This window comes from Citrobacter gillenii (assembly GCF_013337685.1).
Classification (GTDB): Bacteria; Pseudomonadota; Gammaproteobacteria; order Enterobacterales; family Enterobacteriaceae; genus Citrobacter; species Citrobacter gillenii.
The window spans coordinates 403,701-459,955 of sequence record NZ_SUQN01000003.1; the positions used below are offsets into that span (position 1 = coordinate 403,701).

At 54.2% G+C, this 56,255-nt stretch carries 57 protein-coding genes (2 of these 57 cut by a window edge); 21 read left to right on the forward strand and 36 right to left on the reverse strand.

Annotated features, from left to right (window positions below; all coding sequences use genetic code 11):
* From FCH32_RS09170 to pmbA, 9 genes are all read right to left on the reverse strand, one after another.
* Nucleotides 1–422, reverse strand: partial view of a DgaE family pyridoxal phosphate-dependent ammonia lyase gene (locus FCH32_RS09170; protein ID WP_146717607.1) — the 5' end (the start) only. 697 nt of this gene lie to the left of the window's left edge; 422 of the gene's 1,119 nt are visible here — the first part of the coding sequence; it begins with the start codon at nt 420–422; its stop codon lies off the left edge, out of view.
* Nucleotides 406–1,539 (reverse strand): amidohydrolase/deacetylase family metallohydrolase, encoded by a 1,134-nt coding sequence (locus FCH32_RS09175; protein WP_174360794.1) that lies wholly within the window; start codon nt 1,537–1,539, stop codon nt 406–408. Before FCH32_RS09175 ends, FCH32_RS09170 begins: the two co-directional genes overlap by 17 nt.
* Before the next feature lie 113 nt (nt 1,540–1,652).
* The gene (locus tag FCH32_RS09180; RefSeq protein ID WP_096758519.1) at nt 1,653–2,297 is read right to left on the reverse strand and encodes a DUF4310 family protein; all 645 of its coding nucleotides are present in this window, start codon (nt 2,295–2,297) and stop codon (nt 1,653–1,655) included.
* Nucleotides 2,298–2,308: 11 nt separating this feature from the next.
* A complete protein-coding gene (locus tag FCH32_RS09185) occupies nt 2,309–3,085 on the reverse strand; it encodes a DUF4311 domain-containing protein (RefSeq protein WP_096758520.1) in 777 nt (258 codons plus the stop codon).
* A gap of 22 nt (nt 3,086–3,107) precedes the next feature.
* Nucleotides 3,108–3,407, reverse strand: a complete 300-nt coding sequence (locus FCH32_RS09190) for a DUF4312 family protein (RefSeq protein WP_096758521.1) — start codon at nt 3,405–3,407, stop codon at nt 3,108–3,110.
* A 2-nt stretch (nt 3,408–3,409) separates the two neighbouring features.
* Complete coding sequence (locus tag FCH32_RS09195; protein ID WP_096758522.1) at nt 3,410–3,772, reverse strand: SFCGS family glycine-rich protein; 363 nt, start codon at nt 3,770–3,772, stop codon at nt 3,410–3,412.
* A 10-nt stretch (nt 3,773–3,782) separates the two neighbouring features.
* Nucleotides 3,783–4,103, reverse strand: coding sequence for a glycine dehydrogenase (locus FCH32_RS09200; protein ID WP_096758523.1), 321 nt, complete (start codon nt 4,101–4,103; stop codon nt 3,783–3,785).
* 343 nt (nt 4,104–4,446) lie between these two features.
* Entirely contained in the window at nt 4,447–4,833 is a 387-nt protein-coding gene (gene cybC, locus FCH32_RS09205; RefSeq protein ID WP_096758524.1) for a cytochrome b562, read from the reverse strand.
* Between the two features lie 80 nt (nt 4,834–4,913).
* Nucleotides 4,914–6,266, reverse strand: a complete 1,353-nt coding sequence (gene pmbA, locus FCH32_RS09210) for a metalloprotease PmbA (protein ID WP_096758525.1) — start codon at nt 6,264–6,266, stop codon at nt 4,914–4,916.
* Nucleotides 6,267–6,361: 95 nt separating this feature from the next.
* Here pmbA and yjgA point away from each other — a divergent pair, with 95 nt between their 5' ends.
* Entirely contained in the window at nt 6,362–6,913 is a 552-nt protein-coding gene (gene yjgA, locus FCH32_RS09215; protein ID WP_115259582.1) for a ribosome biogenesis factor YjgA, read from the forward strand.
* Between the two features lie 99 nt (nt 6,914–7,012).
* Here the strand turns inward: yjgA and mpl are convergent, their stop codons facing one another.
* The gene (gene mpl / locus FCH32_RS09220) at nt 7,013–8,392 is read right to left on the reverse strand and encodes a UDP-N-acetylmuramate:L-alanyl-gamma-D-glutamyl-meso-diaminopimelate ligase (protein WP_115259583.1); all 1,380 of its coding nucleotides are present in this window, start codon (nt 8,390–8,392) and stop codon (nt 7,013–7,015) included.
* Nucleotides 8,393–8,567: 175 nt separating this feature from the next.
* Between mpl and fbp the strand changes: the two genes are divergently transcribed.
* Nucleotides 8,568–9,566: a class 1 fructose-bisphosphatase gene (gene fbp, locus FCH32_RS09225; RefSeq protein WP_096758530.1), complete on the forward strand. Its 999-nt coding sequence runs from the start codon at nt 8,568–8,570 to the stop codon at nt 9,564–9,566.
* Nucleotides 9,567–9,604: 38 nt separating this feature from the next.
* Here fbp and FCH32_RS09230 read toward each other — a convergent pair whose 3' ends face one another.
* The 5 genes from FCH32_RS09230 to ytfQ form a co-directional block, all read right to left on the reverse strand.
* Nucleotides 9,605–10,117: a DUF2569 domain-containing protein gene (locus tag FCH32_RS09230; RefSeq protein ID WP_115259584.1), complete on the reverse strand. Its 513-nt coding sequence runs from the start codon at nt 10,115–10,117 to the stop codon at nt 9,605–9,607.
* 78 nt (nt 10,118–10,195) lie between these two features.
* Entirely contained in the window at nt 10,196–11,197 is a 1,002-nt protein-coding gene (gene yjfF / locus FCH32_RS09235; RefSeq protein ID WP_174360795.1) for a galactofuranose ABC transporter, permease protein YjfF, read from the reverse strand.
* Nucleotides 11,184–12,206: a galactofuranose ABC transporter, ATP-binding protein YtfT gene (ytfT, locus tag FCH32_RS09240; protein ID WP_146717642.1), complete on the reverse strand. Its 1,023-nt coding sequence runs from the start codon at nt 12,204–12,206 to the stop codon at nt 11,184–11,186. Before ytfT ends, yjfF begins: the two co-directional genes overlap by 14 nt.
* 13 nt (nt 12,207–12,219) lie before the next feature.
* Nucleotides 12,220–13,722, reverse strand: coding sequence for a galactofuranose ABC transporter, ATP-binding protein YtfR (ytfR, locus tag FCH32_RS09245; RefSeq protein ID WP_117342409.1), 1,503 nt, complete (start codon nt 13,720–13,722; stop codon nt 12,220–12,222).
* Between the two features lie 103 nt (nt 13,723–13,825).
* The gene (gene ytfQ / locus FCH32_RS09250; RefSeq protein WP_096758535.1) at nt 13,826–14,782 is read right to left on the reverse strand and encodes a galactofuranose ABC transporter substrate-binding protein YtfQ; all 957 of its coding nucleotides are present in this window, start codon (nt 14,780–14,782) and stop codon (nt 13,826–13,828) included.
* A gap of 309 nt (nt 14,783–15,091) precedes the next feature.
* Between ytfQ and ppa the strand changes: the two genes are divergently transcribed.
* The 3 genes from ppa to FCH32_RS09265 all read left to right on the forward strand — a co-directional run bounded on the left by ppa (nt 15,092) and on the right by FCH32_RS09265 (nt 18,991).
* The gene (ppa, locus tag FCH32_RS09255; RefSeq protein WP_005134479.1) at nt 15,092–15,619 is read left to right on the forward strand and encodes an inorganic diphosphatase; all 528 of its coding nucleotides are present in this window, start codon (nt 15,092–15,094) and stop codon (nt 15,617–15,619) included.
* Between the two features lie 206 nt (nt 15,620–15,825).
* Nucleotides 15,826–16,896 carry a 7-bladed beta-propeller protein YncE gene (gene yncE, locus FCH32_RS09260; RefSeq protein ID WP_115259587.1) on the forward strand — a complete coding sequence of 357 codons (1,071 nt, stop codon included), beginning with the start codon at nt 15,826–15,828 and terminating at the stop codon, nt 16,894–16,896.
* Nucleotides 16,897–16,981: 85 nt separating this feature from the next.
* Nucleotides 16,982–18,991: a TonB-dependent receptor domain-containing protein gene (locus tag FCH32_RS09265; protein ID WP_174360796.1), complete on the forward strand. Its 2,010-nt coding sequence runs from the start codon at nt 16,982–16,984 to the stop codon at nt 18,989–18,991.
* Nucleotides 18,992–19,155: 164 nt separating this feature from the next.
* Here the strand turns inward: FCH32_RS09265 and FCH32_RS09270 are convergent, their stop codons facing one another.
* From FCH32_RS09270 to tamA, 3 genes are read right to left on the reverse strand one after another with little or no spacing between them, the layout of a single operon-like run.
* Entirely contained in the window at nt 19,156–19,500 is a 345-nt protein-coding gene (locus FCH32_RS09270) for a gamma-glutamylcyclotransferase family protein (protein WP_096758538.1), read from the reverse strand.
* A gap of 2 nt (nt 19,501–19,502) precedes the next feature.
* Nucleotides 19,503–23,279 carry an autotransporter assembly complex protein TamB gene (gene tamB / locus FCH32_RS09275; protein ID WP_174360797.1) on the reverse strand — a complete coding sequence of 1,259 codons (3,777 nt, stop codon included), beginning with the start codon at nt 23,277–23,279 and terminating at the stop codon, nt 19,503–19,505.
* The gene (gene tamA, locus FCH32_RS09280) at nt 23,276–25,009 is read right to left on the reverse strand and encodes an autotransporter assembly complex protein TamA (protein ID WP_115259591.1); all 1,734 of its coding nucleotides are present in this window, start codon (nt 25,007–25,009) and stop codon (nt 23,276–23,278) included. Before tamA ends, tamB begins: the two co-directional genes overlap by 4 nt.
* A gap of 212 nt (nt 25,010–25,221) precedes the next feature.
* Here tamA and msrA point away from each other — a divergent pair, with 212 nt between their 5' ends.
* Nucleotides 25,222–25,860 carry a peptide-methionine (S)-S-oxide reductase MsrA gene (gene msrA, locus FCH32_RS09285; RefSeq protein WP_115259592.1) on the forward strand — a complete coding sequence of 213 codons (639 nt, stop codon included), beginning with the start codon at nt 25,222–25,224 and terminating at the stop codon, nt 25,858–25,860.
* 47 nt (nt 25,861–25,907) lie between these two features.
* On the opposite strand, the gene FCH32_RS09290 is transcribed toward msrA, so the two are convergent.
* On the reverse strand, nt 25,908–26,960 hold the full coding sequence (locus FCH32_RS09290) for a LacI family DNA-binding transcriptional regulator (protein WP_117342413.1): 1,053 nt from the start codon (nt 26,958–26,960) through the stop codon (nt 25,908–25,910).
* A 189-nt stretch (nt 26,961–27,149) separates the two neighbouring features.
* On the opposite strand from FCH32_RS09290, the gene FCH32_RS09295 reads away from it, so the two are divergent.
* From FCH32_RS09295 to paeA, 7 genes are all read left to right on the forward strand, one after another.
* A complete protein-coding gene (locus FCH32_RS09295; protein ID WP_174360798.1) occupies nt 27,150–28,310 on the forward strand; it encodes a Gfo/Idh/MocA family protein in 1,161 nt (386 codons plus the stop codon).
* A gap of 10 nt (nt 28,311–28,320) precedes the next feature.
* On the forward strand, nt 28,321–29,502 hold the full coding sequence (locus tag FCH32_RS09300) for a Gfo/Idh/MocA family protein (protein WP_174360799.1): 1,182 nt from the start codon (nt 28,321–28,323) through the stop codon (nt 29,500–29,502).
* On the forward strand, nt 29,502–30,569 hold the full coding sequence (locus FCH32_RS09305; protein ID WP_115259595.1) for a Gfo/Idh/MocA family protein: 1,068 nt from the start codon (nt 29,502–29,504) through the stop codon (nt 30,567–30,569). The genes FCH32_RS09300 and FCH32_RS09305 overlap by 1 nt, the downstream gene beginning before the upstream one ends.
* A gap of 10 nt (nt 30,570–30,579) precedes the next feature.
* A complete protein-coding gene (locus tag FCH32_RS09310) occupies nt 30,580–31,602 on the forward strand; it encodes a Gfo/Idh/MocA family protein (protein WP_174360800.1) in 1,023 nt (340 codons plus the stop codon).
* 206 nt (nt 31,603–31,808) lie between these two features.
* Nucleotides 31,809–33,353 (forward strand): MFS transporter, encoded by a 1,545-nt coding sequence (locus tag FCH32_RS09315; protein WP_115259597.1) that lies wholly within the window; start codon nt 31,809–31,811, stop codon nt 33,351–33,353.
* Between the two features lie 10 nt (nt 33,354–33,363).
* Complete coding sequence (locus FCH32_RS09320) at nt 33,364–34,434, forward strand: glycoside hydrolase 5 family protein (RefSeq protein WP_137363251.1); 1,071 nt, start codon at nt 33,364–33,366, stop codon at nt 34,432–34,434.
* Nucleotides 34,435–34,600: 166 nt separating this feature from the next.
* Nucleotides 34,601–35,938 (forward strand): polyamine export protein PaeA, encoded by a 1,338-nt coding sequence (gene paeA, locus FCH32_RS09325; RefSeq protein ID WP_096758548.1) that lies wholly within the window; start codon nt 34,601–34,603, stop codon nt 35,936–35,938.
* A gap of 84 nt (nt 35,939–36,022) precedes the next feature.
* On the opposite strand, the gene FCH32_RS09330 is transcribed toward paeA, so the two are convergent.
* Entirely contained in the window at nt 36,023–36,229 is a 207-nt protein-coding gene (locus tag FCH32_RS09330; protein ID WP_003025710.1) for a DUF1107 domain-containing protein, read from the reverse strand.
* Between the two features lie 326 nt (nt 36,230–36,555).
* Between FCH32_RS09330 and FCH32_RS09335 the strand changes: the two genes are divergently transcribed.
* Nucleotides 36,556–37,113: a YtfJ family protein gene (locus tag FCH32_RS09335; protein WP_096758549.1), complete on the forward strand. Its 558-nt coding sequence runs from the start codon at nt 36,556–36,558 to the stop codon at nt 37,111–37,113.
* Here FCH32_RS09335 and cysQ read toward each other — a convergent pair.
* Nucleotides 37,103–37,843: a 3'(2'),5'-bisphosphate nucleotidase CysQ gene (gene cysQ, locus FCH32_RS09340; RefSeq protein ID WP_115259599.1), complete on the reverse strand. Its 741-nt coding sequence runs from the start codon at nt 37,841–37,843 to the stop codon at nt 37,103–37,105. The genes FCH32_RS09335 and cysQ overlap by 11 nt on opposite strands.
* Nucleotides 37,844–38,032: 189 nt before the next feature.
* On the opposite strand from cysQ, the gene cpdB reads away from it, so the two are divergent.
* A complete protein-coding gene (cpdB, locus tag FCH32_RS09345) occupies nt 38,033–39,976 on the forward strand; it encodes a 2',3'-cyclic-nucleotide 2'-phosphodiesterase (RefSeq protein WP_137363250.1) in 1,944 nt (647 codons plus the stop codon).
* Between the two features lie 95 nt (nt 39,977–40,071).
* On the opposite strand, the gene FCH32_RS09350 is transcribed toward cpdB, so the two are convergent.
* Entirely contained in the window at nt 40,072–40,446 is a 375-nt protein-coding gene (locus tag FCH32_RS09350) for a winged helix-turn-helix transcriptional regulator (protein ID WP_115260000.1), read from the reverse strand.
* An 88-nt stretch (nt 40,447–40,534) separates the two neighbouring features.
* Here FCH32_RS09350 and FCH32_RS09355 point away from each other — a divergent pair, with 88 nt between their 5' ends.
* The 3 genes from FCH32_RS09355 (at nt 40,535) to FCH32_RS09365 (ending at nt 43,330) form a co-directional block, all read left to right on the forward strand.
* A complete protein-coding gene (locus FCH32_RS09355; protein WP_153880277.1) occupies nt 40,535–41,383 on the forward strand; it encodes an SDR family oxidoreductase in 849 nt (282 codons plus the stop codon).
* A gap of 81 nt (nt 41,384–41,464) precedes the next feature.
* Nucleotides 41,465–42,289, forward strand: a complete 825-nt coding sequence (locus FCH32_RS09360; protein ID WP_174360801.1) for an AraC family transcriptional regulator — start codon at nt 41,465–41,467, stop codon at nt 42,287–42,289.
* Between the two features lie 75 nt (nt 42,290–42,364).
* Nucleotides 42,365–43,330, forward strand: a complete 966-nt coding sequence (locus FCH32_RS09365) for a DMT family transporter (protein WP_174360802.1) — start codon at nt 42,365–42,367, stop codon at nt 43,328–43,330.
* Nucleotides 43,331–43,387: 57 nt separating this feature from the next.
* Here the strand turns inward: FCH32_RS09365 and FCH32_RS09370 are convergent, their stop codons facing one another.
* Entirely contained in the window at nt 43,388–44,959 is a 1,572-nt protein-coding gene (locus FCH32_RS09370; RefSeq protein WP_174360803.1) for a methyl-accepting chemotaxis protein, read from the reverse strand.
* 245 nt (nt 44,960–45,204) lie between these two features.
* On the opposite strand from FCH32_RS09370, the gene ytfE reads away from it, so the two are divergent.
* Nucleotides 45,205–45,867: an iron-sulfur cluster repair protein YtfE gene (gene ytfE / locus FCH32_RS09375; protein WP_115259604.1), complete on the forward strand. Its 663-nt coding sequence runs from the start codon at nt 45,205–45,207 to the stop codon at nt 45,865–45,867.
* A gap of 63 nt (nt 45,868–45,930) precedes the next feature.
* On the opposite strand, the gene cycA is transcribed toward ytfE, so the two are convergent.
* Nucleotides 45,931–47,340, reverse strand: a complete 1,410-nt coding sequence (gene cycA / locus FCH32_RS09380) for a D-serine/D-alanine/glycine transporter (RefSeq protein WP_096758556.1) — start codon at nt 47,338–47,340, stop codon at nt 45,931–45,933.
* A gap of 309 nt (nt 47,341–47,649) precedes the next feature.
* Nucleotides 47,650–48,270 (reverse strand): BamJ family beta-barrel-assembly machinery protein, encoded by a 621-nt coding sequence (gene fklB, locus FCH32_RS09385; RefSeq protein WP_168246986.1) that lies wholly within the window; start codon nt 48,268–48,270, stop codon nt 47,650–47,652.
* Nucleotides 48,271–48,489: 219 nt separating this feature from the next.
* On the opposite strand from fklB, the gene FCH32_RS09390 reads away from it, so the two are divergent.
* A complete protein-coding gene (locus FCH32_RS09390) occupies nt 48,490–49,140 on the forward strand; it encodes an OapA family protein (RefSeq protein WP_096758557.1) in 651 nt (216 codons plus the stop codon).
* Nucleotides 49,141–49,228: 88 nt separating this feature from the next.
* On the opposite strand, the gene FCH32_RS09395 is transcribed toward FCH32_RS09390, so the two are convergent.
* From FCH32_RS09395 to FCH32_RS09420, 6 genes are all read right to left on the reverse strand, one after another.
* Nucleotides 49,229–50,155, reverse strand: coding sequence for a DMT family transporter (locus FCH32_RS09395; protein ID WP_096759481.1), 927 nt, complete (start codon nt 50,153–50,155; stop codon nt 49,229–49,231).
* Between the two features lie 142 nt (nt 50,156–50,297).
* Nucleotides 50,298–50,747 carry a 50S ribosomal protein L9 gene (gene rplI, locus FCH32_RS09400; RefSeq protein WP_003025676.1) on the reverse strand — a complete coding sequence of 150 codons (450 nt, stop codon included), beginning with the start codon at nt 50,745–50,747 and terminating at the stop codon, nt 50,298–50,300.
* A 39-nt stretch (nt 50,748–50,786) separates the two neighbouring features.
* Complete coding sequence (gene rpsR / locus FCH32_RS09405) at nt 50,787–51,014, reverse strand: 30S ribosomal protein S18 (protein WP_002210155.1); 228 nt, start codon at nt 51,012–51,014, stop codon at nt 50,787–50,789.
* 4 nt (nt 51,015–51,018) lie between these two features.
* The gene (gene priB, locus FCH32_RS09410; RefSeq protein WP_096758558.1) at nt 51,019–51,333 is read right to left on the reverse strand and encodes a primosomal replication protein N; all 315 of its coding nucleotides are present in this window, start codon (nt 51,331–51,333) and stop codon (nt 51,019–51,021) included.
* Nucleotides 51,334–51,339: 6 nt separating this feature from the next.
* Nucleotides 51,340–51,735: a 30S ribosomal protein S6 gene (rpsF, locus tag FCH32_RS09415; protein ID WP_096758559.1), complete on the reverse strand. Its 396-nt coding sequence runs from the start codon at nt 51,733–51,735 to the stop codon at nt 51,340–51,342.
* A gap of 158 nt (nt 51,736–51,893) precedes the next feature.
* Nucleotides 51,894–52,658: a TSUP family transporter gene (locus FCH32_RS09420; RefSeq protein ID WP_153880279.1), complete on the reverse strand. Its 765-nt coding sequence runs from the start codon at nt 52,656–52,658 to the stop codon at nt 51,894–51,896.
* 298 nt (nt 52,659–52,956) lie between these two features.
* Between FCH32_RS09420 and yjfY the strand changes: the two genes are divergently transcribed.
* A complete protein-coding gene (gene yjfY, locus FCH32_RS09425; RefSeq protein ID WP_096758561.1) occupies nt 52,957–53,232 on the forward strand; it encodes a DUF1471 family protein YjfY in 276 nt (91 codons plus the stop codon).
* Between the two features lie 136 nt (nt 53,233–53,368).
* On the opposite strand, the gene FCH32_RS09430 is transcribed toward yjfY, so the two are convergent.
* The 5 genes in view from FCH32_RS09430 to ulaB are tightly spaced (at most 13 nt apart) and all read right to left on the reverse strand, a layout consistent with a single transcriptional unit that may run on beyond the window.
* Nucleotides 53,369–54,055: an L-ribulose-5-phosphate 4-epimerase gene (locus FCH32_RS09430; RefSeq protein WP_135912685.1), complete on the reverse strand. Its 687-nt coding sequence runs from the start codon at nt 54,053–54,055 to the stop codon at nt 53,369–53,371.
* Entirely contained in the window at nt 54,055–54,909 is an 855-nt protein-coding gene (gene ulaE / locus FCH32_RS09435; RefSeq protein WP_117342423.1) for an L-ribulose-5-phosphate 3-epimerase UlaE, read from the reverse strand. The genes FCH32_RS09430 and ulaE overlap by 1 nt, the downstream gene beginning before the upstream one ends.
* A gap of 9 nt (nt 54,910–54,918) precedes the next feature.
* Nucleotides 54,919–55,569: a 3-keto-L-gulonate-6-phosphate decarboxylase UlaD gene (gene ulaD, locus FCH32_RS09440; protein WP_096758564.1), complete on the reverse strand. Its 651-nt coding sequence runs from the start codon at nt 55,567–55,569 to the stop codon at nt 54,919–54,921.
* Nucleotides 55,570–55,582: 13 nt separating this feature from the next.
* The gene (gene ulaC / locus FCH32_RS09445; protein WP_096758565.1) at nt 55,583–56,050 is read right to left on the reverse strand and encodes a PTS ascorbate transporter subunit IIA; all 468 of its coding nucleotides are present in this window, start codon (nt 56,048–56,050) and stop codon (nt 55,583–55,585) included.
* Nucleotides 56,051–56,059: 9 nt separating this feature from the next.
* Nucleotides 56,060–56,255, reverse strand: partial view of a PTS ascorbate transporter subunit IIB gene (gene ulaB, locus FCH32_RS09450; RefSeq protein WP_096758566.1) — the 3' portion only. It continues 110 nt past the right edge of the window; only the last 196 of its 306 coding nucleotides appear in the window; the start codon falls outside the window, past its right edge; the stop codon is at nt 56,060–56,062.

The window sequence follows — 56,255 nt, forward strand, 5'->3', positions numbered from 1 at the left end:
GCCGAGCATTCATTGGCGTAGCCGGCCTCGACTAACTTGCCACCGCCAAGCGCCACCATGCTGCCAACCGGTGCGCCAAAGTTGACGTTATGGCCGCGAGGCAGCACGATTTCGTTGTTGTCGATTGGTGTGGCGTGCAGGTTTTCCAGCAGCCAGTCGCTGTCTTTTACCAGCACAGCCGCCACTGACAGGGCAATCCCCGCCGAGGCACAGGACACCACCGTGGCGCCTTCCACCTCGAGCAACTTCGCGATGTAGTCTCCGGTTTTATTGACCAGATCTTTCATTTCGAAGTACTGATTCATCCCCGCCATCGCGGCCTGTACCACTTCGGGTCGCGGCGTAGAGACCCCAAGCGCAGTCATGCGCCCAGAGGTATTAATAACCTGTTTTAAATGGTATTTCTCAAAAATCGAAGGCATGTTCCACGCTCCCTTGTTCGGTCATATAGCCCTTGCCTGCACGTATTGCAGCAAGCGGTACCAGCAGTTGTTCAGCCTGCAGGCTGTCGTTTTCGGCATCGACCAGCACGGCGGGCTGGCGCTTCAGCGTAAAGAGGGTGAGATCGGCATCCAGACCGACCTGAAGTCGGCCTTTATTTTTCAGGCGCAGGCCGTCGGCGGCACTGGCGGTCACGCACTCAATGACCTGCGGGAGCGACATACCGATGGCGAGAAATTTCGACATTACGTTGGCCAATGAATGCACCGGGCCACTGATGCGGTTGCGGCAGTAAATATCTGAGCTGATGGTGTGCGGCAAAATGCCTAAGCTGATGGCGCGTTTCGCCACCGCAAAGCTCAGACTGGCGGTACCGTGTCCAACATCGAGGCGTACGCCGCGCGAAATCGCCCGCGTTACCGAGGCCCGTAACTCGCCTTCTGGCGTCAGAATACGGTTCGGTTTGCCGTTATAGCAGTGGGTAATAATGTCGCCCGCCGTCAGGCGTTCGGCGACCTCATCCAGATCCGGCGGGTTGTTACCGATGTGCACCATTAGCGGCAGGTCACCATTCTGCGCTTGCATCGCTTTGGCGTGGTCCAGCGGGATAATGCCATTTTCACCGACCACGCTGCTGCTCATCCGCGCCTTCAGGCCGACAATAAAATCCGGGTGACGTTGCACCGCCTGCTTCACCGCGTCAGCGTCGATATTAGCCATATTGGCCAGCTCGTTTTGCGCAATCAGCCCCACGCGGGAAATATTCAGCAAGGCATAAACATCGGTGGTCGCTTCACGGGTTAAGGTATAGAAATCATCAATATCATCAGCGCCGGTGCTACCGGCATCCACCACCGTGGTGACGCCGGTGGCAATCCCGATGCTGTCAGGCTGGTCATGATAAATCGGGGATTTCGGGTAGCAGTGGACGTGAGAATCAATCCACCCGGCGCTGACGTAGCACTCACCGCGTAAATTGACGGTTTTCACCGCCGGATCGGTTATCTCGCCCAGCGCCGCAATTTTGCCGTCCTTGACCGCAATATCGCTCACCGTATCGTCTACCAGACGCGCATGGCGCAGGAGTAAATCAAACATCACACTCTCCTGTAGAAAGAGGAAATCGGTTGCCGGATGGCGACATAAATGTCTTATCCGGCCTACAACGAGTACGATGCTGTAGGCCTGATAAGCGCAGCGCCATCAGGCAATTAGCTAATCGCAATCGGGAAGATGGAACCGAGGATCATGGCCCCAAGGATCGCACCGCCGGTGATCGGTTTCTGCCACAGGTAAAACAGCAGCGCCCCGGCCAGAGAACCGACGCCGATAGGGATGGAAGCCGTCATCGCGCTGAGGATGATCAGCGGTCCAAGGAAGCGACCTGAGGCGTTACCGGCTCCCATCATCACGTCCGCCCCGTAGGTCGAATCGCTCTGATTGATGGTGAACTTACGCGCCAGAATGATGATGTAGCCAATTGCCAGGCCAATCACCAAACCGGTGACCAGCGAGGCAGCAAAGTTAGCGACCGGGAAAATAATGCCAGCCCCCAGCAGCAGTGCCGGCACGCCCAAACCAACGCCGGTCTGGATGGCCCCGCCGATGTCCAGGATACCCACCAGCGAACCTTCAATAATGCGGGCAAACAGGAAGCTCGCACCAAACGCCGCTACCGCCCCGTAAGAACCGGTGTCCATTCCCGCTTTCAGCATTGCCACAAAGGCCACTTCGTTAAACGCACCGATGCCATACAGGTAGTACATGTGCGTGCCGGCAAAGACGCCGGAGGAGAGCAGTCCCACGAAGATCGGGAACGACCAGTCGGCGAACCAAAAACCTTTATTCTGTTCCATTGTGGCCTCCGTTATTTGCCGCTGAGTGAGTTGTGGATCAGTTCCAGCCAGTTAGGCACGGTCAGATGGAAGGATTCGATCATCTTCATATCGAAGCCGCGGAAGAAACCACTCAGCACGAACAGCGCCACGATCGCCACCATCATCACTTTAGTGACGTGGTTCCAGCCGCTCTCTTCGACGCCTTTACCAATCAAAATACCGAGCACCAGACCCGGTACGGCGTTGCCCATTATCAGCTGCGCCGCGCCGCCAAAGACGGTCGCCCAGAAACCCGATTTCTTCCCGGCATCGATTGCCGCCAGCCAGAAGATCACCGGCATCACGGTGTTGACCAGCAGGTTTGCCGCCGGTACCAGCACCTTCACGGCAGTAACCTGCAGCGCCGCCGGTACGGATGACGCGGTCAGGTTCAGGAAGGTCACGACAATCATGCCAATCACGCCACAGGCAATCGCCATGCGTCTGGGGTCATGCAGCGTCTCACCGACATTACGGTTTTTGAGCATCAATGCCGCCGCACCCCAGTTAGGGATGATGCGGTGGTCAACGTCCTGCGTGAACGCCCCCGCCGCAACGGATGAAGCCCAGGCGTTAAAGAAGAAGCCCAGGCCGAATGAGAAGTGAGAAGCAGGATCCCCTTCACAGGAATTCAGCTCCCCCAGAGTACGAAACGCGCCCATCCCCTGAGAGGTAGGCGCATGAAACATGCGTGCAGCCCCAGCGCCGACACCTACGCCAACCAGCGCGCCGATGATGAGCGATTTTATTAATATTATCAGGAACATAATTATGCCTTTTAATAGTGAATCAGCGTTGCGTGACGAAATCCACCTTCTCAAGATTGATGGCAGTCACGTTGACGGTCACATCCAGCTCCACGCTGAAAGTGCGTCTTTCGCGGCGCAAAAAGAGGAATAAAAACGCCTCTTTACGCACCGTTTCACGCGCTTGAACAACCTGCACATCCTGTGGCTCAATACGCAGTAAGATATGCGGTGACCCTTTCATCACCGCGGCCTGAACGTGGTTCAGGGCATCGGCAAAGGCGCGCGCTTTGGCGTCACCCTTACCCGTGACTCTCACCGTTGTGGTGAATTGCTCTTTCATACTTAAGCGCCGTATTTCTTTTGCCACGCCTGCACCAGGCGCTCGCCGAGCTCTTCTTTGTCCATAAAGCCGAATCCCAGCACGTTACAACCTTCGTTGATGGCGGTGACGCCCTCTTCAACCGAGCGCATACCGTATTTGGCTTTGTAACCATATTTGGTCTGCGCGGTGATAGCCCCCGCGCCGCCGCTGCCGCAAAACGAAATGCCAAAGGTGGCGTTTTCCGCTTTCATCATGTCACCCAGCTTCATATCTGCCGCCACGCCCGGTACCACGACCGCACGTCCGCCTGCTTTCTCAACGCCTGCCGCCACTTTCTGGCCTTTACCCAGACGATCGCCAATCACCACAGTAATCTGTTCCATCTTGTGCTCCTTAAAGGTTCTCTTTTGCGACTTCGAAATGTACCGACAGCAGCCAGGCCTCTTCTTCAGGAAGGTTGCCAAACTCCGCCACGATGTCGCGGGCAAGTGCCATTGATTCGGCAGATATTTCATCAAATAAGCTGGCATCGACTTCAGGTAGCGGTTCACCCGTCACCGAGCGGTGCGCCATGGCGCGAACATGCGATGTCAGCATTTGTTCCTGTACGGCATTGGGAATGATGTGGCGTGCGCGCAACAGGGCATACACCTGCGCCAGCATGCGTTCGGCCAGTTCACCAGACGGTGTCACCGATTCCCCCCTGTCATTCATTACCGCTCCGTTATTCACTCGTCATACCCCACTAATGGCTCTAAGCGTAAACTAACGGTGGAGGTTAAAAGTTTGTAGCGAGTTGTTTTCCACTTCGAAGTGGAAAGGTGAGCAACGATAGTGATCTGTGCCGCAAAAAGGGCGGGATTGGCTATTTATCGCCTGGATAACGTGATGGGGATCGCACGAGATAGCAGGGAAACCGCAAGCGGCAGGAAAAACGGGTTGGCGTTAAAAGTTAAAAAATGTGATGGGTATAGCGTTTACTTATGGGGGCGGTGCCGGATGGATACGCTGTCGCGTCTTATCCGGCCTACGACGTCGCGCAGGCCGGATACATAAATTAACGGTACTTCTTATGGTAAGCGTTACGGGTGGTTTTTAGCTCCTCCGCTGCCGCTTTCGCCTCTTTGACTTTACCTTCGTTCGCCAGTTTTAACGCGCCGTCGATCTGGCCGATCAGCGTGTCAAAGCCGTGACGGAAATCTTTCATCTCCGGGCTGTCCGGGGATTTAGTTTCCAGCTTCGGTGGCGTTCCTTTTTGTGCATCCTGCGCGGCTGCACGCATTTTGGTTAACGCGTCTTTCAGTTCAGTTGCGTTATCCGTTTTTTCCACGATTTTCAGGTTGTCGTTGAGGATCCCCATATCGTCTTCGAGATCGGCTGCAAACGCAGATGAACCTAAAACCAGCGTTGAAGCCGCGACGATCGCTAACAGGTGTTTACGCATTGCTCACTTCCTTTTTTATTATTAAGAATAACGCCAGATACCCGTAATAATTCACGCCGCAGCTCGAAGTATGACGGGTATTACTGCCCGGCGATTTTCATCTCCGGCAGTAGCACAGAACCACACTGTATATTACTGCGCGTTTCAATATCGTTACCGACGGTGACAATATTGCGCCACATGTCTTTCAAGTTACCGGCGATGGTGATTTCACTCACCGGGTACTGAATTTCACCGTTTTCGACCCAGAAACCCGCCGCGCCGCGCGAATAATCGCCGGTGATACCACTCACGCCCTGCCCCATCAGCTCGGTTACTACCAGACCCGTGCCCATCTCTTTGAGCAACTGCTCGAAGCTTAGACCTTGTCCGGGAATACGCCAGTTATGAATACCACCGGCATGACCGGTGCTTTTCAGTCCCAGCTTGCGGGCAGAATAGTTGGTCAGCAGCCACTGAGTCAGGACGCCGTCTTTGATAATATCGCGACGTTCCGTACGCACGCCTTCGCTGTCGAACGGCGAAGAGGCCAGCCCTTTCAGCAGATGCGGGTGTTCTTCAATGGTCAACCATTCCGGCAGAATTTGTTGGCCCAGCGAGTCCAGCAGGAAGGTAGATTTACGATACACCGAGCCACCGGCAATGGCCCCGACCAGGTGTCCGAACAGGCCGGTCGCCACTTCATTGGCGAAAATAACCGGTGCTTTCATTGTGGACAGTTTACGCGGTGACAGACGGGATAAGGTGCGGCGCGCACAGTCGGCCCCCACCCATTCCGGCGTTTGCAGATCGCCGATTGCGCGGCCAATGGTGTAGGCGTAGTCGCGTTCCATATCGCCATTTTCTTCGGCGATCACGCAGCTGGAGAGAGAATGACGCGTGGAGCAGTAGCCCTGCAGCATACCGTGGCTGTTACCAAACACTTTGATACCGTAGTGGCTGTTAAAGCTGCCACCTTCGGTGTTAGTAATGCGCTTATCGGCCTGCAACGCCGCTTGTTCAGCACGTGCCGCCAGTTCGATGGCTTCGTCAGGCGAGACTTCCGCCGGGTGGAACAAGTCTAAATCTGGCGCATCAAAGGCCAGCAGTTCTTTATCCGCCACGCCTGCGCACGGGTCCGGCGAGGTGTAACGAGCAATATCCAGCGCAGCCTGCACGGTACGCGCAATCGCCTGTGGACTTAAATCGGTGGACGACGCACTACCTTTACGGTTCTGGTGATACACCGTAATGCCCAGCGCCCCGTCGCTGTTGAATTCTACGTTCTCCACTTCACCATAACGGGTGCTGACGCTAATACCCGTCGTCTTGCTTACGGCGACTTCTGCACCGTCCGACTGAGCTGATGCTAATTCCAGTGCTGTCGAGACTGCTTCTTCCAGAATCTTACGCTGCGCTTCAACTTGTGAGATTACTTTCATCGCAAATGCCATAATGTAGAGAGAGTTTCTCTGAAGTCTAACAGAGAACCGTTTTTCAGTGCGCATCTTAACTGGTAACATTAGCCTCTTTTTTTAAGGAGCCTGACATGACTAAGCAGCCCGAAGACTGGCTCGACGACGTTCCCGGTGATGACATCGAAGACGAAGACGATGAAATTATCTGGGTCAGTAAAAGTGAAATAAAACGTGACGCCGAGGAGTTAAAGCACCTGGGCGTGGAACTGGTAAAACTGGGGAAAAACGCGCTGGATAAAATCCCGCTCGATGCGGATTTACGTGCCGCCATTGAGCTGGCTCAGCGTATTAAGATGGAAGGCCGTCGCCGCCAGCTGCAGCTGATTGGCAAGATGCTGCGTCAGCGCGATGTCGATCCTATCCGTCAGGCGCTGGATAAGCTGAAGAACCGTCACAACCAACAGGTTGTAATGTTTCATAAGCTGGAGCAGCTGCGCGATCGTTTGATCGTTGAAGGTGATGATGCGGTAGCGGAAGTCCTCAGACTGTGGCCGCACGCCGATCGCCAACAGCTTCGTTCTCTGGTTCGCAATGCGAAGAAAGAGCAGGAAGGCAATAAGCCGCCGAAATCAGCACGTCAGATTTTTCAGTATTTGCGTGAGTTGGCAGAAAACGAAGTCTAATTTCTTCGTATGCTGAAAGTGCCGGATGGCGGCGTAAACGCCTTATCCGGCCTACAGTCGATCGTAGGCCCGGTAAGCATTGCGCCACCGGGCATTTTTTTACTCTTCGGCTTGTGCCTGTGCTTTCTTCGCCAGGCCGTCCAGCAGTTTTTGATGAATACCGCCAAACCCGCCGTTGCTCATCACCAGAATGTGATCGCCAGGCTGCGCGGTTTTCACCACCATGTCCGCCAGCGCGTCAACATCACCGCTCCAGTGAGCAGGCTGCACGCAGGCTTCCGCGACTTCCGATACCAGCCACGGAATGTGCGGCGGTTGCAGCAGGAACACTTCATCTGCACGACCTAACGACGGCGCCAGATCGTCTTTGCACAGTCCCATTTTCATGGTGTTAGAACGTGGTTCCAGCACGGCAATAATGCGCGCCGTGCCACCGACTTTTCCGCGCAGCGCGGCGAGCGTTGCCAGAATCGCCGTCGGGTGATGGGCGAAATCGTCATACACCGTCACGCCATGGGCTTCGCCGCGCAGTTCAAGACGTCGACGTGCGTTAATGAACGAACCCAGCGCATTGGCGGCATCCGCAGGCTGAACACCAACGTGGCGAGCGGCAGCAATGGCCATCAGGCCGTTGTGCATGTTGTGTTCGCCGACCAGGCCCCACTTCACTTCGCCCACTTTTTCACCGTCTAACAACACTTCCCATTCGGAGGCATCGGTCGTCAGTTTCTTCGCCTGCCAGTGACCTTGCTCACCAACCAGTTCCTGTTCGCTCCAGCAGCCCATCGCCATCGTCTGTTTCAGATTGATGTCGTTTTCCGGGTAGATGATGCGTCCCTGACCCGGCACGATACGTACCAGATGGTGGAACTGTTTCTGAATGGCTTTCAGATCGTCAAAGATATCCGCGTGATCGAACTCAAGGTTGTTGAGGATCAGCGTACGCGGGCAGTAATGTACGAATTTGGAACGCTTATCGAAGAATGCGCAGTCGTACTCGTCCGCTTCAATAACGAAAAAGTCGCTTTCACCCAAACGCGCAGAAACCTCGAAGTTCCCCGGCACACCGCCGATGACAAAGCCTGGCTTATAGCCGCAGACTTCGAGGATCCAGGTCGCCATTCCAGCCGTGGTGGTTTTGCCGTGAGTTCCCGCCACTGCCAGCACCCAGCGATCGCGCAGCACAAAGTCATGCAGCCACTGCGGGCCAGACATGTACGGAATGTTCTTCTCCAGCACCGCTTCCACGCACGGATTACCGCGTGTCATGGCATTGCCGATGATCACCAGGTCCGGTTGCGGGTCGAGCTGGCTGGCATCGTAACCCTGAATCAGTGAGATGCCCTGCTTCTCAAGTAAGGTGCTCATCGGCGGATACACATTGGCGTCCGAACCCGTTACTTCATGACCGAGCGAGCGAGCCAGCATCGCCAGACCGCCCATGAAGGTGCCACAAATTCCCAAAATATGAATGCGCATACGTCACTATCCTTTTTTAATCTGGGGGTCATTTTACGCACATGTCAGGCAACTGAGAAACGCATTTCAGGATAATCCGCAGTTTGCTGGCGCGATTCACCTAAGCGCGAGGGCTGAAATATTTGTTAAGATTATGGCGGTCGCTTTACTCCATACAATTTGCAGGGAAAGTGTTATGAAAACGTTAGGTGAATTTATTGTCGAAAAGCAGCACGAGTTCTCTCATGCTACCGGTGAGCTGACTGCTTTGTTATCGGCAATAAAGCTGGGCGCCAAGATCATCCACCGCGATATCAACAAGGCCGGTCTGGTCGATATCCTGGGTGCCAGCGGTGCTGAGAACGTGCAGGGAGAGGTTCAGCAGAAGCTCGATCTGTTCGCGAACGAAAAACTGAAAGCTGCACTGAAGGCACGCGATATTGTGGCGGGCATTGCCTCTGAAGAAGAAGATGAAATCGTCGTCTTCGAAGGCTGTGAACACGCAAAATACGTTGTACTCATGGATCCACTGGATGGTTCATCGAACATCGATGTTAACGTCTCTGTCGGCACGATCTTCTCGATTTATCGTCGTGTCACCCCTGTCGGTACGCCGGTAACGGAAGAGGATTTCCTGCAACCGGGCAACAAGCAGGTGGCGGCGGGCTACGTCGTTTACGGTTCATCCACCATGCTGGTGTATACCACCGGTTGTGGCGTACATGCGTTCACCTACGATCCTTCTCTGGGCGTATTTTGCCTCAGCCAGGAGCGCATGCGTTTCCCGGCCAAAGGCAGCACCTACTCCATTAACGAAGGCAACTACATCAAATTCCCGAATGGCGTGAAGAAGTACATTAAGTTCTGCCAGGAAGAAGATAAAGCCACCCAGCGCCCGTATACCTCGCGCTACATTGGCTCTTTGGTGGCGGATTTCCACCGCAATCTGCTGAAAGGCGGGATCTATCTGTACCCGAGCACCGCCAGCCATCCGGATGGAAAACTGCGCCTGCTGTACGAATGCAACCCAATGGCCCTTCTGGCCGAGCAAGCGGGCGGCAAAGCAAGTGACGGTAAAAACCGTATTCTGGATATCATCCCGGAGAGCCTGCACCAGCGTCGTTCATTCTTCGTCGGTAACGACCATATGGTTGAAGACGTTGAACGTTTAATCCGTGAGTTCCCGGACGCGTAAGACTCAGACGCCGGAGCAATCCGGCGTCCTTTACGTGCTTAGTTGACGAAGGTCAGTTTGACCCGTTTTGATACGCGGAAATACGGTATCCAGATAAGGATCTGGGCCGCGCAGGAGACAAACGCTTTTATATCGTCAGTGCTCAGCCCCACGCCATAGAACATGGCACCCAACCAGCTGTCCATCGCGTAGTAAAGCGTGGTGCCTAAAATGAAGGCAGTATAAAACTTGGGTAGCTGACGTTTCTTTTTGAAAAACAAAAACGTCGTGTAAACCAGCAGCATTAAGAGAACGGCCATACAGACGAGTTCAAAAATAACCAGCGCACTCACGTCCGTTTCAGTGTGCAAAACAAACATCGCCACACCGAAAAAGCCAATGACCCCAGAAATGACGGACATCACCAGCGTCACCGCCGGTAAATAAAGCCAGCCGCCAATTCCCGTATATTTTTTATTCTCACAACGCGTGCAGTGGGTATCCGGAGGCAGTACGTTCTCCCCACAGCTGGCGCATGCTGTCGGTAGCCCTTCGCCTTCGATTCCTTTCATGCTTTTGATTCCATTAAGTAAGTGTAGCCTCCTAGTGTATACGCATTACCCGCTATACGCGAAAAACAGCCCACGACATCATTTTGACGCGCTCGTGGTATTCACCCGTGTGACCGGTGAACTTTGGCGGTTTTCCCATAGCACCGTCAGACCGCGCTGTAAGGCGATAAAAACAAACAGCAGAATACCGATGGCGATCTTCGTCCACCATGAGCTTAATGTGCCGTCAAAGTTAATGTAGGTCTGAATCAATCCCTGGATTGCCACGCCAAACAGGGTGCCCAGCACCGTGCCCACGCCACCGCTCAGCAACGTACCGCCGATCACCACCGAGGCAATGGCATCCAGTTCAACGCCGACGCCTGCCAGCGCATAACCGGCTTGGGTATAAATGGAGAAGACAATCCCGGCCAGCGTCGCCAGCCCAGTAGAAAGCATATAGATGCGGATTGTCGTGCTGCGGGTCGAGATCCCCATCAGGTTAGCTGACGTCGCGCTACCGCCAATGGCGTACACCTGATTGCCAAAGCGTGTACGGTGCGCAAGGAAGATACCGATCACCACGACGCCCAGCATAAACAGTCCCATGGCGCTCAGACGACCACCGCCGGGGATCTTCCAGGCAAGGCTGGAGAGCGTGTCATAAATCGGGTGGTTGATCGGGATAGACTCTTCGGAGACCAGATAGCTGACGCCACGCAGAAAGAACATTCCCGCCAGCGTAATAATAAACGCCGGGATCTTCAGGGCATCAATCAGTAACCCCATAAAGGCGCCAAACGCGCAGCCCATCGCCAGAACCAACGGGAACGCCAGCAGCGGGGAAATCCCCCAGTAACCAATGGCTTTTGCCAGAAATACGCCGGTAAAGGCAATCACCGAACCGACGGAAAGATCGATGCCGCCGGAGAGGATCACGAAGGTCATACCCACGGCGATAATGCCTAAAAAGGCGTTGTCGGTCAGGATATTGCAGATCACGCGCGTCGAGGCAAAGGCCGGGAACTGCGTCAGGCAGTAGAGGTAGCCCAGCACAAAGACGCCAAGGGTGATCATCAGCGGTAAGTTACGTTTTATCATGACCACGCACTCCTTTTATCAGGCTGATAAAGCGTTGCGACTGGACGACCAGCACGCACAGCACCACGATGGCTTTAACCACCTGGTTGAGCTCCGGCTGGAAGCCGGACAGTAAAATCCCGGTGTTCATGCCCTGAATAATCAACGCCCCCACCACCGACAGCAGCAGGTTAAATCGCCCGCCCATCAGCGAACCGCCGCCGATCACTACCGCCAGAATGGCATCTAATTCCAGCCATAACCCGGCGTTGTTGGCATCGGCTCCGCGAATATCCGCCGTGACGATAATCCCGGCAATGGCCGCGCACAGACCGCTCAGCACATAGGTGAGCATCACAATAACGCGGGTATTCACCCCGGCATTTTTCGCCGCCCGAATGTTGATGCCGACCGCCTCAATAAACATACCCAGCGCCGTTTTACGCGTCAGCAGCCAAAAAGCGACCAGCGTTAGCAGCGCGATGATCACCGGCGTCGGGAACAGCAACAGCGATCCGCTACCGAACCATGACAGATCGGGCGAGTTAAACGTGACGATCTGCCCGGAGGTGATCAACTGCGCTACCCCGCGCCCGGCCACCATCAGAATCAGCGTGGCAACAAACGGTTGGATCTTAAGGATGGCCACCAGAATCCCGTTCCACAATCCCGCCAGGATACCGGAGCCTAACGCCGCAAGCAGGACCACCGGGAGGCTGTGCCCGGCAACCGTCATCGCGGCGGTGGTTGCCCCCGCAATGGCCATCACCGCGCCAACGGAAAGATCGATACCACCGGTGGCAATCACCAGCGTCATGCCAATCGCCAGCAGCGCCACGGGTGCGGCGCGGTTGAGAATATCAATCGGGCTGCCGAACAGACGGCCATCCTGCAAAATCACCTGATAAAAGTGCGGGGCGACCAGGCTGTCAACCAGCAGCACCAGCAGCAGCGCCACCAGTTGCGGCATGCCCTTCGGCCAGCGAAATCGTCGTTTCGTGGTGTTGGATTGAGGGAGAGATTGAGGCATCACAACAGTCTCCTTAGGCCGCAATGGCGTTCATGATTGCCGGTACGGACAGTTCAGCCAGCGGGATCTCGGCCACCTGTTTGCGATCGCGCATGATAATGACCCGATCGGCGTAACCCACCAGTTCTTCCAGTTCAGAAGAGATCACCAGCAGCGCCAGACCGTCGGCGCACAGTGTCTCGATCAGGCGAATGATCTCGGCGTGTGCCCCAACGTCGATCCCACGCGTGGGTTCATCAAGGATCAAAAACTGCGGTTTGGTCAGCAGCCAGCGCGACAGCAGTACTTTTTGCTGATTACCGCCGGAGAGAAACTCGATCGGCTGTTCGGCATTGGGGGTGCGGATACCCAACTGGCGGATAAAACGCTCGGCAATGTCATTTTGCTCTTTGCGCGGAATCGGCCGCAGCCAGCCGCGCTGTGCCTGCAGGGCCAGGATGATATTTTCTCGCACCGAGGCGGCAGCAATAATGCCGTCCGTTTTCCTGTCTTCCGGGCAGAAGCCGATCCCCAGACACGAGGCCTGATGCGGCGATCGCAGGGTCTGCGGTTTGCCTTTGATCAGCGCACTGCCGCTGTCGGCAGGTTTAATGCCAAAGATCACTTCTGCGGTTTCTGTACGTCCCGATCCCAGCAACCCCGCCAGGCCGACGATCTCGCCGGGACGGACCTGCAGATCGAACGGTGCGATCGTGCCTTTTTTGCCAAAACCACTGAAGGCAGCCACCGGTTTGTCACTCAGCAACGTGCGGCCCGCACGCTGCAACGCGTGGGTATCCAGTTCCCGACCGAGCATCATCTTCACCAGTTCGATCTGCGGCAGTTCGCGGGTTTCGCGACAGCCGACAAAGCCGCCGTTACGCAGAACGGTGATCCGATCGCTGACTTGATAGACCTGATCGAGAAAATGGGTAACGAAGATCAGGCTGACGCCGCGATCGCGCAGATGCCGCATCAGACCGAACAGCATCTCGACTTCCTGGGTATCCAGGCTGGCGGTGGGTTCGTCGAGGATCAATACTTTCGCCGACAGATCGATAGCCCGGCAAATGGCGACAATCTGCTGCATCGCCACCGAAAAACGGTTTAACGGCTCGCGCACATCAAGGGAAAAACCGTAGGACGCCATCAGCTCCGTAGCACGCTTTTCCATTTGCTTGCGCTGCAGCAGGCCAAAGCGTCGCGGCTCGCGGCCAATAAACAGGTTATCTGCCACCGACATATTGGGCAGCAGGTTCACTTCCTGATACACGGTGCCTATCCCCAGCTGCTGGGCATGGGCGGTATTCTTGGGTGAGATAGCCTGGCCTTCAAGCCAGATGGTGCCGCGATCGGCGTGGTAAACGCCGGTCAGCGCTTTGATCAGCGTCGATTTACCGGCTCCGTTTTCACCGAGCAACGCCATAATCTCGCCACGCCGCAGGCTGAAATCCACGTTATCCAGCGCTTTGACGCCAGGAAAAAATTTACTTAACCCTTCGGTGCGAAGGATTTCCTGATGTTGGTCGGTGGTCATGGCTCCCCCTGCATTACGCCGGATGGCGCTACGCTTATCCGGCCTACAAAAGCGCTTAATGTAGGCCGGGCAAGCGCAGCGCCCCCGGCATTTTCATGAAGGCTTAGTAGCCCATGTTTTTCTTCTTCTCTAACTCTTCTTTCGCGGTATCCGGCAGATAGAGGATAGATTTGGTAATGGTCAGCTTCTCAGGCATGGTGCCGTCTTTTTTGAATTTCTCCAGCGCGTCAAAGGCTGGACCGGCCATGTTCGGCGTCAACTCGACGCTGGCGTTGGCTTCCCCGTCAATCATCGCTTTATAGATATCCGGCACGCCGTCGATAGAGCCGGTCAGAATATCTTTGCCCGGTTTCAGACCCGCTTCTTTGATTGCCTGAATCGCCCCGATCACCATGTCATCGTTGTGGGCGTAAACCATACAGATGTTCTTGCCGTTGTTTTCCGCTTTGATAAAGCTCTCCATGACTTCTTTGCCTTTACTGCGGGTAAAGTCGCCGGACTGAGAGCGGATAATTTTGATGTTTGGTGCCTTTGCAATGGCTTCAGCAAAGCCTTTTTTACGGTCAATCGCCACGCTGGCACCGACGGTTCCTTGTAGCTCCACAACGTTACACGGCTTGCCGTTCACTTCTTTAATCAGCCAGTCGCCAATCAATTTGCCTTCCAGCACGTTGTCGGCCGTCACGGTGGTCATATAGAGAGATTTGTCTTTAACATCGATGGAACGATCGAGCAAAAAGACCGGGATCTCGGCATCTTTTGCTTCTTTTAATACCGGCTCCCAGCCTGTTGCTACCACTGGCGCAATGAAAATAGCATCCACGCCCTGCGCCACGAATGAACGTACCGCTTTAATCTGGTTTTCCTGTTTTTGCTGGCCGTCGGCAATTTTCAGCGTAATGCCGCGCTTCTCGGCCTCGCTTTTCGCTACGTTGGTTTCTGCTGCACGCCAGCCGGATTCAGACCCGACCTGCGAAAATCCTACGGTTAAAGGGGCGGCCATCGCCATAGATGACATGGCTGCCGAAACTGCTGTGACTAAAAGTAAGCGCTTCCACATAAGTGCGTCCTCGTAGGGTGATTATTGTTGATTAATAAACCGTCGCGAAAAAACTATAGACAATCGAGCATGTAACGGATTGCGTTACATCACACTTCAAAAAAGTAAATAAAACGTTAATCACAAGTTTGTAATCGCTTTCATTACCCTATGAAAAATGCAGCTGAAGTTATGGATTTTTCTGTCATCAAGACAGGGAGAAAAAGCGAAAATCCGAGGTGGCAAATCGAAAACAAGCGGAGACATTCAGCGCGAGTTGGCTATAATACCCGCCACTTGTTTGCCATAGCATATTTAAAGGAAACAGACATGAGCTTACTCAACGTCCCTGCCGGTAAAGATCTGCCGGAAGATATCTACGTTGTTATCGAGATCCCTGCGAACGCAGATCCGATCAAATACGAAGTTGACAAAGAGAGCGGCGCCCTGTTCGTTGACCGCTTCATGTCCACTGCGATGTTCTATCCGTGCAACTACGGTTATATCAACCACACCCTGTCTCTGGATGGCGACCCGGTCGACGTTCTGGTCCCGACACCGTACCCGCTGGAGCCAGGTTCAGTGATCCGCTGCCGTCCGGTTGGCGTACTGAAAATGACCGACGAATCCGGTGAAGATGCGAAACTGGTTGCGGTACCGCACACCAAGCTGAGCAAAGAATACGATCACATCAAAGATGTGAACGACCTGCCGGACCTGCTGAAAGCGCAGATCACTCACTTCTTCGAGCATTACAAAGATCTCGAAGCAGGCAAATGGGTGAAAGTTGACGGTTGGGACAACGCTGAAGCCGCTAAAGCTGAAATCGTTGCATCCTTCGAGCGTGCGAAGAAATAAGTTCGCCTGAGCTCAAAACCCTGAACGCCAGCGTCTGGTTAGTAAGGGTTTTTTACTTCTCATTTTCCCTCTCTTCGTTTTTCCTTTCTCCGCTGTTTTCTTTTTGACCTACCAGATTGGGTAGTCACATTTTGCTCATCTTATTTGCGAATGAGACTAGATCTCATTATCATTCGCAACACGTAAATAAATGTGAATAAACGTCAATGAACCTCCACACTGTGAAGTCCCTGAAACACTATTCCGCCGTGGCCCTCGCCACAACATTGTTATTTACCAGCCTGCCCAGCGTGGCAGAGACGCTGTCTGAGAAAGATTTCCTGACCCGCGACGTCGGTAACGGGGTGTATGAGTTGGCGGTTGATGGCCAGCAGAAGGCGCTTTTTGCCGCCTCTTCACCGTCGTTTGATAAAGACAAAACCCGCGGGGTTATCTACAAACTCGATCTGGAGAAACTCACCACCACCGAAGTCATCGAAACCAGCCGCCGGGCGTTTGCTACCGCGCTGGATGAAGAAAATCAGGTGCTGTATGTCGGTAATACGCTGGAAGGTTCGGTGACGATTATCGATACCCGCAGCGGTAAAGAACGGGCGATACTGCAACTGAGCGATACCAGCAACCCGAAGGAAATCATCCATACGCGTGAAATGGTGCTGGATAAGCAACATCACCGCCTGTACGTTTCCGGCGTGGCTGAAAAAGGCGTTATCTGGGTGGTGGATACGCAAAAGCGTGAAAAAATAGCCACCCTTGAAAATATGGGCGAATACCCGACCGGCATGGCGATTGATGCTACAAACGATCGTCTGTACGTGGTGAACGGCAGAAACGAGCTGATTACGCTGGATACCACCCGCCACAAAATAATTAACCGTTTTTCCGTTGAACCCGCTAAAAAGCATTTCTTCCTGAATATCGCCCTTGATAGCAAAAATAATCGCGCATTCCTGACCGATCCTGATTTAGCCGATGTTCTGGTTGTCGATATTCATACCGGAAAAGTCATTGCCCCAATCAAAGTCATTAATTCACTGGCCGTTCTCTATAACGAGACGCGTCAGGAAGTTTATATTACACACCGCAATGCCAAGCAGGTCAGCATTGTCGATAGCAACACCTATCAGGTAAAACACAGCATTGAAACCAATGCGTTACCTAACAGCCTGGCGCTTTCACCGGACGCTAACACCTTGTATGTCAGCGTAAAACAGCCGGAAAAAATGATTGGCGTCAAGCCCGACTACGTGCTGAAAATCGATTTATCTCAATACTAATAATCAAAAACTATTTTGCACCTTGTCGCCATGTTGCGCGGCAAGGTGGCGCTTTTATTTTTTTACTTTTCAGGTGTCTTATATTATGAAAACGCGTCAACTTATTACGCTGACAGGGATCGTTGCATTCTCAGGCGGGGTTATTTTTCCCGCGCAGGCCGAAGAATTAACGGAAACCTCACGCAATAGCGAAGATGAAATGGTGATTACGGCGTCCGGTTTCTCGCAGCAAAAGCGTGAAGCCCCGGCGACTATTTCAGTTATCGACCGTAAAACGCTGGATATTCAGCCGGACCGCAACGTGGGGGAAGCCATTAAAAATATTCCCGGCGTCTCGGTGTCGAACAGCAGCGGCATGAATGCTGGCAGCATTATGATCCGCGGCATGGACCCGTCCTATACCGCCTTCATGGTGAACAGCGTCAAACAAAATACCGGCCAGTCACGCCCCTATGGGCACGACATCGGCACCGAAGCCAACTTCTTACCGCCAATGGAAGCCATTGAGCGCATCGAGGTTATTCGTGGGCCGATGTCATCATTGTACGGTTCCGATGCCATCGGCGGCGTGGTTAACGTCATCACCAAAAAGCCGTATGGGGCGAAAGACTGGACGACGGCAATTGCCGCGAATACCTGGCTTCAGGAACACCAGTATCTCGGCAATACCAGTCAGATGAATCTGTTCACCATGGGGCCAATTATTCCCGATGTTCTCGGCTTAAGCGTGGCTGCCGACTGGCTCGACCGTCGCGACGACGATCGGAATAATTACTTCGGCAAACATAACCGCAAATCCGTGGATATGACGCTGGGTCTGGCCGCCAGCGAAAATAACCTCTTCGATCTCAACGTTGTCACCGGCGAGCAGGAGAAAAACCGCACCCAGAAACGCGGTGCGCCGTGGTCATGGTTATATGATCGTAACGCCGCCACCCTGACCCATACCGGCTGGTATGCCGACGATACGATCGCGACAACTAACTACCTTAACTACGAAAAAGGCCGCTCCAAATACGTTTATGACGGGCAGTCACCGCAGTATGTGCAGATGGAAAACTACGTCGCCAATTCACAAACCACCTTCACGCTCGACACCCATAAGCTGACCGTTGGGGCGAACTTCACCCGCGAAGAGTTAAACGACCGGTTTGATGTCGCCAACAAAACGCTGCCAGGCTCGGAGCCTGTTACCAAAATCAGCCGCAACGGTTGGGCGTTGTTCGTGGAAGACGGCTGGAGCATCAACGATTTCATCCTGACGACCTCCGCGCGTATGGATCAGGACGATAACTTTGGTACGCACATTACGCCGAAAATGTACGGCAACTGGGCATTCAACGATGCCTGGGCGCTGAAAGGCGGCGTCTCCGCCGGGTATAAAAAGCCGGAACTGCGAGCCACCTCCAGTAACTTCGTCACCCCTTACGGTTCAACCGTGCCCTATCCCTTCCTGACGGTCGGCAATGACGACTTAAAACCGGAGAAAAGCGTTAACTCTGAGCTGGGTCTGTACTGGACGGGCGATGTGTTGTCGCTCGATGGCACCGTGTTCTATACGCAATTCAAAGACAAGATTGCGGAACAAACCATTTGTGAAACCACGGCGACCAACCAGTGCTCAGTCAATGGCTACAACGCCGACTCGGTGAGTAAATACTTTAACGTCAGCGAAGCCGATGTGTACGGCGTCGAGCTCAACGCCGACTGGCAAATTAGCACCGACGTCAAAGCCAATGCCAACTACACCTACAACCACAGCGAGCAGAAAAGCGGCGTCAACAAAGGCTACGCGCTGAACGATTACCCACGCCATATGGCGAACTTGTCGCTGAACTGGGCGGCGACGCAAAGCCTCGACGTGTGGAGTACGGTGAACTACCGCAGCAGCAACCGCAACAGCGGTAATAACAACAAGTACGATGATTACACGATGGTGGATGTGGGCGTACGCTACCAGTTGAATAAGCACACACAGCTGATGGCGGGGGTCTACAACGTGCTGGATGAGGATCCGAAACTCACGACCGCATGGAGTGAGTCCGCTCAGGTGGAAGGACGCCGCTATAACCTTGGCGCGCGCGTGGAGTTCTAAATCCTAAAAAACAACGCCACCCGAGGGTGGCGTGTTATACCTGTCGTCTTTCAAACTGCCTCTGCGTTGGCTTTCCTCGCTTACCCCAGTCACGTACTGATGTACGTGACTGGGGATTCTCTGCGTCGCCGCCTTGATGCAACTCGAAATCCATCAGGTATATGTTAGTACTTGTCGCGGTCTAACCAGTTACCGCTTTCTATCAGCGTTAACCCATCTACCGGACGTTGATATACATACATCCATGCACTTCCGTAAGGCGTCTGAATTAACTGGCGTGCGTACTCTCCGCCGCGCGAGCGCAGCGCATCAAGCTCTGCCAGCGTGGCGTTATCAATACGATAAACTTCCCCGTGTACCGTTCCGTTTCCCGGAACCGCGCCTGGATAGTGGCCCAGACTGTACAACTGGTAGTTATCGATGCTGAAATTACCCAGCAACTGGGCGTTGGTCATCCAGTGGCTGTTACCTTGCTTGGTACGTAAACTACCATAAACAAATATTCGCATTGCTAAAACTCGAACTGATAGAGCAAATCAAGTGCCTGATCAACGCCAGACACAGCTTCCAGATATAGCTTAGGCATCAGACGATAACGTAGCGTGAGTGTCGCTAAAGAGTCAAATATACCCACACCATATTTCACCTGCAGACCTGGCAGTACATATCCGCTGACAACCACCTGAGATGAATCGCCCACCCCTTGCGTGTCCAGCGCCAGATTGCTTACGCCAAACGTCTCCCCGATTTTACCCACAATCTGACCACTTTGTGCAACCCCTAAGCCAATAAGCATAGACGTCATTGCCGCACTATCGCTCTGTTCGCTGTCCAATCCTTGCCCGCGCAGCAGGTAAGAGAGCGCCATTTGCTGCGACATCGCCGGGTCGGAGAAGATTTCCGCTTTCGGTTCATCTGCCGTACCCGTTACGCGAACACCGGCGATCACGTCGTCTTCGGTGGCATCCGGGTTACGAATAGCCTCGATATTGAGCAGCGGCTGATCCGGTGGACCGGAGAACAACAGCTCACCTTTACGTACAATCAAATCCTGACCATACGCATGGAAGCGGCCGCTTGGGATATTAATCTGCCCGTTGAGGCCCAGCCCCTGCTTATCCTGTGCCACTTTGAGATCGCCCGTCAAACGTGCTTTCAGACCAAAGGCATCGATGCGCACGTTGTTGCCGACGTGGATGTTCAGGTTGCTGTTGATCGGGATCCCGGCGCTCTGCGGTTTCTCCGGCTGTAGATTGTCATTGAGCATCACCATATCACTGGAAACACCGACTGCGCTTTCCGGCAGGTCGTGCACCACAATACGCGCCCACGGCACATCAACATTGCCGTTCAGAGTAAACAGGTTCGGTGTGGCTTCAAATTCCACATCCGGCGAGACATCCAGGCGCACCATTGGCGGCACGGTGATACGCACCCGGCTGCCTTTGGCCGCAATGCGCGCTCGCCAGTTGTCTAGCTGACTCCAGTCGGCGTCACCGCTCAGGTTTATCTCTCCCTGCTGCGTGCGCACCACGCCCGCAATTGTCGAACGGGTCCCGGTGAAGTTAACGGCCAACTGGCTGGGTTGCATGTCGAACGGCATAAAGTTGCCGTCAACGTCCAGGCCGCTCAGCTGCAACTGGCCGAGCAATTGTGGACTTTGCAGGTCACCTCCGAGGCGCAGGTTGGCGTTTAGCATTCCGGCGGCTTTTTCGCCGCGCGAGAAGATAGGGTTCACCATCGCCAGATTGAAATTGCGGATATTGACGTTCCCGCCCAGATTGCGTCGTCCTTGCGGGTCACTTATCTGCACCTGACCGTCAAACTGGCCGTTATTGGTCAGGCGGATCAGCCAGCCCAGTTCGGCACGGTTGTTGTGCAGGTCGGCGGTGAGATTCAGCGTGTCAAACGCCACCGGCAGCGGGGCATCGTTGACACTTTGTGTCACCTTCACATTACGTCCATTCAGCGTCACCTGCCCCTGCGGCAGTCCTTCTTTGGTGGTGTCCCAGCTCACATCGGCCTTGCCTGTGAACACGCCGCTGGCCTGGGTGGCATCCGGCATAAACGGTTTCAGCATCGCCAGATCGAAACGGTTAAGGTTCACCACTGCGCGACCTTCCGCTCCGGCATCTATCGTCTGCGGTACGCACAGTTCCGCATTTGGGTTGTTCCAGCAGTGCGGCCCGATGCTGATTTTCTGTTCCTGATTGCGGTAATCCAGCGCAATGGCGCGGTTCAGCGACCACGGACCAAGCGGGGTCTGGAAGCGGGTATTGCTTAATTCCCCTTTCCAGCGCTGCTCTTTGCGATCAAAACTCCCGGCCAGATCAAGCTGTCCCGAAACCGGCTCGCCCTGAATACGTAGCTGCAGCTCATGCTGCTTTTCGCTTCCTTTGGCGTTCAGCGTAACCAGATTGATGTTCACATCAGGTTGCACAATCCGCTCAACGCGCACGTTGAGGTTACCGGCAATCTGCTCCTCTGATTTCACATCGCCTTCAACACGCACCTGAGCCACGGACAGTTCCTGCCAGCGCAGGCCACGGGCAGTGATATCCGCCAGCAGTTCCGGCGCCTCTACCGTACCACGCACCTTGACCTGCCCCTTCGCCGTGCCGCCCAGCCCCGGCAGCGCGTTATCCAGACTTGGGGCATCAATCGTCGCGTCGAGATTGAGATCTTTGACGCCCAGCTCACCTTTCACCTCAGCGCTGTTGCGCCCCAGTTCCAGATGCAGGCCGGGGATGGTCCACTGCAGGTAGCTGTTACCCTTCAGCGAGCCGTTCACATTGACCTTGTTCTGCTTCACGTTACCGCTCAGCTTCAGCTCTGGCACCTCCATCTGCCAGCTTCCGCCGTACAGGCTACCGCGGGTTTTGATCACACCATTCAGTTTCGAGGGCCATTCCGGCACCTCTTTCGCCGTATTGATGCCGTCCAGCGTCAGCTCCCCGCGCCAGCTAATGGCTTGCTGCCAGTCCACCAGCGCTTTCAGCTCGGTTTTACCTTCCAGCGCGGCAACGCTAAGTTTGTCGAGATTGATCTGCTGCTCATTGCCTTTGGCATCCAGCGTGATGATCGCCGGAGGAATATCCTGGCCTTTCACGGCGGCGTGCATCGAGAGCGTATAGTCGGTCATCTTGCCGGTCAGCTTGAGCTTGATGTCATCGGCCTGGAACTGCTTGTCGCCGGTAAATGGCCAGTAAACCTGCTTACTCACCACCTCCAGATTGAGCGGTAATCCCGCTTCCGCCAGACGTGTCTGTGCACGCAGATCCATGTCCACCGGACCAGACAGATTGACACCCACTTCCAGCTGGTCACGCAGCGCGCCGCCAACCTTCAGCTTCACCTTCTCGCCTTTTAACGGTTCGATGTTCAGCGTGCTGTTGAGGGTAATATCAACCGGCCATTTGTCGGTCAGTTGCGCCGTACCGCTGGCCTTCACTGCCCCCTGGCTGGAGTCGATATCCAGCGCGTCGAGCTTCATGTTGCCGTCAATGCTGCTCACCTTCAGCAGCATGCTGTGCACCGTTAAATCCGTATCACCGGTGACGCGCAACTGCTCACCGCGAAATTCTTCGATATTAAGATTCAGCGGCAGATGAACGTCGGTCATTTCCGGCAAAACAGGTTTTGAGAACAGATCTTTCAGCGTTTCGCCCAGCGGTTTTTCATCCGGCTGCGGGTTTTGGATCTTCGGTTCCACCACCTCTTCCTGCGCCACGTCCGCCACTTTTGGCAGGGCGATTAACAGCCCCTGCAATGACGTAGGTTTCAGGGTCAGCGTTTTTTCCTGCCAGTTCAGTCCGGAGGTAAAATCCAGCACCGACACCGTGGTGTCATCGATTTTGATATTGATGTTGTTAAGCGCCACGCGGGAAAGCGTGATCGGGTAAGGCGTGGAGAGGTTTAGCGGGCCGCTGTCTTCTTCCTCAACCGGCGCAGAAGGCGGCATCTTTTTGCTGTCGATCGCCACGTTGATGTCTTTCAGCGACAGATCGTTGACGCACAGGCTGCTGTCCCACAGGCAGTTAAGACCAACGGCCAGATGCACTTCACCGGCATTCACCGCCACACCAGGTTGGTCGTAGCGAATATTTTTAAGCGACAGATCCCGCCAGCCGCCGGTGACCTGGCCAATCTCCAGCCCTGGAACCCAACGATTAGCGGCCTTGAAGACCAAATGCAGGCCCGAGGTCGTGCCGACGAGGAACGCCACGGAGCCCAACAACAGCAGGATAACAATCAATACGCCGAGGCTTATCTTCTTCCATAAACTCATAATTCAGGCCCCAGACCGATGTAAAACTGTAAACCATGTTCATCTTTGTCGCCGATCGGCGCAGCTAAATCGAGCTTGATCGGCCCGACCGGTGACTGCCAACGAACGCCAACCCCGGCACCGGTTTTGAAATCGCTGCGGCGGATATCGCTCACCGCTTCACCGCTATCCACAAACATCGCCCCCCACCATTTACCGGTTACGTTGTACTGGTATTCCAGCGATCCGGTCGCCAGCTTGGAGGCCCCTTTCAGCTTGCCGTCACTCCCTTCAGGCGAAATAGATTTGTATTTATAGCCGCGAATACTACGATCGCCCCCGGCGAAGAAACGCAGGTCCGGCGGGACTTTGTCAAAATCGCCGGTTTCAATCCAGCCGAGGTTGCCACGCATCACAAAGCGATGGCTGTCGTACAGCGTACGGATCCAGACGTTTTGCGCCTGAAAGACGGAGAAGTCGACGTCAGAGCCCCAGGCGGTATTGGAGTAATCAATGGAATAGCGCTGGGAATCGCCCCAGACGGGCATCAGGCCGCCGCGCGAGCGCGTCCGGCTGATCATCACGCCCGGATACAGCAGCATCGTGGTGTTGGTGACGTTACCCTGTGTAAAGTGGTCGAGGCTCCAGCGCAGGTTGATCGCACGCTGCCAGCCGCTGGAGAGGTCCCAGTAGCGGGAGACGGCAAGCGTGGTTGAGTCCTGCTCGGTGTCGTTCAAATCGGTACGTTTAAAGCCCCCCTGCACCAGGTAATACTGCTCCAGCGGGTTCTTTAACAGCGGCATTTTATAGCTGAAATCCAGGACCTGCTCCGGCGCAGAGATACTGGCACTGGTGGTCAGGCTATGGCCGTAGGAGTTCATCCACGGCTTTTTCCACGTGGTTTTTAACCGTGGTCCGACGTCGGTTGAATAGCCCACCCCGGTTTCAATGGTGTTTTCCGTGCGTGGTGAGACCACACCTTTCAGCGGTAACACTTTGGTTTCGCGGGCTTTGTCGAACTCTGGTGCCACCACGACAGAATTAAACCAGCCGGTTGCTGAGAGACGGCGGTTCAGCTCCGCCAGGTCTTTGGATTCGTACTCTTTGCCCTCTTTGAACGGCACCAGGTTTTGCAGGTACTCATCGCGAATTTGCGAACCTTCAAAGGTGACATGACCAAAGCGATAGCGCTCACCGCTGTTGTAATCGATATCCCAGAACGCCTGTCGACGATCGAGCGCAATCCCCAGCTGGCTTTTATTAAATTCACTGTCAAAGTAGCCTTTGCGCAGCGCCACGCTGGTTAATGACTTTTTGAAGCTGTCATAGTCTCCTTGATTGAGCACCGTGCCGATTGCCGGACGCGTTTTCAGCAGATCCAGGTAATCGCTATCGGTGCGCGCCCCGCCGCGTAAAACAACGTCGGTGCCACCAATAAGTACCGGCTCTCCGGGCGTCACTTTAGCGATTAATACCTGACGTCCCTTCGCCGGCGGCGGACGCAGTTCAAAATCAATGGTCGGCTCAAAATAGCCCAGCGCTTTTAACCCTTCGCGAATAGCGTCATCAACGCGCGCACGAAAACGTCGGTCCGGTGTGACTTCATCACTTTGAATCGTGGACAACTGCGCACGGACGTTTTTCTCCAGCGGTCCCGATAATCCTTCGACCTGTAAGCGAACATTTGCGGCGACGGCCGGGCCGCTTAAGCACAGCAACCCCACCCAACACAACTGACGGATATGTGGCACATTTTCTCCTGAATATCCTTTTTTCCCACCCCTGGAAAAAAATACTCTGCCGTTCCTCGGCTTAACAAAAAATCAACAATAAGAGTTGAAAAACAGACGGCAACCCAAATATTTCTTATGTTTAACTCTAGACGTATTCACGCCAGTTATTGTGGGCAAAGACGCGTCTTGTTACAACCTTAACCCAAATGACTGATTTCGGGAGAACGGCCATGAGTTTATTTGATAAAAAGCATCTTGTTTCTCAAGCAGATGCTCTACCTGGACGCAACACCCCGATGCCCGTGGCAACGCTGCATGCGGTGAACCAACATTCGATGACCCACGTACCCGAAGGGATGGAAATCGCCCTGTTCGCGATGGGCTGTTTCTGGGGCGTGGAGCGTTTGTTCTGGTCTTTACCCGGCGTTTACAGCACGGCTGCCGGGTATACCGGCGGCTACACGCCTAACCCAACCTATCGGGAAGTCTGTTCTGGCGAAACGGGCCATGCCGAAGCGGTGCGTATCGTTTATGACCCGCATGTTATCAGCTACGAGCAACTGCTGCAGGTGTTCTGGGAGAATCACGACCCGGCGCAGGGCATGCGTCAGGGCAATGACCAGGGCACGCAGTATCGTTCGGCCATTTATCCGCTCACGCCGGAGCAAAAGAGTGCAGCAGATGCCAGCCTCGCGCGTTTTCAGGCGGCGATGACCGCTGCGGGCGATGACCGCCACATCACGACAGAGATTAATACCGCCACGCCGTTCTATTATGCCGAGGACGATCACCAACAATATCTGCATAAAAACCCTTATGGATATTGTGGTATTGGCGGCATTGGCGTGTGCCTGCCGCCGCAGAACTAATCTGCTGCTGCCCGATGGCGCTACGCTTATCGGGCCAGTCGGGTCAACTATTGTTCCCGCGCCAGCGCGGCATGGCGTGTGGCATTGGCGACGGTTCCCCTTTCCGTCACTTTGCCCTTGAGCAGCAGATTAAACACCGGCGCAGCCGGGCGATTGAGGCGGTTTTGCAGCAAATGCACCGCTTCTACGCCTAATGCCCGACAGGGAATGGTAATGCTGGTGACCGCAGAAACCACATGGCCATCCAGTTCTTTGACGTCCGTGGTCATCAGCGAGATATCATCGGGAATGCGTACCCCCAACGCTTCCAGCACGCGACGAACGCCGCTGGACATTGACGCCCCGGCACAGAAAATCACTTCCGGCCATTCGCTCTGCGGCAGTTCACGTAGCCGGTCGCTAATCGCCTGTATCGCCTCTGGTTCAGAAAATCCTTCCGTCACCAACAGATCGCGCCGGGCATCAAACGGCACCTGATACTGCCGATAAATCTCCTTTATGCCTTCCAGACGCCAGTACAGGGTTTCACGTCGTAGGCTGGTGACGTGGAGAATGCGCCGATGCCCCTGCTCAAAAAGATACTGCACCGCCTGGTTGCCAATCGATCGGTGATCGGGCGAGACCGCGTCCAATACCCCTTCTTTATCCTGTGAGTTGATCAGCACGCAGGGTTTTCCCAGCGACTGCGCCAGCTTATGCACGGTGGGGTCATCAATGCCGATGAGAATAATGGCGTTGATATTCTTGCTGTTGGCCTTTTGCAGAAAGAGCTTGATGTCGGCTCGCTGCTCATCTAACCCGCAGTAGCTCAGATAGACATCATGCGGCGCAATAGCTTCAGCAATGCCGCGCGTCACTTCGAGGTAAAACACATCGCCCTGCGCAATGAATGTGCGCTGTGGAGCGAAGACCGCAATCCCGTTGATCAGCAGCCGCCCGCAGGCCAGCGTATCAAGCACCCCTAGCTGGCGCGCGCATTTCACGATGGCTTCCCGAGCTTTATCGCTGGTACAAGACTTCCCGCTCAGTACCCTCGACACGGTACTCACGGAGAACCCGGTTAAGGCAGCGATTTCATCCATTTTTAGCTTGCCTGACATTCTGTGACCTCGCTCGCAATCTATCTTTGCAAGTTTTTGCAAACCTAGTTCATTGACTCTAAAACACTTTTTCAATATCTGTGCGAACTTCTTCCTCATCCTGCAACCGCTCTCACAAAATCACATTGTCGATATTCCAGGCGTTTCTTATGGTCCGCTTATCCCTTATTTCTGATGAAAAGGCCTGACATGAAAAAATTACGCTTTGGCATTATTGGCGTGGGAAATATTGGCACCGTCCACGCCCGCTATCTGCTGGCTGGGACCGTAAAGGACGCCTGCCTGACGGCGGTCTGCGATAATAACGCCGACAAGCATGCCGCTATTCGCCAGTTAGTAAGCGATGCGGTTGCACTGTTTATCAGCGCTGAGGAGATGCTGAACAGTGGGCTTGTCGACGCGGTTATCGTCGCTACGCCGCACTATGCGCATCCGGGTTTATCGATGATGGCGATGCGTCTTGGCATTCATACGTTGTGCGAAAAACCTGCCGGGGTCTGTACCGCGCAGGTCCACGAGATGAACACCTGCGCCCGTGAATGCGATGTGGTGTTCGGCATGATGTACAACCAGCGCCCGAACCCGCTGTATCAGAAAGTAAAAGATCTGATCGACAGCGGCGAGCTGGGCGAATTGCGCCGCTCCAACTGGATAATCACCAACTGGTATCGCTCACAGAGTTACTACAACTCCGGCGGCTGGCGCGCGACATGGAAAGGCGAAGGCGGCGGCGTGCTGCTCAATCAGGACCCGCACCAGCTTGATTTGTGGCAATGGCTGGTCGGTATGCCCATACGCTTGCGCGCGTTTTGCCAGTTTGGCAAACACCGCCAGATTGAAGTAGAAGATGAGGTCACCGCCTACGCGGAATACGCCAACGGTGCAACCGGCGTGTTCATCACCACCGTCGCCGAAACCCCCGGCACCAACCGCCTCGAGATCGTCGGCGATCGCGGAAAAGTGGTGGTGGAAGAAGGCCGCCTGCGCTTCTGGCGACTGCGTGAATCCGAAACCGACTTCAACGCCCGCTGGCAAAACGGCTTTGGCGAGCCGGAGTGCTGGGAAGTGACTATCCCTACCGCACCAGAATGCAGTGAGCATCATGTCATCACCGCCAATTTCACCGCCGCGGTCCTGCACGGCGAACCGCTCATCGCCCCTGGTCTGGAAGGCATTCGCGGCCTGACGCTGTCCAACGCCATGCACCTCTCCACCTGGACCGATGACTGGGTTGAGCTGCCAATTGACGAGCAGCGCTACGCCCGGTTGTTGCAGGCGCGTATCGACTCATCGGTCGAGAAAACCACCGCCAGCCGCACGCTGGACGCCTCCGCAAGCTGGCAGCGTTAAGGGGATGACCATGCTGAATATTGCCATTGTCGGCACCGGAAACATCTCCCATAACCACATTCAAAGCTATTTACAGTTTGCGGATCGCTGCCGGATCGTCGCGCTGGTCGACATCTGGCCGGAAAAAGCCGAAGAGAAGAAAACGCGCTACGGCCTAAGCGAAGCACGGGTCTACAACAGCCATCAGGCCATGCTGGACGCGGGTATTAATGTGGACGTTGTCGACGTCTGTACTCCGCCGTACGTCCACGCCGACATCAGCATTGATGCTCTGCACGCGGGCAAACACGTGCTGTGCGAAAAACCGATGGCCGCCTCGCTCGCAGAGTGTGATGCGATGATTGCCGCGCAGAAAGCCAGCGGAAAAATGTTATCGGTCATCGCACAAAACCGCTTTACCGATGCCTTCTGGCGCTTAAAAGCCGCCGTTGATTCCGGCCTTGCGGGCAAAATTTGCCACGCACAGGTGGACTCGTTCTGGTGGCGCGGGCATTGCTATTACGATCTGTGGTGGCGCGGCACCTGGCAGAAAGAAGGCGGCGGCTGCACGCTGAATCATGCGGTACACCACATCGATGCAATTCAGTGGATGCTCGGCTTCCCGAGCGAAGTGGTAGCGATGATGAGCAATGTCGCCCATGACAACGCGGAAGTGGAAGATCTCAGTGCGGCCATTTTCAAATATTCAGACGGGGCGCTGGCTCAGCTCACCGCATCCGTTGTGCATCATGGTGAAGATCAGAAAATCGTTATTCAGGGCGAAAAGGCGCGGATCTCCGCCCCGTGGAAGGTGTATGCCAGCCAGTCGGCGGATAACGGCTTTCCACAAGCGGACAATCATCGCGAACTGGAAGAGCAACTGGACGCGCTGTTTCATGCCACGCCTGCGCTTCAATGGACGCTGCATAGCGGACAAATCGACAACCTGCTCAGCGCCATCGAACAACAGACGCCCCCACTGGTCGACGGGGAACAGGGTAAACGTTCGCTGGAGCTGATTACCGCTATCTACAAATCCGCCATTACCCGCACGGTGGTAACGCTGCCCATCCCCAGCCACGACGATTTTTATCGTACCGGCGGCCTGATGGCAAAAGCCCCGCATTTTTATGAGAAATCCACCTCCGTGAGCAATTTCACGGAAGTCGGTGCTATCCCTCTGGGTAAAGACTTAGATTCAGGAGCAGAGTAATGAACAAGACAGATGGAATGAACTACGCCCCGACCGGCAAACCGCAGCCGGTGGTAAAACCTGGTGAGTTTGTGATTGCCGCTGCCACGCTCGACCACGGTCATATCTACGGGATGTGCAACGGGCTGATCGAAGCCGGAGCCACCCTGAAGTGGGTGTACGACCCGGACCCGGCGAAAGTGGAGAAATTCCTGCAACAGTACCCGCAGGCGCAGGTGGCTGACTCACTGGAGACTATTCTCAACGACCGCGATGTCAGACTGGTCGCCGGGGCGGCAATCCCCTCTGAACGCTGCCCGCTGGGACTAAAGGTGATGGCGGCGGGTAAAGATTATTTCACCGACAAAGCACCGCTGACTACTCTCGAACAGCTGGAAGACGCCAAAGCCATGGTGGCCAGGACCGGGCGCAAGTACGCGGTTTACTACAGCGAGCGCCTGCACGTTGAAAGCGCAGTTTTTGCGGGCGATCTGGTCAAGCGGGGGGCAATAGGCCGGGTGATCCAGACCCTGGGCACCGGCCCGCATCGTGAAGGCAGCGGACGTCCGGACTGGTTCTACGATCGACGCTATTTCGGCGGCATTCTGTGTGATATCGGCAGCCATCAGATTGAGCAGTTCCTGTTTTACACCGACAACCTCGAGGCGCGTGTGGTCGCAAGCCAGGTGCGCAACGTCAATCATCCGCAGTATCCACAGTTTGAAGACTTTGGCGATGCGATGCTGGCGGGCGAGAACGGCGCAACGGGCTATTTCCGCTGCGACTGGTTCACGCCGGACGGCCTCAGCACCTGGGGGGACGGACGCCTGACGCTGCTGGGCACCGAGGGCTATATCGAGATCCGCAAGTATGTCGATATTACCCAAGGTGAACAGGATGTGGTGTATCTGGTTAATAAAGAGGGGGAATTCCGCTATCCGGTCGCCGGTAAGGTAGGGTTCCCGTTCTTCGGCGAGTTTATTCTCGACTGCCTGAACCGTACCGAAAACGCCATGACCCAGGCCCATGCGTTTAAAGCCGCCGAGCTGTGCGTGAAGGCGCAAATGCTCGCCAATGCGCATGCATAATGGGGGCAGCATGAAAATGTTAAATGCCGCCATTATTGGTGCCGGTGCCATCCACCGTAGTCACGTCAACGCCCTACGGCTCTTGCCGGGGGTGACGCTACGCGCGCTGGTCGACACCGACAGCGTCAACGGGCTACAGCAGGCGATGGCCTACAACTGCCGCTTTTATCCCAATTACCGGGAAATGCTGCTGGATAACGACATTGACGTCGTGCATATCTGTACGCCGCATTTTGAGCATAAAAATATGATTCTCGCCGCCCTTGCTGCCGGGAAGCATGTGTTTTGCGAAAAACCGGTAGGCATGAATGGAGGGGAAGTTGCCGACATCGCTGACGCCGCAGCCTCGGCGCCGGGACTGCTGGGCGTGTGTTACCAAAACCGACTGAATCCCACCAGCCTACGCATACGCGATGAACTGGCGAAAAATACGCTTGGCAAAATGCTCAGCATGAAAGCCGTGCTGACCTGGTCACGCTCCGGGGCGTACTACAGCGACAGTCCGTGGCGCGGGCGTTTTGCCCGCGAAGGCGGCAGTTTGCTGATTAATCAGGCCATTCATACTCTCGATCTGATGCAGTGGTTCGCCGGGGGCGTCACACGCTTAAAAGGCGTGGTGGATAGCAGCGAACTGGCAGCGGTGACGGAAGCAGAAGACAGCGCGATGGCAACGCTGCATTTTGCCAACGGTGCACGTGGCCTGTTTTACGCCAGCAACTGCAATACGCTCGATTCGCCGCTGCTGCTGGAGATCCACTGTGAAAACGGCATGCTTCAGCTAACTGACAACGCGCTATGGCGCGTCACAAAGGACCAGCGCCTGAAGCTGGAAAGCGATGGTTCACCAGACGGCAGCGCCAAAAGCTACTGGGGTCTTGGTCACCAACTGGCCATTCGCCAGTTCTATCATGCTATTACCCATCGCGGTCAGACAGAATATATCGATATCCATCAAGCCCAAAAATCGCTGTTGATGGTGGACGCTATTTATCGTTCATCTCTGACGCGACAATGGATAAATATTAATAATTAAAATTCATTAAGCATTCCATAAGTAAATAAATAAGCCGGGTAATACCGGCATACAGATACCCTATACACAAAATCATTCAAGATGCATCAAGGCAGCAAGTCTGGTAACGCCCAGGCGCTTACATAAGTAAGTGACTGGGGTGAGCAGGCGTAGCCAACAAAGAGGCTGCTTGAAGGATGACGTATATATACACTGGAAAAATAATTATGGTTAAACCAACTGAACGCAGAGTCGGTTATGGCGTGGCAATTGGCTACGGCATCACTGATTTATTTGGCGGCGGGGCTTTCGCTATTATCGGCACCTGGCTGTTATTTTTTTACACTACCTATTGCGGTTTAAGCGTCCTGGAGGCAGGTTCCATATTTGCTATTGCCCGCGTGATTGATGCTTTACTCAGCCCGATTATGGGCTACGTCACCGATAATTTTGGCAATACCTGGCTTGGGCGGAAATTTGGCCGTCGCCGCTTCTTTTTATTACTCAGTTCGCCGCTCATGTTTCTCTATGCCCTGCTGTGGCTGACCGATATGGGTTACTGGTATTACCTGGGAACCTATTTGTCGATTGAATTGCTGTCGGCCATGGTACTGGTACCGTGGGAAACCCTGGCAGCAGAGATGACTAACCGTTACGAAGAGCGCAGCCGCCTTTCCGGCGTGCGCATGATCTGCTCGCAGCTCGGCGGCTTTCTGGCCGTCTCAGTTCCCGGCATTCTCATGCAGTTTACGGGCAAAGATAATCCGTTTACCTACACCCTGACCGGGATTATCTTTTCCGTCGTTTTCTGTATCGCCGTGTTTATTACCTGGCGCTGCACATGGGAGGCCAAAGATGTGCAAGAGGAGACATTTAAAACGGACCTTCAGCGCAGTAGCGGATTGTTCAATCATCTGAAGTACCTGGTACTCGATCTCTTCTCCTCGTTCAAAATTCGCGCCTTTCGTTTGCATATTATTATTTATATTTTCTCTTTCACCGCGATGGATGTATTCGGTTCAGTATTTACCTTTTACGTTATCTATTGTTTGAATCAGGATGCTGCATCGGTTTCCGGCTGGTTAAGCATTGCCGCGTTTGCGTCGGTGTTTGGCACCTATGGTTTTATGCTATTACTGAATAAACTCAATATTACGCCGTCCGCGGCGCTGCGACTCTCTTATAGCTGTATATTTGCGGTGCTGGCATTTTTATTTATTATCTATTACACCCAAACTCAGGTCTCCAACGTGTTGTTCTCCGCCGTCTTTATTCTGCTCGGCATGGCGCGCTCGGGTCTCTATTATATTCCGTGGAATATTTACAGTTTTATCCCCGATATCGACGAGATGGTGACCCAACAGCGGCGCGAAGGCATTTTTGCGGGCGTAATGGTACTCACCCGCAAGAGTACCGTGGCTATCGCTATCCTGCTGATCGGCATGGTGCTGGAGGAGTCGGGTTTTGTGAAAGGCAGCGGCGCCCAGCCTGCAATGGCGCTGCACGCCATTATCGGCTTGATGATCTTTGCTACCACCGCGCTGCTGGCCGTCAGTTTCTACACCACCTACAAATTCAAGCTCACGCGTGAGACGCATAAATTGCTGCTCAAAGAGATAGCCCGCCGCAAGCTGGGAGGCAACTATCGCGACTGCGATGAGGAAACACGGGTGGTGATAAAGCAGCTCACCGGCTACGAGTACGATGAAGTCTGGGGTGGCAGTGCAACGCAGCGGGCCACGGGGCGCGTCAGTCTTTCAGAAGCAGAATAAGGAGCGCATCATGTATAAACCCTGGAGCAAAACGCAGGCACAGCGCTGGCATCAGCAGCAACCCTGGGGCTGTGGTTTTAACTATTTACCACGTACAGCGGTCAACTGGCTCGACATGTGGCAAGCCGAGAGTTTCGATATCCACACCATCGAACAGGAACTTCGCTGGGCCAGCCAGTACGGCTATAACCAGCTGCGAACGAACTTACCGTTTACCGTCTGGCAGCATGACCGCGATGGCCTGATTGGCCGTATCGACACCTTTCTAAGCATTGCACACGCCCACGGTATCAAGGTGATGTTGACGCTGCTCGACGACTGCGCGTTTTCCGGCGATGAACCGTTTATCGGCCTGCAAAAAGCCCCGGTTCCCGGCGTGCATAATAGCCAGGCGGCGGGCAGTCCGGGACGGGCCTGCGTAATGGACAGAACCTGCTGGCCACACATTGAAGCCTACGTTCGCGATATCATTCGATACTATCGTCATGACTCGCGCATCTGCGTCTGGGATCTCTACAATGAGCCCGGCAATGGCGGGATTTTCTGTAGCACAGGTGAATTTGCCCGTTACGACGACCGGCTGGAAATTTACGCCTTGACCCTGCTAACCCACCTGTTTAGCTGGGCGCGACAGGAGTCGCCGTCTCAGCCCCTAACCGTCGCCGCCTGGCATATTGACGATCGCGCAGCATGCGGGAACGCCTTTACCCATCCGATAGATGTTGCCGCACTGCGACTTTCAGATGTCATTAGCTACCATGCGTATGTTGATACCCCAGGCCAACTGTCTCTTTTGTCACAGCTCGCTGAGTTTGGCAGACCGGTTTTCTGTACCGAATGGCTGGCCCGCCACGTTGGTAGCCGAATAGAAGAACAGCTGCCGCTGTTTAACGCGCAGCGCGTTTCCAGCTATCACTGGGGGCTGGTGCAGGGCAAAACGCAAACCTGGCTACCGTGGCCGGATATCGAGCTCAACGACAAGACCGCACAGCTATGGTTTCATGATGTCCTGAAGCCAGACGGTTCACCCTATTGCGAACAAGAGATGCAGACCGTACGCCGGATTAACGCCGTTGGATAAGCCGCAATAATCCCCCTCTGGCGACTTTACAGTACCTTACGCTATACTAGCTTCTGAATTTACCGGCTCACTTCCACGAGCCGGTCTTTAGTTTGAATTCAATATAGATTCATACGGATTTATCCATTTCCCTTCCGAGGATCTGGCCTTAACGGCTGGATAAGATATGTTAAACAGTATTTTAGTCATTCTCTGCCTGATCGCCGTGAGTGCGTTTTTCTCGATATCCGAGATCTCGCTTGCCGCATCACGCAAAATTAAACTTAAGCTGCTTGCCGATGAAGGCAACATTAATGCGCAACGCGTAATGAAGATGCAGGAAAACCCCGGCATGTTCTTCACGGTGGTGCAAATTGGCCTTAACGCCGTCGCCATTCTTGGCGGTATCGTGGGTGATGCGGCATTTTCCCCGGTCTTTTACGGCCTTTTCTCAAAGTACTTTGCTCCAGAACTGTCCGAACAACTGAGCTTTATTTTGTCGTTCTCGCTAGTAACGGGTCTGTTCATCCTGTTCGCGGATTTAACCCCGAAACGCATCGGTATGATTGCGCCAGAAACTGTGGCTTTGCGCATCATCAACCCGATGCGCTTCTGTTTAATGGTGTTCCGTCCGCTGGTGTGGTTCTTCAATGGGCTGGCAAACAGTATTTTCCGGCTGTTCAAGATCCCAATGGTGCGTAAAGATGACATCACCTCCGATGATATCTATGCCGTATTTGAAGCCGGTGCGCTGGCGGGTGTCTTGCGTAAGCAGGAGCATGAGCTGATCGAAAACGTGTTCGAACTGGAATCCCGTACCGTACCGTCATCCATGACCTCACGTGAGAACGTCATCTGGTTCGATCTGCACGAAGATGAGCAGAGCCTGAAGAACAAAGTGGCGGAACATCCACATTCCAAGTTTCTGGTGTGTAACGAAGATATCGATCACATCATCGGCTACGTGGACTCCAAAGATCTGCTGAATCGCGTGCTGGCCAACCAAAGCATGGCGCTGAACAGCGGCGTGCAGATCCGCAATACGCTGATCGTCCCGGATACCCTGACGCTGTCTGAGGCGCTGGAAAGCTTTAAAGCCGCAGGCGAAGACTTTGCCGTTATCATGAACGAGTACGCGCTGGTGGTGGGCATTATCACACTGAACGACGTGATGACCACGCTGATGGGTGACTTAGTCGGTCAGGGCCTGGAAGAACAGATTGTGGCGCGTGACGAGAACTCCTGGCTTATCGACGGCGGTACGCCCATTGATGACGTGATGCGCGTACTGGATATCGACGAGTTTCCGCAGTCCGGCAACTATGAAACCATCGGTGGTTTTATGATGTTTATGCTGCGTAAAATCCCGAAACGTACCGACTCAGTGAAGTACTCAGGCTATAAATTCGAAGTGGTGGACATCGATAACTACAAGATCGATCAGCTGCTGGTGACGCGTCTGGACAGCAAACCCACCGTTTTGGTGCCAAAGCTGCCGGATGCGAAAGAAGACGGCGCGGCATAAGTTTGCCGACCTGAAAACATCAACGGCTCCTGTTACAGGAGCCGTTTTTTTATAGACTACGTAAACTACCGCATAGCACTTTGATCAAGCCATCTCAGTTTGCAGACGCAAGACCTGACGGTTAACTTCGGACATAACAGAAAAATGCAGTTTGTCCTTCACTTTTGGGATAAGAATCTTACCCTTATCAAATTCAAAAGCGCCTACGTCCTTGATATATAACCGTCCACGAAACAGGATCTTCACGTACTTCGCCACCTGCAGCGGGTTGTACCGTTGGAAAATTTTCATTGTTGTCTCCTGCTGAGCATTACGCCTTTGCGGTACCACAATCGGTCCGACAATCCTCAGGCGCAAATTTTAATGCCATATGACTATAGACTATCTCTACGTTGTTTCCAGCGTGTATAAGTTTATTTACCTTCAGGTTACAATTATTCAGAATTATCTTTTCAACGTTTCGCTGTCCTCAGTATAAGCCTTCATTTTTCACAGGATTTGTGCGCTCGTCCGCAAACTGGCATTGCGCTTGCGGGAAAAAGCATCAATCGCACATATGCTTAAACTCCACACCCAAGTGGTCGGATCACCTGCAAAATAAGAAAGAAGGAAACACCATGACCTTACAAAAACTGCTGGCACTGTCGTGCCTGTTGCTGCCGATGATGGCCTCTGCCCATAAATTTGAAACCAACCAGCGCGTGCCGCCGGTCGGGATCGCCGATCGCGGCGAACTGATTCTTGATAACGATAAGTTTAGCTACAAAAGCTGGAATAGCGCGCAGTTGCCGGGGAAAGTTCGCATTGTGCAACACATCGCCGGACGCACCTCGGCAAAAGAGAAAAACGCCACATTGATTGAGGCCATCAAAGCGGCGAATCTGCCACACGATAAGTATCAGACCACCACCATCGTTAACACGGATGATGCCATTCCCGGCTCCGGCATGTTTGTACGCAGCAGCCTTGAGAGCAACAAGAAGCTTTACCCGTGGTCACAGTTTATTGTCGACAGCAACGGCATCGCGCGTAAAACCTGGCAACTGGACGAAGAGAGCTCAGCCATCGCGGTCCTCGACAAAGACGGTCGCGTTCAGTGGGCGAAAGACGGGGCGTTAACGCAAGAAGAGGTGCAGCAGGTTATCGCCCTGCTGCACAAATTGCTCAGTAAATAGAGACCCGGAAGCCGGGGTTAAGGAACGATTCACGCGGGGTGTAATCCAACGGTTTACCCTGCCAGTCGTGAACGTGCGCTCCGGCTGCCGCGGCAACGGCGTGGCCTGCTGCGGTGTCCCAGACGTTGGTCGGCCCAAAACGCGGGTACAGCTGTGCCTGCCCTTCTGCCACCAGGCAGAACTTCAGCGATGAGCCAATCGACGTGGTCTGGTGCTCACCGAGCTGTTGCAGATACTCTTTTAGCTCGTTGTCGGCATGCGAACGGCTTATCACCACCAGCGGTGGACGCGCGTCGCGCACCTGGATTTGTTTGTGCACGCCGCACTCTTCTTTCCAGGCTTTACCTTCGGCCGCGCTGTACATCACCTTCATTACCGGGGCATATACCACGCCCAGTACCGGTTTTCCTTTCTCGATCAGCGCGATATTAACGGTAAATTCACCGTTACGTTTGATGAACTCCTTGGTACCATCCAACGGATCAACCAGCCAGTAACGCTGCCAGTGCTGGCGGATATCCCAGCCCGGCGGGTCCTCTTCTGACAACACCGGAATATCCGGCGTCAGCGCCTGTAATCCTGCAAGGATCACCGTGTGCGCGGCAATATCCGCCGCCGTGACCGGAGAATCATCCTGCTTGCTGGTGATTTCTATCGGTTTGATTCCATCGTAGACCTGCATAATGGCATCGCCCGCGTTCCGTGCAAGCTGGCATACATGTTCTAGCATTCTCCACCTCATTTATAGCAGCGGTGTTAACTCGTTGTTTTACTTATACCCGATCGTCAGAGGATCCGCCAACTGTGATAGCGCCTGCGGTTTTAAACGCTCTATTCATGGCATGATTCACACTTCTGTAAGCAATAAGCTGTATATACATTTTCTTTTGTGGCCTGGTTCTAAAAAGGATGCCCTCTGATGATTAAGTTTAGTGCAACGCTTCTGGCCACGCTGATAGCGGCCAGCGTGAATGCCTCAACCGTCGATCTGCGCATAATGGAAACCACTGATTTGCATAGCAATATGATGGATTTCGATTATTACAAAGATACGCCAACGGAAAAATTCGGTCTGGTACGTACGGCAAGTCTGATCAATGCCGCCAGAAATGAAGTCAAAAACAGCGTACTGGTCGATAACGGCGATCTGATTCAGGGCAGCCCGCTCGGGGATTACATGGCGGCGAAAGGGCTGAAAGCCGGCGAAACGCACCCGGTTTATAAAGCGCTGAATACGCTGGATTACGCGGTCGGCAACCTCGGCAACCATGAATTTAACTACGGTCTGGACTATCTGCATAAGGCGCTCGCAGGCGCGAAGTTCCCTTACGTTAACGCCAATATCATCGACGTTAAAACCAAAAAACCGCTTTTTACCCCCTATTTGATTAAAGACACCGAGGTGGTCGACAAAGAGGGTCACAAGCAGACGCTGAAAATTGGCTACATCGGTTTTGTGCCACCGCAAATCATGACCTGGGATAAAGCCAATCTCAGCGGCAAAGTGACAGTGAATGACATCACCGAAACCGCACGTCAATACGTACCGGAAATGCGGGCCAAGGGCGCGGATGTGGTCGTCGTGGTGGCTCACTCGGGCCTTTCTGCCGACCCGTATCAGGCTATGGCGGAGAACTCGGTTTATTACCTCAGCGAAGTACCGGGTGTTGATGCCATCATGTTTGGTCATGCTCACGCCGTGTTCCCGGGGAAAGACTTTGCCAACATCAAAGGCGCAGATATCGCTAAAGGTACCCTGAACGGCGTTCCGGCAGTAATGCCAGGCATGTGGGGCGATCATCTGGGCGTGGTGGATTTGGTGCTGAATAACGACAGCGGGAAATGGCAGGTCACCCAGGCGAAAGCTGAAGCCCGCCCGATTTATGATGCGGCGGCAAAAAAATCCCTGGCCGCTGAAGACACAAAAATCGTTGAGATCCTGAAAGCCGACCACGACGCCACGCGCGAATTCGTCAGCAAACCAATCGGTAAATCGGCCGATAACATGTACAGCTATCTGGCACTGGTGCAGGACGATCCAACCGTGCAGGTGGTGAACAACGCGCAAAAAGCTTACGTTGAACGCTTTATTCAGGGCGATCCGGATCTGGCGAAACTGCCGGTACTTTCCGCCGCCGCACCGTTTAAAGTGGGCGGCCGTAAGAACGATCCGGCCAGCTTTGTTGAGGTGGAAAAAGGCCAGCTCACCTTCCGCAACGCCGCCGATCTGTACCTCTATCCCAACACGCTGGTAGTGGTAAAAGCCAGCGGTAAAGAGGTGAAAGAGTGGCTGGAATGTTCCGCAGGACAGTTTAATCAGATTGATATTCACAGCAGCAAACCGCAGTCGCTGATCAACTGGGATGGCTTTCGTACCTATAACTTCGACGTGATCGACGGCGTAGACTATCAGATTGATGTGTCACAACCCGCCCGCTACGACGGCGAATGCCAGACGATCAACCCGCAGGCAGAGCGTATTAAGCATCTGACCTTTAACGGTAAACCTATCGACCCGGACGCTACCTTCCTGGTAGCAACCAATAACTATCGCGCCTACGGCGGTAAGTTTGCTGGTACCGGCGACAGCCATATCGCCTTTGCCTCACCGGATGAAAACCGCTCGGTGCTGGCCGCATGGATAGGGGCCGAGACGAAGCGTGCCGGTGAAATTCACCCGGCGGCGGATAATAACTGGCGTCTGGCGCCGATCCACAGCGAGACGAAGCTGGATATTCGTTTTGAAACCTCGCCGTCCGATAAAGCCGCCGCGTTTATCAAAGAAAAAGGACAGTATCCGCTGCAAAAAGTCGCCACCGACGATATCGGTTTTGCGATTTATCAGCTGGATTTGAGTAAGTAATTTTAGTGCCGGATGCGACGCAATAGCGTCTTATCCGGCCTACGCATGAAGCCGACTTGTAGGCCGGATAAGCGCAGCGCCATCCGGCACATCGTTCACCCCGGGATCCGCTGCGCCAAAACCTGCGGTAAATTCATTTCTATCCAGTCCGCCAGTGCGGCGACTTTATCACTCACCTGCTCACCCAACGGCGTCAGACTGTATTCCACGTGCGGCGGTACCACCGGATACGACACCCGATTGATAAACCCGTCCTGCTCCAGCGCCTGTAAGGATTGCGCCAGCATCTTTTCACTGACACCGCCCATCTTACGGCGCAGATCGCTAAAACGGTGCGTGCCGTCGCGCAGCGCCACCAGAATCAATACTCCCCAACGGCTGGTAACGTGTTTTAACACCTCGCGGGAAGGACACTGTTCAGCAAATAAGTTGCCGTCGCGCAGTTGCTGAGAAAGCGTCGAATCTGTCATTTTCATACTTACCTTTTTGTGCGTACTTACTAAAAGTAAGTTTAGGTGTTAGCGTGAGTCAACACAAGACAAAAACCTGGAGTTCCTCATGATTGCGATTACCGGCGCCACTGGCCAACTGGGCCAACACGTTATTGAAAACCTGCTGAAAACCGTTCCCGCCAGCCAGATTGTGGCGATTGTGCGTAACCCAGCTAAAGCCGCTACCCTCAGCCTGCAGGGTATTACCGTCCGCCAGGCGGATTACACCGACGAAGCCGCCTTTACCACCGCGTTGCAAGGCATCGACAAACTGCTGCTGATCTCCTCAAGCGAAGTCGGACAGCGTACCCCACAGCACCGCAACGTGATCAATGCGGCGAAATCTGCACGTGTGAAATTCATCGCCTACACCAGCCTGCTGCATGCCGATACCTCCCCGCTGGGGCTGGCAGATGAACACGTGGCAACCGAGAAGATGCTGGCAGAATCCGGCCTCGATTACGCGCTGCTGCGTAACGGCTGGTACAGCGAAAACTATCTCGCCAGCGCCCCCGCAGCCCTCGAGCACGGCGTGTTTATTGGTGCCGCCGGAGACGGCAAAATCGCCGCCGCCACCCGCGCGGACTACGCTGCTGCCGCCGCGCGCGTCATCAGTGAAGAAGGCCATGCCGGGAAAATCTACGAGCTGGCGGGAGATGAAGGCTGGACGCTGAGCCAGTTGGCCGCCGAACTGGCTCAACAGAGCGGCAAAAAAGTGGTGTATCAGAACCTTAGCGAGGCCGATTTTGCCGCCGCGCTGAAAGGGTTTGGCCTGCCTGCCGGACTGGCAGAAATGTTGGCCGACTCTGATATCGGTGCCTCAAAAGGCGGGCTGTTTGACGACAGCCATACGCTGAGCACACTGATTAAACGCCCGACCACATCGCTGGCGGAGAGCGTCAGCGGCATCGTATAACTGTTAAAATTTGGTTAATTACGGTGGCATCCCCGCGCATCCTCTCTGATAATGATAAGACGATGTGTGGGGAGAGATAACGTGCAGGGTGTACCTGAGCAGTTTATTGATGAGAAAGACAGCGCCCGTTTTCGCCATCTGGCGCAGATACCGGGCGTTGAGCTGTATCATGCGCATATCTCGCGTTACGCGTTTGAGCCTCATACCCACGAAGCGTTTGGCATTGGCGCGATCGAAGCCGGCGCCGAGCGTTTTCGCTATCGTGGCACCCAGTACGTGGCACCGGCCCATTCCGTCGTGACCATGAATCCCGATGAGCTGCACACCGGCGAGGCTGAAACCGCCGACGGCTGGCGCTACCGGATGATTTATCTCGAGCCCTCTCTTCTGCAAGAGGTCACTGGGATCCGCCACTGGTGGTTCCATGATGTGACGCGCCACGATCCCCACCGTTCACGCCAGATCTGTTCGCTGATCCACGGGATGTGGAACACCGAGGATCCGCTGGCACAAAAAGGATTGCTGCTCGATCTGATCGACACCTTCCAGCCACTGGCTCGTCATGCGCCGGTGTCGCAGGAAGGCTCGCATCGCTTTGATCGCGTGCGCGAATATCTGCATGATAACTACATGCACCCGGTTACGCTCGACGAACTGGCTCGCGTGGCTGCGCTCAGCCCCTGGCATTTTCAGCGCCAGTTCAAACTGCACTTTCACGTCACCCCGCATCAGATGCTCATGGCTGTTCGCCTGTGGCGAGCCAAAGACTTTCTCACGCGCGGTATGCCCGCCGCCGACGTTGCTGCGGTAACCGGCCTGACCGACCAGTCGCACCTCACCCGCGCGTTTACCCATCGCTACGGTATTACGCCTGTGCGTTATCAGAAGCAGGTTTATTCGCGCTAATGCGCAATCTCATACAATACAGCGGCGTTTTCCCTGCCTACACTCGGCGCAATGTTCAATGATGTGGATGTCAAAATGATTAGCGGTGTGTTGTACGCCCTGCTGGCGGGGTTGATGTGGGGGCTGATTTTTGTCGGGCCGTTGATCGTGCCGGAATACCCGGCAGTATTACAGTCGATGGGACGCTACCTGGCGCTGGGGCTGATTGCCCTGCCGCTGGCCTGGCTGGGTCGCGGACGTCTGCGTCAGCTATCGCGCAAGGATTGGAGAACCGCGCTGGCTCTGACGATGATGGGCAACCTGATTTATTATGTTTGTCTGGCCAGCGCCATTCAGCGCACCGGTGCGCCGGTCTCGACGATGATCATCGGCACGTTACCGGTAGTGATCCCGGTCTTCGCCAATCTGCTCTATAGCCAGCGTGACGGTAAATTATCCTGGTGGCGTTTGGCCCCGGCGCTGGTGCTGATCGGCATTGGCCTGCTGTGCGTGAATATTTCTGAGTTGAATCAGGGGTTACCTGATTTTAGCGGCTGCCGCTACGGGTCGGGTATCGCCCTGGCACTGGTTTCCGTGGTGTGCTGGGCATGGTATGCGCTGCGTAATGCCCGCTGGTTGCGTGAAAACCCCGATAAGCATCCGATGATGTGGGCCACCGCCCAGGCACTGGTGACGCTGCCCGTTTCTCTGCTCGGTTACATTGCGGCCTGCCTGTGGCTGAACGGGCAAACGCCGGACTTCTCCCTGCCCTTCGGCCCGCGTCCAGGCGTATTTATCGGCCTGATGGTCGCCATTGCGGTGCTGTGTTCGTGGGTGGGGGCATTGTGCTGGAACATCGCCAGCCAAAAGCTGCCAACGGTGATCCTCGGGCCGTTGATTGTATTCGAGACGCTGGCGGGACTGCTGTATACCTTTATCTTGCGCCATGAAATGCCGTCGGCGCTGACGATTAGCGGCATCGCGTTATTGGTTATCGGTGTGGTGGTGGCCGTCAGAGCCAAGCCGGAGAAACCGAGCGTCGTCGTGGTTCCACAATCATAATGTGCCGAATGGCGCTGCGCTTATCCGGCCTACGAGATAATAGGCCGGATAAGGCGTTTACGCCGCCATTCGGCGCGACACTTTAAATACCGCAACGGTCTGATTCAGGCGTGCCGCCTGTTCTTCGAGCGCCGCCGCCGCTGACGCGGATTCTTCCACCAGCGAGGCGTTTTGCTGCGTCACGCGATCCATCTCGGCAACGGCCTGACCAACCTGATCGATTCCCCGACTCTGCTCATCAGAGGCCGAAGCAATCTCACCCATGATATCGGTCACGCGGGTGACGGCGCTGACGATCTCCGCCATTGTTTCACCCGCCTCATGCACCAGTGCGGTACCGGCGTTGACCCGATGACCAGAATCATCAATCAGGGCCTTAATCTCTTTAGCCGCCTGCGCGCTGCGCTGCGCCAGAGTGCGCACTTCTCCTGCTACTACCGCAAAACCACGCCCCTGTTCACCGGCCCGTGCGGCTTCTACCGCCGCGTTCAGCGCCAGAATATTGGTCTGGAAGGCAATACCGTCAATAACAGTGGTAATTTGCGCGATTTTGCTGGAACTGGTGGCAATTTCATCCATGGTACGCACCACGCCATCAACCACCGTGCCGCCTTTTTGCGCCGTCTGCGAGGCATTTTTTGCAAGGCTAGTCGCCTGTCGTGCATTATCCGCATTCTGTCTCACGGTAGCGGTGAGCTGTTCCATGCTGGCTGCCGTTTCCTCCAGCGATGCGGCCTGCTGTTCGGTACGCGAGGAGAGATCGTTGCTGCCCGCGGCGATTTCACCCGCCCCGGTGTAAATCGTATCGGCCCCGTCACGCACCACGCTAACCGTGTTCGCCAGCGACTGCTGCATATCGCGGACGTTACGTGCCAGCAGCGCCATTTCATTGCTGCCGTCAGCACTGATGCTGTGGGTCAGGTCACCCGCGGCAATATGGCGAATATGTTCCATCACCTCGCGCAGTGGCTTCAACAGTACGCGCTGCATGGCTATCCAGCTAACGACAATCACCGTGACCACAATCAGCATGACGGCAGACAGCAACCAGATAATTTTCTGGTAGTCATTCTCGTTATCCTGCACGCCCGCATTTGCCAGCGCGGATTGTGCCGCACGCCATTCCTGATACACACCCTGCATTGCCGTCTGCTTTTGTTCAGCATTCTGTTTGAACATCTCTTCCAGTTTGCCTTCCGCCAGCAGCGCGTTCATTTTGGCAAGCGTGGTCGAATAAATGCCGTACTGCTCTTCCAGTCGATCAGCCAGATGTTCATCCAGACCCGGCGTTTCCGGCAACGCATAGTATTTATCGTAATGCTCTTTCGCTTCTGCCAGCAGTCGATTTGCCGTGCTTACCAGCGCTGTTAGCTGCCCGCCGTTCACCTCGCTGGCCATCGTGCCCTGCAGACGCAGCATGCCCCGGTTGAGCGTGACGCGCGCCTGGTTCAGGCTAATCCACGCATCGGTAAACTCGGCCACGTTCTGGCTGGAAAGCTGAGACACGTTAAAATTTTGCTTATCGTTGTTGAGTGCGCCAATAAAGACGCCTGCGGAGATGAGCTGCATCGCGCCCAGGGAAAGTAACACGGTGATAAGTAAGGTTATCACTTTGATTCGTTTGAACATCTGTTGCCTTTTTATTATGCAGGTATTGTCTGAGGTCTAACTATCGGCAGCCGCGCCCGCTTATTTAATCTTCTGACGCGGCTTTTTTCGCCGTTTTACGCCTTTTCAATAAGATTCAGCAGGTTAACGGTATAAGAAATTTTCGTGACAGCCATCACAAATCCCACCACCCCGAAAGGGGTATATCCTTCGCTATAAGTTGCATTTAAAATACATCTTATATTATTGAGAATGAGGTAACGGCTATGTCTTATCGCGATCAACCTTTAGGTGAACTGGCGCTCTCTATTCCTCGCGCTTCGGCACTGTTTCGTAAGTACGATATGGATTACTGCTGCGGCGGTAAGCAAACGCTGGCACGCGCTGCCGCACGTAAAGAGCTGGATGTCGAGGCTATCGAAGCCGAACTGGCAAAACTGGCTGAGCAACCGTTGGAAAAAGACTGGCGCAGCGTGGCACTGGCAGAAATTATCGACCATATCGTCGTTCGTTATCATGACCGCCACCGCGAACAGCTGCCGGAACTGATCCTGCAGGCCACCAAAGTTGAACGCGTGCACGCAGACAAGCCAAACGTACCACGCGGTCTGGCGAAAAACCTGACCATGCTGCATGACGAGCTGTCCAGCCACATGATGAAAGAAGAGCAGATCCTGTTCCCGATGATCAAACAGGGAATGGGTAGCCAGGCAATGGGGCCAATCAGCGTAATGGAAAGCGAGCATGACGACGCCGGTGAGCTGGTCGAAGTGATCAAGCACATCACCCAAAACGTGACGCCGCCGCCGGAAGCCTGCACCACCTGGAAAGCCATGTATAACGGCATTAACGAACTGATCGACGACCTGATGGAACACATCAGTCTGGAAAACAATGTATTGTTCCCGCGTGCCCTCGCTGGTGAATAAAAAGGGCGCCTGAGAGCGCCCTGATTGATGAAGCATTAGAGCCGCGTCGCGGCTCTTTTTTTATTAACGTACACCTGCCATACGTTTCTTACCGATAAACAACCAGCCCAGCCCCAGCGCAATGAACCACAGCGGCGTGACGATCAGCGCCTGACGGGTATCTTCTTCCAGCGTCAGCAGTACCAGCACGAACACGAAGAACGCCATGCACACCCAGCACATCACCTTGCCCCACGGCATTTTGTAAATCGACTTCTCATGCAGCTGCGGACGCTGTTTGCGGTACACCAGGTACGAGCAAAGAATGATGGTCCAGACAAACATGAACAGAATCGCCGATACGGTGGTGATCATGGTGAACGCACCGATCACGCTCGGATTAACGTACAGCATCACCACACCGCCCAGCAGGCAGATACAGGAGAAGGTTAAGCCTTTCGCCGGAACAGCACGTTTGGACAGCTTGGCGAACGCTTTCGGTGCCACGCCTTCCTGCGCCAGACCGAACAACATACGGCTAGTCGAGAACACACCGCTGTTCGCAGAAGACGCCGCAGACGTCAGAACCACAAAGTTAATCAGGCTCGCCGCCGCCGGCAAGCCGACCAGCACGAACAGTTCGACAAACGGGCTCTTGGTTGGAACCACCGAGCCCCACGGGGTGACGGACATAATCACAATCAGCGCGAACACGTAGAACATGATGATACGGATTGGAATCGAGTTAATCGCACGCGGCAGGGATTTCTCCGGATCTTTGGTTTCCGCCGCTGTCGTCCCGACCAATTCAATACCCACGAACGCAAACACCGCAATCTGGAAGCCCGCAAAGAAGCCGCTCAGACCTTTCGGGAACCAGCCACCGTCATTCCACAGGTGGGTGAACGATGCCTGAACGCCAGTAGGTGACTGGAAGTGCGTCAGCACCATCACCAGACCAACCACGATCAGGCCGACGATGGCGACAATTTTGATCATCGCAAACCAGAATTCCATCTCACCAAACATTTTCACCGTGGCGAGGTTGAGGACCAGCAGCAGAATGATTACCGCCAGCGATGCCACCCAGTCGGATAGCCCAGGGAACCAGAATTGCGCATACGCGGTAATGGCAACGACGTCCGCCATTCCGGTCACGACCCAGCAAAACCAGTAGGTCCAGCCGGTAAAATACCCAGCCCACGGCCCGAGCAGGTCAGAGGCGAAATCACTAAAAGATTTGTATTCGAGATTCGAGAGCAGCAATTCTCCCATTGCGCGCATCACGAAAAACAGCATAAAACCGATGATCATATAAACAAAGATGATCGACGGCCCGGCGAGGCTGATGGTTTTCCCGGAGCCCATAAACAGGCCGGTACCGATAGCGCCACCAATGGCAATAAGTTGAATATGACGGTTTGTGAGATTGCGCCGCAGCGACTGTTCAGACGAAGCCTCTTCGTCGGCAACGACTTTTACCTGATCTACCATGTTTTTTTCTTCCTGTACCTGTCTGTGTTGTTCAGGCTCTACGGCCTTTGGTGTGTCTATGATACGACGATCCCGTTATCAGGACTCATCGATATTAGGTAAGAATTGGCGGGATGAATACTAAGATTTAGATATAATGTTAATTTTATGTTTAAAGTGAGTGTCATATCACTCTGATAGCGCGAATCAGCTCACAAAAATACGCGTAAGTGCGCTATTTGCAAGATAAAATATCGACATCGGTATAACTATAGCTTTTCACGCTATTTTTCTGCTCCCCCCAAGGCTGAGGGGAACAGAAGTCACTGCTTACAGGATTTCAAGCAGCTCAACGTCGAATACCAGCGTGCTGAACGGAGGAATGGACGCACCCGCGCCACGCTCGCCGTAGGCCAGTTCCTGAGGGATAGTCAGCTCCCATTTGGAACCCACCGGCATCAGGGTCAGCGCTTCAATCCAGCCAGGGATAACGCCGTTAACCGGGAATTCAGCCGGTTCACCACGGGCAACGGAGCTGTCGAACACGGTACCGTCGATCAGTTTACCGGTGTAGTGCACGCGTACACGGTCGGTACGTGCCGGAATAGCCCCTTCGCCCTGCGTCAGAACGCGGAACTGCAGACCGGATTCAGTGCTGTTTACACCGTCTTTCTCACGGTTTTCTTCCAGATATTTGACGCCATCAGCAGCCATAGACTGGAAACGCTCGCGACGGACCGCATCAGCACGTTCGTGGATTTCACGCAGCGCACGGTGCACAACGTCAACCGGCACAGCTGGATGTTTGCCTTCCAGCGCGTCAGCAATACCCGCAACCAGCGCTTCAGGCAACAGCCCTTCCAGACCGGATTCGCTCAGCTGCTGTCCTACCTGCAAACCAATGCCGTAGCTTGCTTGCGCTTCGATAGTGTCAAAAGTCGGGGTGGCCATCATATTTCCTTTCATCGGAGGTAAAGTAGCGGGCAGCATAGCAGCCATGCCGCATCCGGTAAAACTTTGTCTCGGGAACAGATGACAAATCGCGAGGAAACATAAACAATAGGAATATCCCGCGTTGACGTCACGAAAGCGGGCATGAAGGCAAATATCATAGAATCAGGCATCTATACTCTATGATTCAGGAACGAGACGCGGAGCAGGAGGAAAGCCATGCCCGGGCGCTTTGAATTAAAACCAACCCTGGCGAAAATCTGGCATGCACCGGACAATTTTCGCATTATGGACCCGCTACCGCCTATGCATCGCCGCGGCATTATTGCTGCCGCTATCGTGCTGGTGATAGGTTTCCTGCTCCCTTCCAACGATACCAGCGATACTCCTGCGGTCACACGTGATGCCCAGTTGGATCTCCAGTCGCAATCGCAGCCACCCACTGAAGCTCAGCTGCAGGCGCAGCTGGTCGCCCCGCAAAACGATCCGGGTCAGATGGCACCGGTCGCACCGGAACCCATCCAGGAAGGCGATCCCGATGCGCAGCCGCAAGCCCAGCAGTCCCAGCCTCAGACGCAGCCTTTTCAGCCCGATAGCGGGATTGACCAACAATGGCGTACCTACCGTGTAGACTCCGGAAAAACGCTCGCCCAGGTGTTCCGTGACCATAATCTTCCACCGACCGATGTGTATGCCATGGCGCAGGTTGAAGGTACCGGAAAACCGCTGAGCAACCTGAAAGACGGTCAGATGATACAAATCAGGCAGAATGCCAATGGCGTGGTCACGGGGTTAACCATCGATACCGGCAACGGCCAGCAGGTGCTGTTTACCCGCCAGCCTAACGGCAGCTTTATTCGCGCACGTTAAATGTACTGATTGCCGGGTGGCGACTTCGCCTTACCCGGCCTACGGCTCCCGCGATTGTAGGCCTGATAAGCGGTAGTGCCATCAGGCGTTACCGCTTCACCTTATTCACCCACCAAATCCCCGAACAGACCAGCACCAGCGCCACTGCGTATTTCCATTCGAGAATGTTCTCACCAAGAAAAATCGACGACAGCACCGCACCAGAGACCGGGATCAGGAAGTTAAACGGCGCGATCATTCCCACGCGGTTGTATTTGAGCAGAATACTCCACAGTGCGAACGCCACTGAGGAGAGCAGCGTCAGGTAGCCCAGAATCGCCACCGATGCAGAGCCGTGGACGGTAAGTGTTCCGCCAAAAGCGTAGCCACCGATAACCAGAGCCAGACCGCCCATCCCCAGCTGATACCCCGTCATTACCGTCGGGTCAACCGTCTGCGAAATACGTTTTCCGTACAGCGTAGCGGCAGAGAGAATAAAGGCCGCCAATACCACTGAACCGTCTCCTAACAGGGTAAAGCTAAAATCCATCAGCCCACTGTTAAAATTCACCACCATCACGCCAGCAAAGCCCAGAATGCAGCCCAACGCTTTGTTGTAGCTCAGCTTGTCGTTCTGATAGATAAAGTGGGCCAGCAGCACACTAAAGAACGTTCCGGTGGCGTTCATGATTGAGCCTTTCACACCCGTGGTGAAGGCCAGACCGATATAGAAGAAGATGTATTGCAGCGAGGTTTGCGTCAGCCCCAGCAGCGTAAGCTGACCAAATTGACGCGGACTTAACCTGCCAATGGGTTTGCGCTGCGCCATCGCCAGCAGTAGCAGCAATAACCCCGCAAACAAAAATCGGTATCCGGCAAAAACAATCTTTGACGGAATATCATCGGTGGCAATCTGGAAAATCTCATATCCGCTTTTAATCGCCGGATAGGCGCTCCCCCACAGCAGGCAGCAAAATGCCGCGCTCAGGTAGACCACGTTTTTACGCGCGAACAGAGGTTGGTGCGTTGTGTCCATGCCATCACCACTTTGAAATTGTGTTTTATTTTTATGATTATCGCGAAAAGGATAAAGAATAGCCAGAGCGAAAAACAGGAGGGCAGAAAAGCAAAACGCCGGCACAAGGCCGGCGCTTTTACGCGGTTTTTAGAATAAAAACTTATTCTGCAACTACGTTTACAGTCAGCTTAGCAAACACTTCGCTGTGAACCTGGAAGCTCACTTCGTGCTCGCCAGTGGTACGCAGAACGCCGTTCGGCAGACGAACTTCGCTCTTAGCTACTTCAACGCCAGCTGCAGTTACAGCGTCAGCGATGTCGCGAGTACCGATGGAACCGAACAGTTTACCTTCGTCGCCTGCTTTAGACGCGATGGTTACGGTTTCCAGTGCATTGATTTTCTCAGCGCGAGCTTCAGCAGCAGACAGAACGTCAGCCAGTTTGGCTTCCAGTTCAGCGCGACGTGCTTCGAAGAATTCAACGTTTTTCTTGGTAGCAGGAACAGCTTTACCCTGTGGTACCAGGAAGTTACGAGCGTAGCCCGCTTTAACGTTAACCTGATCACCCAGGCTACCCAGGTTTGCTACTTTATCAAGCAGAATAACTTGCATTACCTTATCCTCTTAAAGTCGTTAATAGACAGCGGCCGATTACTGATGACGATCGGTATACGGCAGCAGGGACAGGTAGCGAGCGCGCTTGATGCAGCGAGCCAGCTGACGCTGGTATTTTGCACGAGTACCGGTGATACGGCTCGGGACAATTTTACCGCTTTCGGTAATGTAGTTTTTCAACGTTGCGATGTCTTTGTAATCAATCTCAACAACGCCTTCCGCGGTGAAACGGCAGAACTTGCGACGACGGAAATAACGTGCCATATGGCTAGTCTCCAGAATCTATCAATTCAATCTGCTCGGCATGCAGAACCATTTTGCTCAGGCCGTTCTTTGCCTTGTGGCAAGAAATGAACCCCTGAACAGTTACTGCGCTACCGACCGTTATACTGTGAGTAATGGCCTGGTTTTCGTGTCCGCTAATAATAACGGGCATTTGGCACCACGCCTGCCGGTGGAAACCGGCTTCCTCCTGCACAGAACGATGCTCAAGCACGAACTGGCAATGAGGAATTCCTGATGGGCTGACCTTGCGAAGCGGCGTCCTGCACACTGTGCCAGATAACACCAAACGGTTGGTCATCAGAAATTACTCTTCAGAATCCCCAGCTTCAGCATCATCTGCGGTTTCGTTAGCGAAATCATCGCGACGTTCACGACGCTCGTCTTTCGCTTTAACCATCGGAGATGCTTCGGTAACAGCGTGCTTAGTACGCATTACCATGCTACGGATAACGGCATCGTTGAAGCGGAAGTTTGTTTCCAGCTCATCGATAACTTCCTGCGGCGCTTCAACGTTCAGCAGAACGTAGTGAGCTTTGTGCAGTTTGTTGATCGGGTAAGCCAGCTGACGGCGGCCCCAGTCTTCCAGACGGTGGATCGTGCCTTCTGCTGCAGTGATTGCACCAGTGTAGCGTTCGATCATACCCGGAACCTGTTCGCTCTGGTCAGGATGGACCATAAAAACGATTTCGTAATGACGCATCGAATTGCTCCTTACGGATTATTCAGCCTCCTGTCTGGGTCAGCCGAGGCCCATGGAGGCAAGGAACGTGTTAAAGGTCGGCTGAAAAATGACGCGTCATAATACTGGCGGTAGCAGGTAAACTCAAGGTGATTGTATGAATATTTATCAAACCGTCATTAATACATATCCACCAGCATTTTGACACTGATGCAAATCGAGACAATCACAATCATCGGTCGGATGACTTTCTTCCCACGCGTCAGTACCACCGAGGCTCCAAGACGCGCACCGAGAGATTGCCCAACGAACATCACCAGTCCCAGCGACCAGATCATTTTACCGCCGAAAATGAAGAACAGAATCGAGGCGATGTTCGACGCCAGGTTAATAAAGTTGGAGTGAATTTGCGCCTTATCGATGCTGTATCCCCATAACGTGATATAGCAGAGCGTATACAAGGAACCGGCCCCTGCGCCGAGAAAACCGTCATAAAAACCTACGCACCCACCGCCGATAAGTGAAAAGAGAAACAGCGATACCTGCTGCTTTCTTTTTGGTTCGCTCAGGTTAGGGGCAAAAATAAAGTAGATGGCGACGGTAATTATCAGCACCGGCAGCAGCTTTTTTAGCAGGTCCGGCTCAATGAACTGAATCAGTGTGGTACCCAGCGCGGAACCGATAAAGGCAGATAAGAACACATACTTGTGTTCCTGCACGTTGATATGCCCCCGGCGCAAAAAGTAAATCCCAGAGGTGAGTGAACTACCCAGAGCCTGAATTTTATTGGTCGCCAGCGCATTGGCCGGCGGTAAACCGGAGATCAACAATGCGCCAATTGAAAGAAACCCACCGCCCCCTGAAACCACATTAATAAAACCCGCCACCAGCGCAACCATAAACATAATCACGAAGTAGCTGAAATCCATGAATGAAGTATCCATAAGCTTTTGCCTTATAATCATGAAGTTATATTCTTTTTCAGCTCACTATAAACGGCGTACCCTTCCGGTTAAATTGACCATTTGGTAAGAGCTTATGCCGGGGAAACAGGAATTTTTTAACCGTAGCGGAAGGTATCAGTTGATTGTTAATTAAAGAAAAGACGGCTATGCGGTAATTTTTTGAACAACTGCATCAGAAATGGTCGCTATCGACTCTGTCGGTTGTGGTTAAAATTAAATCAGAAGTTATCCACTCACAGGAGAGCGCTAACCAGAGACCGCGGTCGAGGAGGTACCTATGCGAACCCGTGTGTTGACCCTTTTGGCCGTGCTATTGCTCAGTGCAAATGCAATGGCAGCCATTGAAATTACCCACCGTCAGGCCAGGAATATGGATGATGTGCAGAGCTTAGGCGTGATTTACATAAACCATAACTTCGCCACTGAAAGTGAAGCAAATCAGGCCCTGAATGAAGAAACAGATGCGCAAGGCGCCACCTACTACCACGTGATCCTCACCAGGGAACCCGGAAGTAACGGAAATATGCACGCCAGCGCGGATATTTATCGCTAGCTACCCAGAAATAACCAACGAGAACATTGCCACAGTTTGACTTGCCCCCTTGATTGGGGGCTTTTTTTTGCAGTAAAACGCCGCCGAAGCCAGACCGATAACATCCCCTTAAAGATTTAGCTCCGGGGCATTTTTCTTACTTCTGCCCGTAATAGGCGTTCGGACCGTGCTTACGCATGAAGTGTTTATTCATCAGGTAATCGTCGATGGGGTTAAGCCCGGGGTTAATGCCGCGCGCAATCCACGCCATCTTTGCCACCTCCTCCATCACCACCGCATTATGCACCGCATCCTCGGCATCTTTACCCCAGGCAAACGGGCCGTGCTGATAGACCACAATGCCCGGCGTATGTAACGGCTCAACGTCGGCTAGCGTTTCTATGATCACCTTTCCTGTGTTCAGCTCATATTCGCCCTGCACTTCTTCTTCCGTTAATGCCCTGGTGCAGGGAATATCGCCAAAAAAGTAATCCGCATGGGTGGTTCCCAGCGCCGGGATCGCCTGCCCCGCCTGCGCCCATGCTGTGGCGTGGGTAGAGTGGGTATGCACTACGCCGCCAAGCGATGGATAACGCTGATACAGCGCCAGATGAGTCGCGGTATCAGAGGAAGGGCGATAGCCACCCTCCACCACGTTCCCTGACATATCCACCACCACCATATCGTCTACTGTCATATGCGTATAGGCGACACCGCTGGGCTTGATTACCACCTGCCCGCGTTCACGGTCGATAGCGCTGACGTTGCCCCAGGTAAAGGTCACGAGGCCATAGCGCGGTAGATCCATATTGGCTTCGAACACCTGCTGTTTGAGTTTTTGCATTACGCCGCCTCCACCAGACCTGCGCTTGCCATTCGGGCCTTCACCCAGTCACGCGCTTTCGCCACTTCCGCCGCCGGGTCGTCAGTGGTTTCACTCCACATCTCAATCAGATAGGGTCCGCAATAGCCACTCTGCTTGAGCGTCTCAAAACAACGCTCGAAATCGACAACGCCCTCGCCAAACGGTACGTTCTTGAATACGCCGGGTTTAGTGTCTTTCACGTGTACGGCGACGATGTGTCCGATTCCGGCCTGTAGCTCCATCTGTACGTCGTTATCCCACGCCGACAGGTTGCCGATGTCTGGGTAGAGCTGGAACCACGGGTTATTCAGGTAGTGCGCGTAGCCTAGCGCCTTGCTGATCGAGTTCATCAGCGGGTAATCCATGATCTCCATCGCCAGCGTCACCTGTGCGCGGCTCGCCATCTCGACGCTCTCTTTCAGCCCGTCGCGAAAACGCCGACGCGTCTCGTTGTTGGCTTCTTGATAGTAAACGTCATAGCCCGCCAGTTGGATGACTCGAATGCCGACGTCCTGGGCGAACTGGATCGCTTTACGCATGATCTCCAGCCCCTGCGCACGTACCACGTCATCTTCACTGCCGAGCGGGAAGCGACGATGGGCGCTCAGGCACATCGACGGTACCCGCACGCCGGTTTCGGCAACGGCGTTAACCAACGTCAGACGCTGCTCACGGCTCCAGTCGAGACGCGCCAGGCGAGCGTCGGTTTCATCTACTGACATCTCAACGAAGTCAAAACCCAGCGTTTTCGCAAGCTGTAGCCGCTCCATCCAGCACTCTCCGGCGGGGAGTGCTTTCTCGTAGATGCCGAGCGGAATTTGTTTCGACAGCATAATTGCTCCTTAGCCCCACAGCTGGGCAATAGAGCGTTTAAACTGACGCGCGGCTTCAACCGGGGAAGCGGCATCGCGAATGCTGCGACCCGCGATAAAGACGTGAATCGGAATGCCTTTGAACAGCGGCAGATCTTCCAGCGCCAGGCCACCGGTCACCGTGACCTTAAAGCCCATATCAGACAGACGTTTGATCGCGCTGATATCCGCGTCACCCCACGCCACACCTGCTGCCTGTGCATCGCGACTGCGGTGATACACCACCTGTTGAATGCCCGCTTCACGCCACTCCTGCGCTTGCTCCCAGGTCCAGTAGCCGGTCAGTTCAATCTGCACGTCGCCATTGAACTCTTTCGCCACGTCCAGCGCACCTTTGGTGGTATTGATATCTGCACAGCAGATAACTGTCACCCAATCCGCGTTGGCTTCAAAACACATGCGGGAGAGAATTTTTCCCGCGTCGGCGATTTTGGCGTCTGCCAGCACGATTTTATGCGGATACAGCGCTTTCAGGTCGCGAACCGCACGCACGCCTTCGGCAACACAAAGAATGGTACCCACTTCAATAATGTCTACTTCATCGGCAATCAGGCGTGTCGTTTCATACGCGGAAGACATGGATTGGTTATCCAGCGCAACCTGCAACATAGGTAATGACATTTTGGTGTTCCTTTTAAACAGCCGCCGCGGTGGCGTTATCAATTAAATCCAGCACTTCCTGCGCGGTGCGGCAGGCACGTAAACGGTCGAAGTTAGCTTCATCGTCAAACAGGTTAACGATCTGCATGATGCCCACTTCTTGATGGGTGTTGGCGTCAACAGCCGCCATCGTTATCAGGATATCGACAGGGTCGTTATCTTCATGGTTGAAGACCAGCGGCGTTTTCAGGGTCACCAGCGCAAAACCGGTTTTCTTCACACCTTCTTCTGGGCGCCCGTGCGGCATCGCCAGACCCGGCGCTATCACAAAATAGGGACCATGTTGGGCAACGCCATCCAGAATGGCCTGGTAGTAGCGCGGCTCAACCACATCAGCCTTAACCAGCAGATCAACGCCCAGCTTGACCGCCTCCTGCCAGGTGCTGGCCTCGGCCTGTAATAGGATTGCGTTATTGTCCGCCAATGAATCTCGTAATTTCATATGGCGTCCTTACTTCACATCTTGTGGGAAATGCGCGTTGATCACTTCCAGCAGCTTTGGACCAAAGTCAGCGGGCGACAGCATGTTACGTACACCCACCACGTATTTATTGCCGGTAACGGTAATCTCACCGGCGATGTGGGTGGAGGCGATGATGATATCCGCGCCGCTCAGTTCACTTTTGTATTCACCCACCGCGCAGCTG

Excerpts from the sequence above, each read along its gene's own strand:
- FCH32_RS09395 (WP_096759481.1), bottom strand. The coding sequence starts at position 50,155 with ATGGACACAACGCACCAACCTCTGTTCGCGCGTAAAAACGTGGTCTAC.
- msrA (WP_115259592.1), top strand. The coding sequence starts at position 25,222 with ATGAGTTTATTTGATAAAAAGCATCTTGTTTCTCAAGCAGATGCTCTA.
- cpdB (WP_137363250.1), top strand. The coding sequence starts at position 38,033 with ATGATTAAGTTTAGTGCAACGCTTCTGGCCACGCTGATAGCGGCCAGC.
- FCH32_RS09355 (WP_153880277.1), top strand. The coding sequence starts at position 40,535 with ATGATTGCGATTACCGGCGCCACTGGCCAACTGGGCCAACACGTTATT.
- FCH32_RS09190 (WP_096758521.1), bottom strand. The coding sequence starts at position 3,407 with ATGAAAGAGCAATTCACCACAACGGTGAGAGTCACGGGTAAGGGTGAC.
- FCH32_RS09370 (WP_174360803.1), bottom strand. The coding sequence starts at position 44,959 with ATGTTCAAACGAATCAAAGTGATAACCTTACTTATCACCGTGTTACTT.
- yjgA (WP_115259582.1), top strand. The coding sequence starts at position 6,362 with ATGACTAAGCAGCCCGAAGACTGGCTCGACGACGTTCCCGGTGATGAC.
- FCH32_RS09265 (WP_174360796.1), top strand. The coding sequence starts at position 16,982 with ATGAAAACGCGTCAACTTATTACGCTGACAGGGATCGTTGCATTCTCA.
- cybC (WP_096758524.1), bottom strand. The coding sequence starts at position 4,833 with ATGCGTAAACACCTGTTAGCGATCGTCGCGGCTTCAACGCTGGTTTTA.
- FCH32_RS09305 (WP_115259595.1), top strand. The coding sequence starts at position 29,502 with ATGAACAAGACAGATGGAATGAACTACGCCCCGACCGGCAAACCGCAG.
- ulaC (WP_096758565.1), bottom strand. The coding sequence starts at position 56,050 with ATGAAATTACGAGATTCATTGGCGGACAATAACGCAATCCTATTACAG.
- mpl (WP_115259583.1), bottom strand. The coding sequence starts at position 8,392 with ATGCGCATTCATATTTTGGGAATTTGTGGCACCTTCATGGGCGGTCTG.
- yncE (WP_115259587.1), top strand. The coding sequence starts at position 15,826 with ATGAACCTCCACACTGTGAAGTCCCTGAAACACTATTCCGCCGTGGCC.
- FCH32_RS09430 (WP_135912685.1), bottom strand. The coding sequence starts at position 54,055 with ATGCAAAAACTCAAACAGCAGGTGTTCGAAGCCAATATGGATCTACCG.
- FCH32_RS09335 (WP_096758549.1), top strand. The coding sequence starts at position 36,556 with ATGACCTTACAAAAACTGCTGGCACTGTCGTGCCTGTTGCTGCCGATG.
- ulaD (WP_096758564.1), bottom strand. The coding sequence starts at position 55,569 with ATGTCATTACCTATGTTGCAGGTTGCGCTGGATAACCAATCCATGTCT.
- ulaE (WP_117342423.1), bottom strand. The coding sequence starts at position 54,909 with ATGCTGTCGAAACAAATTCCGCTCGGCATCTACGAGAAAGCACTCCCC.
- ytfQ (WP_096758535.1), bottom strand. The coding sequence starts at position 14,782 with ATGTGGAAGCGCTTACTTTTAGTCACAGCAGTTTCGGCAGCCATGTCA.
- rpsR (WP_002210155.1), bottom strand. The coding sequence starts at position 51,014 with ATGGCACGTTATTTCCGTCGTCGCAAGTTCTGCCGTTTCACCGCGGAA.
- rplI (WP_003025676.1), bottom strand. The coding sequence starts at position 50,747 with ATGCAAGTTATTCTGCTTGATAAAGTAGCAAACCTGGGTAGCCTGGGT.
- FCH32_RS09365 (WP_174360802.1), top strand. The coding sequence starts at position 42,365 with ATGATTAGCGGTGTGTTGTACGCCCTGCTGGCGGGGTTGATGTGGGGG.
- cysQ (WP_115259599.1), bottom strand. The coding sequence starts at position 37,843 with ATGCTAGAACATGTATGCCAGCTTGCACGGAACGCGGGCGATGCCATT.
- FCH32_RS09180 (WP_096758519.1), bottom strand. The coding sequence starts at position 2,297 with ATGGAACAGAATAAAGGTTTTTGGTTCGCCGACTGGTCGTTCCCGATC.
- FCH32_RS09175 (WP_174360794.1), bottom strand. The coding sequence starts at position 1,539 with ATGTTTGATTTACTCCTGCGCCATGCGCGTCTGGTAGACGATACGGTG.
- ytfT (WP_146717642.1), bottom strand. The coding sequence starts at position 12,206 with ATGCCTCAATCTCTCCCTCAATCCAACACCACGAAACGACGATTTCGC.
- FCH32_RS09200 (WP_096758523.1), bottom strand. The coding sequence starts at position 4,103 with ATGAATGACAGGGGGGAATCGGTGACACCGTCTGGTGAACTGGCCGAA.
- yjfY (WP_096758561.1), top strand. The coding sequence starts at position 52,957 with ATGCGAACCCGTGTGTTGACCCTTTTGGCCGTGCTATTGCTCAGTGCA.
- tamB (WP_174360797.1), bottom strand. The coding sequence starts at position 23,279 with ATGAGTTTATGGAAGAAGATAAGCCTCGGCGTATTGATTGTTATCCTG.
- paeA (WP_096758548.1), top strand. The coding sequence starts at position 34,601 with ATGTTAAACAGTATTTTAGTCATTCTCTGCCTGATCGCCGTGAGTGCG.
- FCH32_RS09315 (WP_115259597.1), top strand. The coding sequence starts at position 31,809 with ATGGTTAAACCAACTGAACGCAGAGTCGGTTATGGCGTGGCAATTGGC.
- fklB (WP_168246986.1), bottom strand. The coding sequence starts at position 48,270 with ATGGCCACCCCGACTTTTGACACTATCGAAGCGCAAGCAAGCTACGGC.
- ytfE (WP_115259604.1), top strand. The coding sequence starts at position 45,205 with ATGTCTTATCGCGATCAACCTTTAGGTGAACTGGCGCTCTCTATTCCT.
- FCH32_RS09310 (WP_174360800.1), top strand. The coding sequence starts at position 30,580 with ATGAAAATGTTAAATGCCGCCATTATTGGTGCCGGTGCCATCCACCGT.
- FCH32_RS09195 (WP_096758522.1), bottom strand. The coding sequence starts at position 3,772 with ATGGAACAGATTACTGTGGTGATTGGCGATCGTCTGGGTAAAGGCCAG.
- FCH32_RS09420 (WP_153880279.1), bottom strand. The coding sequence starts at position 52,658 with ATGGATACTTCATTCATGGATTTCAGCTACTTCGTGATTATGTTTATG.
- FCH32_RS09290 (WP_117342413.1), bottom strand. The coding sequence starts at position 26,960 with ATGTCAGGCAAGCTAAAAATGGATGAAATCGCTGCCTTAACCGGGTTC.
- FCH32_RS09330 (WP_003025710.1), bottom strand. The coding sequence starts at position 36,229 with ATGAAAATTTTCCAACGGTACAACCCGCTGCAGGTGGCGAAGTACGTG.
- ppa (WP_005134479.1), top strand. The coding sequence starts at position 15,092 with ATGAGCTTACTCAACGTCCCTGCCGGTAAAGATCTGCCGGAAGATATC.
- FCH32_RS09320 (WP_137363251.1), top strand. The coding sequence starts at position 33,364 with ATGTATAAACCCTGGAGCAAAACGCAGGCACAGCGCTGGCATCAGCAG.
- priB (WP_096758558.1), bottom strand. The coding sequence starts at position 51,333 with ATGACCAACCGTTTGGTGTTATCTGGCACAGTGTGCAGGACGCCGCTT.
- FCH32_RS09270 (WP_096758538.1), bottom strand. The coding sequence starts at position 19,500 with ATGCGAATATTTGTTTATGGTAGTTTACGTACCAAGCAAGGTAACAGC.
- FCH32_RS09390 (WP_096758557.1), top strand. The coding sequence starts at position 48,490 with ATGCCCGGGCGCTTTGAATTAAAACCAACCCTGGCGAAAATCTGGCAT.
- yjfF (WP_174360795.1), bottom strand. The coding sequence starts at position 11,197 with ATGATAAAACGTAACTTACCGCTGATGATCACCCTTGGCGTCTTTGTG.
- FCH32_RS09300 (WP_174360799.1), top strand. The coding sequence starts at position 28,321 with ATGCTGAATATTGCCATTGTCGGCACCGGAAACATCTCCCATAACCAC.
- pmbA (WP_096758525.1), bottom strand. The coding sequence starts at position 6,266 with ATGGCATTTGCGATGAAAGTAATCTCACAAGTTGAAGCGCAGCGTAAG.
- fbp (WP_096758530.1), top strand. The coding sequence starts at position 8,568 with ATGAAAACGTTAGGTGAATTTATTGTCGAAAAGCAGCACGAGTTCTCT.
- FCH32_RS09350 (WP_115260000.1), bottom strand. The coding sequence starts at position 40,446 with ATGACAGATTCGACGCTTTCTCAGCAACTGCGCGACGGCAACTTATTT.
- FCH32_RS09295 (WP_174360798.1), top strand. The coding sequence starts at position 27,150 with ATGAAAAAATTACGCTTTGGCATTATTGGCGTGGGAAATATTGGCACC.
- rpsF (WP_096758559.1), bottom strand. The coding sequence starts at position 51,735 with ATGCGTCATTACGAAATCGTTTTTATGGTCCATCCTGACCAGAGCGAA.
- FCH32_RS09230 (WP_115259584.1), bottom strand. The coding sequence starts at position 10,117 with ATGAAAGGAATCGAAGGCGAAGGGCTACCGACAGCATGCGCCAGCTGT.
- ytfR (WP_117342409.1), bottom strand. The coding sequence starts at position 13,722 with ATGACCACCGACCAACATCAGGAAATCCTTCGCACCGAAGGGTTAAGT.
- cycA (WP_096758556.1), bottom strand. The coding sequence starts at position 47,340 with ATGGTAGATCAGGTAAAAGTCGTTGCCGACGAAGAGGCTTCGTCTGAA.
- FCH32_RS09185 (WP_096758520.1), bottom strand. The coding sequence starts at position 3,085 with ATGTTCCTGATAATATTAATAAAATCGCTCATCATCGGCGCGCTGGTT.